The following is a 57,671-nucleotide window of genomic DNA, read 5'->3' as shown; positions in this document are numbered from 1 at the left end:
AACAACGGCAATTGCGCAGATTTACCGCAGGCACCGATAAATAAAAATAAGGCAATTAAAGCAATGGTGCTATTACCTGGCAGCATATTTGCCGCCTGAGGGAATATTTTGCCAAACTCCACACTACCAAAAGTGGTAAAGATCAAAAACACACCCAATAAAAAGCCAAGGTCACCGATACGGTTCATCACAAAAGCCTTTTTGGCCGCCGAAGCATAACTGCTGTTGGTGTACCAGAAGCCGATCAGCAGGTAAGAACAAAGTCCTACACCCTCCCAGCCAATAAACATCACAATATAGTTGGAACCTAAAACCAGCAGCAACATAAAGAAAATGAACAGGTTCAGGTAACTGAAAAACTTTCCGAAACCCTCATCGCTGTGCATATAGCCAATCGAATAAATATGTATCAAAAAGCCTACGCCGGTAATGATCAGCAGCATTAAGGAACTTAATGGATCTACCAGGAAAGACAGGGGAATATCCAGTGTTCCTGCACTGATCCAGTTAAAAAGAAAAATCTCATGCGATTTGTTCGCAGCTGCCCCCAATTCAAAAAATATCCCTAAACTGATGGCAAACGAAATGAATATGACACCGCTCCCTATAAAACCGATCCCATTTTTGGATAATGAATTTCTGCAAAGGCCATTTATTACAAAGCCCAACAGCGGAATCAACGGAACCAGCCAAACTAAATTTATCATCTTATAATCTTCTTAATAATTACCATTTAAGGCGGTTCAACACATTTATATCTGTAGATTGTGTATTTCTGTAAACCATCACAATAATGCTCAAGCCTACTGCAACCTCGGCCGCGGCCAGTGCCATAATGAAAAACACAAACACCTGCCCGGAAGGATCATTGTTATGTACCGAAAAAGCAGTCAGCAATAAATTCACTGCATTCAGCATCAGCTCTACAGACATGAAGATCACAATGGCATTTCTGCGGGTCAATACCCCAATCACGCCAATGGTGAAAATGATCGCACTTAGCCAGATGTAATGGTTAAGCGGAACTCCTTGTAATTCCTGAGTAATGTTCCCCATTATACTTTTTCTTTTTTAGTTAACAATATTGCGCCCACCATTGCCGAAAGCAATAAAATAGAGCAAAGTTCAAATGGCAGCATAAACGGCCCAAACAACTCTTTTCCAAGATTCTTTACCAGGCCGAGACCAGGATTTCTCAATACCACCGGATCCGAAATTGCCGTAGCTTTCAGTGCGCCCACCAAAGTAACCAGTAAACAGCAACCTGCAATGATCCCGACAACCTTTACCAGACCGGATTTAAGTGGCTCATTATCCTTATTCAGGTTCAGTAACATCAGTACAAACAGGAACAGCACCATAATGGCCCCCATGTAAACGATAAAGTTCACAACGGCCAGAAACTGGGCATTGAGCAGGATGTAGTGGACCGTAAAGGTGAAGAATGTAACGATCAGGTAAAGCACACTATGCACCGGGTTCTTTGAAAAAATAACCAGGAGAGAAAATATGACACTTAATGTTGCTACAAAATAGAATACCGATGTACCCATTAATTTTATTGTTTAGTTTGTTTATTTCTTAGTTAATGGCTGTTCCACCAGTTTATCTTTGCCGTAAATGAAGTCTTTGCGCAGATAATCTGCAGGCACTATCGGGCCATCCAGATAAATCGCTTCTTTCGGACAGGCCTCTTCACATAAGCCACAGAAGATGCAGCGCAGCATATTGATCTCATACACCGAAGCATATTTCTCTTCACGGTACAGCTCTTTTTCTTCCGGCTTACGCTCTGCAGCAATCATCGTGATCGCCTCAGCAGGACAGGACAGTGCACACAGCCCGCATGCGGTACAGCGCTCTTTTCCTTCCTCATCCCTCTTCAGCGAGTGCATCCCCCTGAAATTGGTAGAGAATTCCCTTTCCACTTCCGGATATCGGATGGTGGCCTCTTTTTTGAAGAAGTGACTGATGGTAATTGCCATCCCTTTTGCAATTGCCGGCAAATAAAGACGCTCGGCAAGCGTTAAAGGCTTTTTTTCTAAAACTTTCTTTTTACTGGTCAATGGTTCCATTAAACCTCCTCATTATTTATCCGCAGCTGCGGGTTTAAAATCCTTCAATTATTGCGATCACAATACCAGTGACCACGATGTTAGCTATCGCCAGAGGGATCAATCCTTTCCAGCCCAAATGCATCAATTGATCATAACGGAAACGCGGAATGGTCCAGCGTACCCACATGAAGAAAAATATAAATACAAATATTTTGAGAAAGAAAACAGCGGTACCAAACAATGGTGCCCATGTTGGTCCTAACCATACCGCCATCGAGTCCATCCCAGGATAATTATAGCCACCAAAATACAGAGTGGCCATTACTGCCGCCGAAACAAACATATTGATGTATTCCGCAAACAGATAAAAACCCAGTTTCATAGAAGAATATTCCGTATGGTATCCCCCGATCAGCTCTGTTTCACATTCCGGCAAATCGAAAGGTGCCCTGTTGGTCTCTGCAAAAGAACAAACCATAAACAGCAGGAAACCAAGCGGCTGATACAATACATTCCAGCGCCAGCCGTGCTGCTGCTCTACAATTTCTCTTAAACTCAGCGTATTTGTCACCAGCAATAAAGCGATGATAGAAAGTCCCATTGCTATCTCATAGCTGATGTTCTGCGAAGCCGCCCTGATGGCACTTAACAAAGAATATTTGTTATTTGATGCCCAACCACCAATCATTACTCCATATACTCCCAGCGAAACTACGCCAAAGATGTACAGCAGGCCCACATTGATATCCGTAACCTGTAAAGGAATCACACGGTCGCCAATGGTAACCGGGCTCCCCCATGGAATTACCGCCGTACCAATACAGGCGGTGAGCATAGCGAGGCCAGGCCCTACCATAAATAGCCATTTACTGGCATTTGAAGGAATGATCTCTTCCTTCATAAACATTTTTAAGCCATCGGCCAAAGGTTGGAACATCCCGGCAGGACCTGCCCTGTCTGGCCCAAGCCTGTCCTGTAAAAAGGCTGCCACTTTTCTTTCTGCATAAGTAGAATACATGGCGATCAGTAAACTGATACCAAAAATGATAGCTACAAGTACAAATTTTTCTATTACAAAAGCTATATCCATTAGAATTTAGTGGTTTTTTCTAGTTCTACCTTGTTCGCGGCCTGTAATGTAGGATTGGGTTGGATTACCGGCAATGGTTTTAAAGTTTCATAGTGGTTCGATGCAATTACCGAAGTATCGCTGATGTGCGTCGGATGCTCAATAACCCAGTCTGCGGTTTTCTTCTTGTCAAATCTGCAGGTATTACAGATAAATTCTTCTACCTCGCCATAAATATCCTTACGTGCGGTAACCCTCAACACATCCTCGCCTTTATACCATAAAGTTACCTTACCACTGCAGGTAGGGCAATCCCGGTGTGCATCAATAGGCTTGGTAAACCAAACCCTGTTTTTAAACCTGAAAGTTTTATCGGTTAAAGCCCCAACCGGGCAAACATCAATCACGTTGCCCGAAAAATCATTGTCTACCGCTGTCTGGATATAGGTAGAAATCTCGGAATGGTCTCCCCTGTTCAGTATACCATGCACCCTTTTGTTCGTGATCTGGTCAGCGGTAAATACGCAACGGTAACATAAAATGCACCTGTTCATGTGCAGCTGTATCTTATCACCTATATCTATGCGCTCAAAAGTACGGCGCTCAAACTCATATCTGGTTTTCTGCAGGCCATGCTCATATCCTAAATTCTGCAGGTCACACTCGCCAGCCTGGTCACAAACCGGGCAATCCAGCGGGTGATTGATCAGTAACATCTCTACCACGCCACTCCTTGCTTCAATTACCTCCGGTGAAGTAATGTTCATCACTTCCATACCGTCCATCACTGTAGTACGGCAGGATGCAACCAGTTTCGGCATCGGTCGCGGATCTTTTTCAGAACCCTTGCTCACCTTAACGATGCAAGTACGGCATTTACCGCCACTGCCTTCTAATTTAGAATAATAGCACATTGCAGGCGGCACAATATCTCCTCCTATCTGCCTTGCAGCATTCAGGATAGAGGTACCTGGCGCTACTTCTACTGTTATTCCGTCTATGGTTACCTTAACTTTATCACTCATGTTAAAGATCTCTTTTGTCTGATGTTAATTCTCTGTCGTAACGGCCTTCGCAATCGGCTCGGCATAATTGGCCAGGCCATAATTGGTATCCAGGCATTTCACCGGTTCTTTTACATGCCATTCAAATTCATCCCGGAAATGTCTGATCGCACTGGCAACTGGCCAGGCAGCAGCATCCCCAAGCGGACAAATCGTATTTCCTTCTATCTTTTTAGAAACATCAACCAGCAGGTCAATATCGCTCATTTTGCCATGACCATATTCCAGCCGGTGCAATACCTTTTCCATCCATCCCGTTCCTTCCCTGCAAGGCGAACACTGGCCACAGCTTTCATGGTGATAAAACCGGGAAAAATTCCAGGTATTTCTAACGATACACTGGTCTTCGTCAAAGGCAATAAAACCACCCGATCCCATCATCGTACCGGTAGCAAAACCACCTTCCGACAAAGACTCGTAGCTCATTAACCTCGGCTCGCCATTAGCCAGCTTTAAGGTCAGGTTGGCCGGCAATACCGGCACAGACGACCCTCCGGCTACGGTAGCCTTTAACCTTTTTCCATTGGCAATACCACCGCACCATTCCTCTGAGTAGATGAACTCCTCTACCGGCAAACCCAGTTCAATTTCATATACGCCCGGCCTGACCAGGTTACCTGAAGCTGAAATCAGTTTAGTTCCTGTACTGCGGCCAATGCCGATCTTTGCATATTCATCACCCCCATCGTTTATGATAGGCACCACTGCAGCAATAGATTCCACATTGTTCACCACTGTAGGGCAGCCATACAAACCTGCAATGGCAGGGAAAGGGGGTTTAATCCGGGGATTGCCTCTCTTACCTTCCAGGGATTCCAGCAAAGCGGTTTCCTCACCGCAGATATAAGCACCACCACCCGGTTGCACGTAAAGTTCCAGGTCATAACCTGATCCCAAAATATTTTTACCCAGAAAACCGGCATTTTTTGCTTCAGCAATTGCCCTTTCCAGGATACGGATCTGTGGCATCATCTCTCCACGCACATAGATATAAGAAACATTGGCCCCCAGTGCAAAACTGGAAACGATCATTCCTTCAATCAGCGCATGCGGAATATGCGTCATCAGGTACCGGTCTTTGAAAGTACCCGGTTCCGATTCATCTGCATTGCAAACCAGGTAACGGGCAACACCCTCCGGTTTAGCTAAAAAACTCCATTTCATTCCCGTAGGGAATCCTGCACCCCCCCGGCCGCGCAGTCCTGACTTTTTCACCTCTTCCACCACTTCATCAGGTGTAAGGGTTTTCAAAGCCTTCTCTACGGCACGGTACCCGCCTTTCTGGCGGTAAACATCAAGTGTATTGATGCCTGGTACATTAATATGTTCTAATAATAGTTTCCGGGCCATTATTTTTTGCGTAAATCGTCTATCAATTCGTCTACCTTTTGCTCGTTCAGGTTCTCGTAAAATGTATACTCAGGACCGATCTGTAAAACAGGGCCATAACCGCAGGCAGCCAGGCACTCTACACCCCTCCAGCTAAACAAACCATCCGCAGTCACTTCATTTTCCTTAACCCCAAGCTTGCTTTCGATATGTCCCATCAGTTTTTCAGCACCCACCAGGCAGCAAGGCCCGGTTCTGCAAACCTCCAAAACATATCTGCCCTGGGGCTTTAAAAAATACATGCTGTAAAACGAAGCTACCTCATACACTTCAATGTCCTGAATGTCTAGGTATGCAGCCACTTTATCCATTGCAGCAGCACTCAACCAGCCATACTCTGCCTGAACTTCATGCAGAATAGGCAGCAAGGCCGATTTATGCTTGCCTTCCGGATATCTTTTAATGAGCTCATCAAACTTTGCGAGCAAAACTGATGAAAACTCCACAGGTTGTTGTTCTTCTACTTTAAGCATCTAATTCTCCTGCAATAATATTCATGCTACTCATGTTGATAATGGCATCCGATAACAGCATACCTTTACTCATGGGTGCAAACATTTGATAATTTATAAAACTAGGTCTCCTGAAATGCAAACGGTAAGGTGTTCTTCCGCCATCATTGATCAGGTAAAAGCCAAGCTCGCCGTTACCACCCTCCACCGCATGGTAAACTTCAGCTTTAGGGGCATCAATCTCTCCCATCACAATTTTAAAGTGATAGATCAGGGCTTCCATATTGTTGTATACTTCTTCTTTGGCGGGCAAATAGAATTCCGGAACATCTGCGTGGAAAATTCCCGCAGGTTCCTTTTTCAATTTTTCTAATGCCTGCTCAATCAGGCGCAAACTCTGCCACATCTCCTCATTGCGCACCAGGTAACGGTCGTAAATGTCACCACTGGTACCCACCGGAACTTCAAAATCAAAATCTTCATAGGAGGAATAAGGCTCACTTACACGAACATCATAATCCACACCAGCCGCACGTAGTAAAGGGCCTGTCCAGCTATAATCTAATGCCTGCTCCGCAGTAACACCAGCCACACCCGAAGTACGGTCTATAAAGATCCTGTTGCGGTTCAGCAGATTCTCAAATTCACGTAAGGCAACCGGGAACTCTTTTAAAAATTTATTGATCTTGGCAAAGGCAATGTCATTGAAATCACGTTCAAAGCCACCAATACGGCCAATATTTGTAGTTAAGCGTGCCCCACATATTTCTTCATAGATCTCATAAATGTGCTCCCTGAACTGAAACAGGTACAGGAAAGTAGTTGTAGCGCCGGTATCCTGTCCAATGATGGTATTGCAGATGATGTGGTCAGAGATCCTGGCAAGCTCCATGATGATCACCCTCAGGTAATCCACGCGCTTAGGCATCTGTATATTCAACAGTTTCTCTACCGTCATGTGCCAGCCCATATTGTTGATGGGTGACGAGCAATAATTTAAACGGTCCGTTAAAGGAGTGATCTGGTAAAAAGGCCTGTGTTCAGCTATTTTTTCAAATGCACGGTGAATGTACCCTATGGTAGAAACACCACTTACAATGCGTTCCCCATCCAGTTGTATTACATTCTGGAAAACACCGTGTGTTGCAGGGTGCGTCGGGCCCAGGTTAAGGGTTACCAATTCATTCTGCGGATCATTATCTGTATATACTGGTTGATTGTTCATATTTACTTATCTACCAAAGTATTCGTCTTTTTTATCTACTCTATTCGGATCTTCTAAAGGATATTGTTTCAACATCGGGTGCACACCCAGTTCATCCATATTCAATATTCTTCTTAAATCCGGATGCCCTTCAAACTTCACACCGAACAGGTCATAAGTTTCGCGCTCCATCCAGTTAGCCCCGTTCCATAAGGTGGTAGCCGTAGGAATGAAAGGACTGTGTTCATCAATAAACACCTTAACCCTTACCCGGACTCTTTTTACCATGCTGTGCAAATGATAAACCACTGCAATACCATGCTTTTTCTCCGGATAGTGCACCGCGGTAATGTCTGTTAAAAAATTAAAACCGGCGATATCATTTTCTTTAAGGAATTTTAAGACCTCGATGATCACATCCTTAGTGGTCTCAAAAGTAAGCAGGCCATAAGGCTCGTTTACCCCAATAATTTTATCACCGAACTTTGCGCCCAGGGCCTCAACTATTGCTTGATTAATCAGTTCTGCCATTATAGTATTCCGTATGAAGCCAACATTTCCCTGTACTGCTCAGAATTCCTTCTTCTTGAAGATTCGTTTTTCACCAGTTCCTGGATCTTTCCAAAACCATCCAGAATCGCTTCAGGCCTTGGCGGGCACCCTGGCACATACACATCAACAGGGATAATTTCATCAATACCCTGCAATACAGAGTACGTATCAAAAATACCACCGCTTGATGCACAGGCCCCAACCGCCATTACCCAGCGGGGCTCGGCCATCTGCAGGTAAACCTGTTTCAAAACCGGGCTCATCTTCTTGGCTATGGTACCCATCACCATCAGCAAATCTGCCTGACGCGGAGAAAAACTCAGACGTTCAGAACCAAAACGGCCAAAATCATAGTGGGAACCCATTGTTGCCATAAACTCTATACCGCAACATGAAGTAGCAAATGGCAGGGGCCATAAAGAATGTGAGCGGGCCAAACCAATAACTTTATCTAAAGAGGTGGCAAAAAAACCAGATCCTTCAATGCCTGGCGGCGCGTCTACTATATTGATGTCACTCATGATACAAAACGAAAAAGGCTCATTCCTTTAAAGAATGAACCACAAATTTACAATTTTTTGAAGCAAATGGCCTACGCTATCTGCATTTAGAAACGATCTAAATAGATTAATTCCAGTCCAGGGCTTTCTTTTTTAGCACATAAATAAAGCCCAGTAACAAAGTACCCATAAACACAAACATCTCTATCATTCCGGTCATGCCCAGTTCCCTGAAATTAACAGCCCATGGATACATAAAAATCACCTCCACATCAAACAGCACAAACAAGATGGCTACCAGGAAATATTTAATAGAAAAAGGCTGACGGGCATTACCAATCATCTTTACTCCTGCCTCAAAAGTTTCCAGTTTATCTTTGGTCTTTCTTTTAGGGCCTAAGTAGTGCGTAGCAATCAGGGTTGTCACCACAAAACCTAAGGCAACCACTACTTGAAATATAATCGGTAAAAAATCTACAGGTACACTTTGCGTTTCCATTTGAAAATAATTTAGGGCAAAAATAAAACAAAAAGGCAGGATAACAACCCTGCCTTTTCATTTAATTGATAATTTATTACTTTTTCTTTACCGGGGCCTTAGGCGCTGGTGCGGTCAACTCCTTCAGTTTAACCGGAGCAAAAGTACCAGCCGGATTAGCCGCTATACTTTTATTCAGGTAATCGATGGCCTTTGCCTTATCGCTTGTGGCATAAAAACCAGCAAGGTTATCATATGCTTCAGACAATTTCTTGGCATTCGCAGCAGCCAGATCAGGTTTGTCCACCGTTACCTTTTTGATGAACATTTCATAATGTGGCACCAATAAACCTTTAGGGTTAGCCTCATCATCCAGCAAATTGTTGATCCTTCCTCTGTACAGATAAGCATCTGCAGTTTCAGGGGCAAGTTGTGCTACTTTAGCAATAGACGAATCTGCTTTGACCAGCAGGTCTTTTGAAGGGTTCAATTTAGCACTATACTGGTTGGCATAATCAAAATAGTACGCCAGTCCATTATAAAAATAGCTGTACAGCACGCCTTTTGCATTCGGCCCGGCTTTGATCACTTTGTCATAAACCTGTGCAGATTTTGCATATTTCTTTGCATCAAAATAAGCTTTTGCTACATCAGCCAGGGCTTCAACGTTAGTAGAATCTTTCTCTACAGCTTTGGTAATGTTGATCAAAGCCAGACTATCGTTTCCAGCGGCCAGTTGGGCCCTTCCCAGGTACAGGTAATCTGAAGCTACAATACGTGAGGTATCTTTTGCTTTAGCAAAGAAATCGTTCATGTACTGTAAACTCTGAGGGAAGTTTTTGTTTTCAAATGCAGAGTAACCGCGTAACCTGGAAACCACAAGGTTCTTAGGATCGTTAGGGCTCATTGCAGCCAGGGCTGCTGATTCTTGTTCCAAAGTTTTAAAATCCTTTGCATAGAACAGGAACTGTGCATAACGTAATCTTGATTCGTAAGATTTATCAGTCAGGTCCAGGTATTTTTTATAGTTTTCCAGGGCCTGGGCCGATTTGGCTGCGAACTCATTTGGCAACTGTATCGCCCACTGCATATACAGCTCTGCGATCTCCCTGTAAGCAGGGCCATAATTGGCATCTTTGCTGATTGCTTCTTTTAAGCGTTCTTCCGACTCAGGAAATGCCCTCGACTCCTTATACATCCGGCCAATCTGAACTGTACCTCTCAATAGGTTTTCATTGATATTCAATGCCCTCATGTAATTTTGTAAAGCTTCAGAATTTTTCTTTTGCAAGGCATAAAAATCACCCAACGCTAAAAAAGTCTCTGCATCTTTATCTTTGTCATCCAGTTCATCTGCTTTTTGCAGGTATGGCAACGCAGATTCGAAATCAGGTTTATCAGTTGCGATATAGGCCTTTCCTATATACAACTGAGGGATATAATCCTTTTTAGAAGAAACCTCTACTGCTTTAGCAAAATTTGTTTTTGCTGAAGTCGGGTTATTGGAAACCAGATCAGCTTCTCCCAAACCGATATAATTCAATGAATTTTTTGGATCAGCTGTAACGCCTTTGGTAAATACCGCACGTGCCGAATCCACATAATCCATTTTCAGATAAACCTCTCCTAAACTATAGTAGTTCTCGCCTTTAGTGGCTTGAGAACTTACCAAAGTTTTAAGCATCGAAGTCGCTTTCTGATACTGCTCGGCATCTATCGCCTTTTTTGCGTCACTTAAGCTCTGAGCAAAAGAGGCAGAACCCATCACTACTAAACCTAAACCTAAGGTTATTGCTTTCTTTGTCATTTTCATCGTTTTTTATTGTTTTTTGGTTATGAAGCTTGCTGTGCAGGTTTCATCGTTTCTTATTGTTTTTATTACTATGAATCCCACAAACAGCTTTCATGCTGCCATGCAGATTCGTGGTCCAAATTGTTTCTTATTATCCAGCCTGGATACAGGCTTCATTTTTCAAATATAAAATTTAGTTTGTATTCTTAAAATTAAAATCTCTCGAAGCCATCTTATGCGGACCTAGTCCGGATTTGAGTACAATCAGTTGTCCCCGCGGGCTTACCAACCAGGTTGCAAAACCTGTGCCTAAACCATTTCTTCCCTCAGCATCAATGATATAAACATTTCTTAAAAAGGGATAAATACCATCAATCAAATTAGCCTGCGTAGGCTTGTAATACTGATTATCTCCCTTTTTTCCTTTTTCGTTCTTTACGCCCATTGGCTTTATCCTGGCCAGTTCAACTGACATGCTGTCATTATTTGCAATCAGCCAGTTTACGCCAATTACCCCAATAAACCCCTTATGGCCACCCACATACTTAATAACGTCATTATTGGTCTTTAAGGTATAAACCCCTTTAACAGGCAGTGTTTTAATGCCGGCCAACTGTTTAAAATACCTCAAAGTACTCGAATAGGCATTGTCAAAAACCAGTTGTTTACCACCGGCCGATATCCCTTTCAAAATATCAACTACTTCATTTACGTTAATATTTGAGTCCGGGTTTTCCCGATTGGTAATTAAAGCAATCCCATCAATCGCAAACCTGGATGTTTTTGGAACAATACTTCTGTTTCTGTAAATTTTGTCCTCCTCAGGCGTCAGCATCCTGGATGAAATGAGCACCCTTACACTGTCGTTTAAAAAAGTAGGGAGGATCTGTTGTTCATTCCCTTCAATTACCTTAAACTTGCTATCCGGATAATCGGTTTTAAACACTGCAATCTGGTCGTCCAGCACTTTCGAAAACGATTCGTCGACCAGCATGGTTACACTGCCCGAAGTCCGCGTTTCTTCTACTGCAACCGCGTCTGGCTTCGGTTTTTGCTTACAGGCAGCACATACCAGCAATAAAATTATAAAACTGAAATTCTTCATCCTAAACATTATAAAAGCCTTTAAGGTTATGATCGTTAGTCTTCTGCTTCAGGTTTCTGGTTAATTAGGCGCGTAAACCTGATCAGTGCATACACGATCAGCAGACAGCCCAGCAGTATCCTGTACAGCGGCTGGATCTGGTTCAGCAACTGCGTTCCAAAGATCAGCATTCCCCCAAGGACCAGATAAAAGAGGAACATGACCAGGCCTAAAATGAACAGAAATCGCTGTTGAGGCGATTTCTGTTTAAATGTTTCAAAATTAAACATTCTAATTCGATAAGGTAAAGCTGATTGGAATGTTATACTTTACACGCACAGGTTTACCGTTTTGAATACCCGGAGTCCAGCGCGGGCTGGCTTTCAATACCCTGATGGCTTCCTCATCGGTGCCACCACCCAGTTTCCTTTCCACTTTGATATCGGTCAGGTCTCCGTTTTTCTCTACTACGAAAGACAAGAACACTTTACCCTGGATGTTATTTTCCTGGGCCATAGCCGGATACCTTACTGCTTTCTTTAAATAAGCATAAAATTTATCCATACCTCCAGGGAAACCTGGCTGGGTTTCGATACTCACAAAGTCATATACCTTGGTATCTTCCACTACAGCGGCCTGTTTAGGGCCATCTCCAACCGGACCAGCAATTACAATATCCGCATCCGGATCACCGGCAACAGTTTTCTGGCCTGGATCAGCCTTTTTCAAATCTTCAATCTGAACAGGTTCTTTGTCAATTACCTCATTATCCGGTTTTACAATCGGAGGCGGGAATTTCACCTGATCCTGTTTAGGCGGCGGCGGCTCTACCGGTGGTGGCGGAGGTGTCTCCGGGTTTACCGGCGGAGGTGGCGCAACCACAACCTCTACCTGTTTTACTACCTCGTCTTCAGGCAGCTTACCTTTGATCACACTCAGGATCTTGGGCGCTATAAACAACAGCACAAAAACCGCTGATGCCATAAGTAAGGCTCTTGTTGTAATCGAAGAACTTTCCCTGCGCAGCTCATAAGCTCCGTATTTCTTGTTCTTGTTTGCAAATACAACATCAAGCCATTCTGTTTTTAATAAATCTATTTTAGAACCAAACATAGCCTAGTATTTAATATTGTTAATTATTTATCTAAGATTCCAGCTTGTCTCATAAAATCTTTTTCGCTATCAAGAATATTCTCGTCGTCGATTGCTGGTGCTGTTTTGATCTTAGTGATCGCCAGCTCGTCCATAATATCAACAAAGTTCTTATAAGTAGCTCCGGATGTTGGCTTGATCACCATGATGATCTGTCTTCCTCCGGTAGCATCTGCTACTTTTTTCTTATTATCTAATATCGACCTCCTGATATCCGAAAAACTCTCCACATTAGGTTTGGATTTACCTGCTTCGCCCATATACCAGGCTACTTTATTGTTTTTACCCAATAAGATAGTCATGGTTTCCGATGCACGTAACTCATTCCGTTCCTGAGAATTATCATCTTTATCAGGTTTTGCAATGTCCATTGCAATCGGTTTCGACAGGGAGGTAGTTAACATAAAGAACGTAATCAACAAGAAAGCCAGATCCACCATCGCGGTTAAATCCACTTTGGTATTCGCTTTCTTACTTCTTACCTTTTTACCTTTTTTGCCCCCCCCGCCGGAGGTATCTAATTCTGCCATAATTATATAATTATTGTGCGCTGCCTTCGGCAGATGTGATTAAACTAAATTTGTTGAGTTTTTGTTTCTGAAGAATGTCAACCACCTTTTTAACTGTAGGATACTCCTCATTTGCATCACCCTTAATACTTACACGCATTTGTGTAGAATGAAGTTCAGCTACTGAATGACGGGACTGCATCAGCCATTCCGCCAGTTGATTATTGGTAGAATCAACAGGAATCCCACCTGATGTTTCCTGAAACTTTTTCCGTTGATCCCCGTTCATACTGAGAAACTGTTTTAAACTCTCGATCGGAACTCCGAAAGACCCGACTACCGAAAAACGCTTAATCTCTTCAGGTGTAAACTGGATGTTATACTTTTCACCCATTTTAGGTAATGTAGCCTTCCTGATATCCTGTCCCAGAATCTCATAAAAGACCTTTCCCTTTCCAATAGATAATATACCCATATCCGTGTCAGGAACCTTAATTTTATAAGTTGATGAAGGTATGGTTACATCCAGAGGGTCAGGCTGACGTGCAGTTGCTGTTAATATAAAGAAAGTAAGCAACAGGAAAGACACATCGCACATGGCGGTCATATCTATCGAAGTACTCTTTCTCTGAACCTTTGCTCTTGGCATAATTTTAAAAATTACTAATGTTTTTACTAATGATGTTTATGCTACCGGTTTTCCATAAAGCCGGTAAAAAAAATTCATTATTTTTTATTTATGCGTGCTGGCGTAAGTCTGGATGATGCTGAAACCTGCTTCATCAATTGCATAAGTTAACTTGTCAATTTTAGAAGTAAGGATGTTGTACATGATAATAGCGAAAGTAGAAGTACCGATACCAGTAGCTGTGTTGATCAAAGCCTCAGAAATACCAGTTGCCAATGCAGCCTGATCTGGAGCTCCAGAGTTCGCCAAACCACCAAAAGCCTTGATCATACCTGTTACCGTACCCAATAACCCTGTCAATGTACCTACAGAAACCAAAGTAGCAATTACGGTTAAGTTTTGCTCTAACATCGGCATCTCTAAAGTAGTAGCCTCTTCAATGTCTTTCTGGATCGCCAAACATTTCTGATCTGTATCCATATTCGGTTCTACTTCCATCTCACGGTATTTTTTCAAACCTGATTTGATCACGTTTGCAACAGAACCTTCTTGTTTGTCACACTCAGCCATAGCAGCTTCGATGTTGTTGGAGTTTAAAAGTGACTGAATTTTTTTAACGAATGAATCCAGTCCGCTTTTACCGGTTGCTTTGCTGATTACGATAAAACGCTCAACAGAGAACACGATTACCATCAGGAACATCCCCAATAATACAGGTACGATAAATCCACCTTTGTAAGCCATACCCATGTAGTTACCTACTTTAGGCAGTGTCTCGTGCAAATCAGGATCAGCACCATCAATAAAGTTACCTCTATCGCCGAAGATAAATTTGTAAATACAGATCCCGATGATGATGCAAATAGGAATTGTTAATGTTGCGAATAAATTTGAAGCTGACGAGCTGCTCTCTTTTTTTACTGTTGTAGGTTTTGGTGCGTTTGCCATTTTTTTTTAGTTTTTTAGTTTTAGTACTTTGTTTTTTAAAATTAGATAAATATTCCGTAATACACACAACGACCATTATAAACAATTGTTGTAACAACAAATTTATAATTTTGATTTTAATTCCAAATTAAATAATCGTTAGCCTATTCCCCGAGTATTTCCCCTTACGTGTTTGTATAATTAAAAAAGATTGTCTCGTTGGGGAGACAATCTTTCGCAATTAAAACTAAAAAAAAATTGAAATGCAAATTTTTCGAGAAAAAAATGCTTTTAATGTGTGTTTTCAACAACTTTAGGCAGGGATGCCAGCATTTCTGCTGTTGCATAGGCTTCAAACTGTTTAAAATTGCTTACGAAAGCTTGCGCAAGCGCATTCGCTTTTTGGTCATATTCCCGTGCATCCGCCCAGGTATTTCTTGGATTCAGGACCTCCGAAGGAACGCCCGGACAACTCAGCGGTATATGCAATCCAAATACCGGATCGGCTTCAAAATCCAGGTTTCCAAAATCCCCTTGCAATGCCGCAGTGATCATGGCCCTGGTATAAGCCAGTTTCATCCTTTTGCCCACACCATAAGCACCACCGCTCCAGCCGGTATTCACCAGCCATACGTTTACTTTATGTTTCCGCATCTTCTCACCAAGCAAACTGGCATAACGTGTTGGGTGCAAAGGCAAAAAGGCTTTACCAAAACAAGCCGAAAAAGTAAGCTGGGGCTCCGTAACCCCGGCCTCTGTACCCGCTACCTTTGCCGTATAACCAGATATAAAATGAAACATTGCCTGACCGGCATTCAGTTTAGCGATCGGTGGCAACACCCCGAAAGCATCTGCCGTTAAAAAGAAAATGTTTTTAGGTATTCCGGCAATCGAAGGAATAATGGCATTGTCAATATAATGGATCGGATAAGCCACCCGGGTATTTTCCGTTTTGTCAATGTTGGAAAAATCAACAGTATGGGTGTCTTTAAAATAGCTGGTGTTCTCCAGCAATGCCCCGAATTTGATGGCGTTAAAGATCTGCGGTTCTTTTTCGGCGGTAAGGTCTACGCATTTGGCATAGCAGCCCCCCTCAAAGTTAAATACACTGTCCTCGCTCCAGCCATGTTCATCATCTCCGATCAGGCCCCTTTCAGCGTCAGCGGAAAGCGTGGTTTTACCCGTTCCGGAAAGTCCGAAAAATATCGCCGTATCCCCATCCCTGCCCACATTGGCCGAGCAATGCATGGACAACGTTTGCCTTTGCTCCGGCAAAATGAAGTTCAGCACAGAAAAAATCCCTTTCTTGATCTCCCCGGTATAACCTGAACCACCTATAAGAATTATCTTTTTCGTAAAATTAAGGACAGAGAAATTCGACTGCCGGGTACCATCCACAACAGGGTTGGCCAAAAAGGAAGGGGCCGCAATAATGGTCCATTCCGGATCTGTCAGCTCCTGCTCCGGTCTCAGAAAAAGGTTATTCGCAAAAAGGTTCTGATAAGCCGTTTCGGTAACCACCCTTATCGTTGTCTGATACCGTTCATCTGCACAGGCACAGGCATCCCGCACATAAAAATCATTCCTGTTCAGGTGTCTGGTCATCTGTTCAAACAGGGAATCGAAATTCCGGGGATCAAACCTGATGTTGACATCGCCCCACCAAACGGTGTTTTCCGTTACCGCATCACAAACAATAAATCTGTCTTTTGGCGACCGGCCGGTAAATTTTCCGGTATCAATGGCCAGCGCACCGCTGTCCGCAAGGGTGCCTTCCCCGTTTTTCAAGGCCTCTTCAACCAGTTCTGCTACATTAAGCTGATACCGCGCCTGATCTGAATTTAGATTCAGATAGCTCAGATCTGGCTTAAGCATTAAAGCTTTGCTCATAATAATAAGTTAGTGCGGCAAAGTTATACAGATTAAAAGGGAAAAAGCATGCTTTCAGCCGAAAAAATTTACTTATTGTCGCCGATACACTAACAAATAACCTACTGTAAACCAACAATTTAAAACGATTTCAGAAAGCCGTTTTAACCTCCGGATTTTTTTACCTTAAAGCCCTCTTTTTGCAGTAGCAGCAGCACTTTATCCCTAAAATCCCCTTGTATCAAAATTTCCCCGTCTTTAGCTGCCCCCCCTACCCCACACTTGGTTTTCAGCATTTTACACAGCTTATCCAGCATTTCATCACTGCCCCTAAAACCGGCAACCAGCGTCACTGCTTTGCCTCCGCGGTTTTTCCGGTCCAGCATTACCCTTAAATCCTGCTGGTTATTTGACAATTCCTCAGCCGCTCCGGTATTTGCTTCTTCATAGCTGAATGCAGGATCTGTAGAATACATGATCCCGCCAAAATCATTTAATATTTTCTTCTTAGGCTTCATAATCGGGCGTAATGATGTTTAAGGATAAGGGCTTAACCGATACGGAGATTTCCTGCCCCATAAAAAAAGGTTCCCCGTCAATATGTATGGCATCATCCTTCACGCGGCTGATGTGTATATCTTTTCCTTTAATGATCTCTACCAGTTTGGACTGGTCTGTTTTTGAATTCAGCATTTCGTAGGCCAGTAAGGGCAGCTTATACATCGGGAACTCCTTTACAATACATACATCCAGTAAACCGTCCGTAACTGATGCCGTAGGTGCGATATGGGCATTGTTGCCATATTGGGAGGAATTGGCCACACTGATCACAAATGCGGTGCGTATATATTCTCTGCCATCTATGCTGATCCGGTAACTTTGCGGCTTATAGCTCAGCACCTCACGCAGGCCCAGTTTTAAATAGCCACTCAGGCCCCGGCCCTTGTTTCCGGCAAAAACCGAACTGATGTGTGCATCAAAGCCCATCCCTGCCATGTTAAAAAAACACTTGTCGTTAAAAGTAGCCGTATCAATTACTTTTACCTGGAAATCATTGATTACTTTTATGGCCCTAACCGTATTCATAGGTATTTTCAGGAACCTGGCCAAACCGTTCCCTGAACCAAATGGTAAAATCCCCAATATCTTATCCTGCTGCATCACTTTGGTCCCGATCTCATTAATCGTACCATCGCCCCCAACAGCTACAATCACGTCAAAATTTTTGTTTGCAGCTTCCTCGGCTATTTCAGCGGCATGTCCGACATATTCCGTAAAGGCAAAGTTTGCATTAAACTTGTTGCGGTCTAAATGCATATCTATCAACCCGGGGATCTTCAATTTGTCCTTCCCGCCTGATATGGGATTTATTATAAATAGAATATTCGATTTTGACAAAGCTTCGCGGTTATTAATCCGTACAAAATAATCGATATTTTTTGACTATTTAAATATATAGTGTAATTTTGCGGCACTAAAGTGGACTGATTTGCGATGCTATGTAAAAATAGCGGGATTGCAACCACGTAAAAAAAAGTGCTAACCTGTCATACACTTCATTTTACTGCCTGTTTTACAGGATCATCTTCCATTTTAATAATTGTTTACTGTTTAAATTAATTATTTAAAATGTCGTATTTATTTACATCAGAATCTGTTTCCGAAGGCCATCCTGATAAGATTGCAGATCAGATCTCAGACGCGCTTATCGATAACTTCCTGGCTTTTGATGCAGAATCAAAAGTAGCCTGCGAAACCCTGGTTACTACCGGTCAGGTAATTTTAGCCGGTGAGGTAAAATCTACCACTTACCTGGATGTGCAGCAAATTGCCCGCGATGTGATCAAAAAGATCGGTTACACCAAAAGCGAATACATGTTTGAAGCCAACTCCTGCGGGATCCTTTCGGCCATTCATGAGCAAAGTCAGGACATTAACCAGGGTGTAGACCGTTCCAGCAAAGAAGAGCAGGGAGCCGGCGACCAGGGCATGATGTTTGGTTATGCCACCAACGAAACGGAAAACTACATGCCGCTTGCATTAGACCTTTCGCATAACCTTTTACAGGAACTGGCCATCTTAAGACGTGAAAACAAGGAAATCACTTATTTACGTCCTGATGCCAAATCACAGGTAACCCTGGAATATTCAGACGACAACAAACCCGTACGCATCGATGCCATTGTAATTTCTACACAGCACGATGATTTTGATGAAGAAGCGACAATGCTGGCCAAGATCAAAAAAGACCTGGTTGACATCTTAATTCCACGCATCATCACCAAATATCCGCAATACGCACATTTGTTTAACGACAAAATTGAATACCATATCAACCCAACCGGTAAATTTGTAATTGGTGGTCCGCATGGCGATACGGGTTTAACCGGTCGTAAGATCATCGTAGATACTTATGGTGGCAAAGGAGCCCATGGTGGTGGTGCCTTCTCCGGGAAAGATCCAAGCAAGGTAGACAGGTCTGCAGCTTATGCTACCCGTCACATCGCCAAAAACCTGGTTGCTGCTGGTGTTGCCGACGAGATCCTGGTACAGGTGAGTTATGCCATCGGTGTAGCCAAACCAATGGGTATCTATATCAACACTTATGGCACGGGTAAAGTAAACAAAACTGATGGTGAGATTGCCGGAATTGTAGAGGAGCTGTTTGACATGCGCCCTTACTTCATTGAGCAGCGCCTGAAATTAAGAAACCCGATATACAGCGAAACCGCAGCTTACGGACACATGGGCCGCAAGCCGGAAACAGTAACCAAAACTTTCAGGTCACCGAACGGTGAGGAAAAAACCGTTACAGTTGACTTGTTTACCTGGGAAAAGCTGGACTTTGTAGATAAAGTAAAAACTGCTTTTGCTTTGTAACAAGTAATTTGCCAAAATACCGAAAGTCCACCTGTTAACAGAGTGGACTTTTTTTTTGCGCCCTGGTTCTGTATGAGTTTGGGATGAGTTTGTGTTTTAAACAATATTTATACACTGTTTAAGCAAAGTTTTAATATCGTTTAAATTTTGTTTTAAATTCAAATTCATCTTCAAGGCATCCCTAATGTGACCTGGTATTAAAACAATCCTCACCCAAACTATTTATGCCCGCTGTTGTTTTATATAAAAAGAATAAAACCATGGAACATCCTATAGAAATGAATACACTGAGCCAGATTTTGGAGAAATTGAGGCTTAAAGGCTTAGATAACGAAATTAAAATGACCGACCATGGCAAAATGCAGGGGGTCGGCGTAAACAAGATTTACAACCCGGAAGACCTGTCCATCATCAAAACCTATCGTTTTGAGGGTGATTCTGATCCCGGGGATAATTCTGTGCTCTATTTACTGGAAGATAAAGACGGACAGATCGGTTATATTTTAGATGCTTACGGCATGTACAGCTCACAGGAAAATGCAGGTTTTGATGATTTCCTGAAAAAGATACCCACCGCAGACCGTGACCTGCAGGAATTGTTGAGCTAACCCAATCATCCTGAAAAAAAAGGAAGTGTGAAGACAATCACACTTCCTTTTGTATATTATATGACATCCTTATTTCCGGATCTCCAGTGCAACCGGTCCGATCAGTCCAGCTCTTGGATTTCCGCGATAGGCAGATGGAATGGTCTGGTAATGGTTAGACAAGGTGCTGTACACCAAAACCTCTACCTCATTTTCACCTGCTTTCAGGAATTTACTGATGTTCGTTTTATAGGGTTTAGACATCATCGTGACCACTTCTTGTCCGTTCACTTTAACGGCGCAGGTGGCTACAACTTCACCCAGATCAAGCGAAATCTCCTTTTGCAGTTGCGCAGCACTGAAGGTTAAGGTTTTCCGGTAATACAAACCACCCGAATAATGCCGCATTTGCCCCGTTGCCGCCCAATCTCCTGCTTCCAGCAAACCGGTATGGCAGAATAGCTTCACAGGGAAAGGGAAAGCTGCTACGTCCTGGATGCCGGTTTCAGTTTCGATCTGCATGGCTACTTCCACTATCTTTTCTTGCTTCGCAGGGAGAGTTACCTGGTAAGTATTTAAACCAGCTTCCGTTTTCAGCAGCCTGATGTATTTTTTATCCAGTTGTTTCCCTTCGATCCAAACCAGAAGGTTCTTACCGTAAATGCCCATTTCCATTTTTTCCAGGCCTGGTGCCGATTTAAAACGGTAACAATAGGCTTTGTTTTCACCTTTAGCTGGATCAAACTGCAGATGTGGTGCCTGGTACCAGCGCATCGCCAGAATGCTGGAATAAGGAGATACTTTTTCCGGAAGTGGATTTGCTGCCGGTAAAAATACGATGGCGCTTCTCGGACGTTCGTCGCGTGAGTTTGGCCCCGTTTTATACCCTTTTTTAGGCACTTTGGCATAAGCAGCCAAAACAGCATGCCAACCCTTAGTCAGTTTAATTTCAGTGCCCGTTAAAGCCTTCCCATCCACATAAAAACGATCGGGCAGTCGTTCACCCAGCTCCACACGATACAATTGCTCTTGAGGGGCATAAACGTAGGTTTTGAAAAGGTGGTCACCAGCCCCGTCTAAAATGATAAAACCGTCGTTTACCCTGGCCTTTAACCCATGATAACCCTGCGGGCCCGGGTGATCCCAGACGCCAAAACGCCAGCTGAAACGGTAAGGTTTCCAGCCATCAGACTTCTCGTCGAGTGCCTGGCGGATTAAAGCCTCAAAATTATTGGAACTGGAATCCAGCAGCCATTGCATCTGGTAGCCGTAATCGTAAATCCCTTCCCCCCAATTGCTGTCATCAAAGGACTTTTCCGCCCAGTTTTTGCCAGCATTGGTCTTAGTGCTGAATTTAAAGGTCCGGGCTTCGGTACTGATCATCCCTTCAAAAGCAGGCAGGCGGAAATCTCCCCATTTATTGTTCATCGTTGGCAGGAATTCCACTTTCCAGTCTCCGTTAAGCGGGATTTTTTCAACAGCTGCAGCTGCAGCCTCGTTTTTGCTTTCCAGAACTGGTTCTCCGGGAGCAAAGACAATGATAGAAGAATTGGTATACCCTGCATCAGAACGGATATAGGTACCTGCTTTGGTTTGTTTAACCACCGGCAGAACTTTGGTCTGCCCGGTTTTGGCATCCCATAATTCAGGACGGCCCTGTGCCCGGTAAAAGACTTCGTTCCCCGGCTTTACATTCATGGTCATGTACAGGTCTTTGTCACCGATCTTGCGGTGCAGCACTTTCCCGCCACCTTCACCGGGAATGAAATCCGGCGTGATGTGCTGCGCCAATAAAGTTGCAATATTCAGTGTATCGGCCAGTAAACCTTTCCCGCCGGCAGCATTCTGATGGAGGCCTGCCTTTTTACCGGCTTCCTGTTCCTTTGCCGTTAACCCGAAAATTTCCTTTACAATGGCATCAACCTCCGGATCGTCACTGCCTTTGCGTGTGCTGGCCATAGGTAACGCGCCGATAGCCACTATCATTCCCCCTTTACGGTAAAAATTAAGTGCCTGCTGCAAGGCTTCATGGTGCATCGCTTTCATTTCAGGCAGGATCAGGACCTTGAAGGACAGATCTGACACGTTCAGGGATCTGTCACTGATCTCTGTTTTAAGGAGTGACCTGTAATCCATAAAATCATAATCCAGGCCAGCATTGCTTAATGTTTTCGCTGTAGCAAAACTTACATCGGGCCTGGTACCAGGAAAGGCCTGCATGGGCTCGGTAGGGTACATCAGAGCGATATCGCTGACATGGATGCCCTGGCTCATCAGATAGCTTAAACGCTCGCCATATTCCAGCCATTTTTTCATGTGCGGCCAGTAAGGCATGCGGTAATGGAAATCGGGCGGTGCCCACTCCCACCATCCGCCATGCGTGGTGTAGTAGAGGCCATGCATACAGATGAGGTTACCTCCTGCTATAAAATGGTGGTCCAGCTGCTCGGTCAGCCATTCGCCGCTGCTGCCCCAGCCCATGCTGTGAAAGGCTTCCAGCCAGGTGCGCGGACGCTTGTACAAATGCGCAACAGAACTGGATACTTTGGTCTGTATAAAGGACGAGCCCCTGGCCGGGGCATCATTTCCGGGTGCGGTATACCAGCTTTCTACACGAAAATAATCTACATAATTGAGTGGTTCCAGTCCGCGGTCCAGGTTATCTGAGCCATAAATGAGGCCGCGGCTGGCATGCCAGTTGTATATGGGTTTAAAATATCTTTCTTCGGCCAGCTCCATCAGGACATCGGCATAATCCATACGGATTTTTGGGGTGATGGCGCCAATACTTTCTTTTAAAGCGGGCAGATAGGGCAGCACGTCATAGCCTTTTATGCGGATAAACTGCTGCGCAAAATCTTCCGACCAGGTGTTCATGTCAAATGGGATGAACAACTCATCCTGGAAAAAATAGTTCATCCCTTTGCGGCCCTGGGCATCCATTTTATCTTCGAAGCGCTGAAAATAATGTTTTACCAGTTCCTTGCCATGATCGGGATGCAACATGTAGTTGTTGCTGGCCACAATGGTATACACTTTCCAGTCGCCATTGTTCGGGGCTTTAAACTGGAGATGCCCGTTTTTAACTTTTCCTTTAAGGTCGATGAAGGCTGCAGTGCCCTTTACCGGCCAGGCCGTTAGGCTGACCAGGTCTGGCGGCACCATTTTATTCAGGGAAGCCCCTGCTTTTATGGTGTCAATTTTGATGACCAGGGTGCCTTTATAAGATTTAAAACGTTCCAGGTCGCGTACCTCATCGGTAGAATAGCCGTTGCCTACCCAGCCAATGGTATAATCGTCTAAACCTACGGCCATGCCTCTTTTGGCGGCTTCTCCGGAAAACCAGTTCCAGGTTTTCCACCACTCATCAGAGTACACGGCAGGATTTCCGGGTTCTGTACGGCCATAAAGGCCGTAGCCCAGCTTTTTGTTCAGTTCGGCATCTGCGCCACGCGGATCGGTATGCAGGTAGCTGACCGCAAAACCATCCGTGGAGGACTCTTTGAGGATATCCAGCTGTTCGCTTAAGCGTGCACGGGACAGGGTATCGCCATTCCACCAGAAAAAAGGAACATTGCCATAACCCTTGGGTGGGCTGCGGAAACCTGGCCGCACATCAAAATTCGGGTCCCTGGTCGGATAGCCGCTAAACTTGGTGTCGTGCGGGAGCCCGTTCTTTTTTTGGGCAGCTGCCGGTCCGGCATGGAGTGTCAGGCCGAGCATCCCACATAAGGAGAGCATCATTACTGTGCTTTTCATTTCGTTCTGTTTAAAATAGGTTCGCTTTAATTTGCATAATCTTTGTACCTTTTTAAGGCTTCCAGATAGTAATAATCGCCATAGGTAAGTGGCACATCCACTTCGGATCCTTTGGGCATATGGCCTACCCCATGTTTCAGGATAAAGCCTCCATTGGTACCAATAATTGCTTTGTACTGCGCTGAAGAAAGTGTCCTGATCATTTTTTCGGCTGTTTTAAAGTACAGCTGTGCCTGATCTGCTTTATTGTAGCGGCACAGTTCCAGCAGGGCTGATGCCATTACCGCTCCGGCAGAAGCATCTCTTAAAGCATGGGGTATATCGGGCGCATTGAAATCCCAAAAGGGTATTTTATCTGCCGGAAGGTTGGGGTGTTTCAACAGGAACCCAGCGATGTGGTTGGCCTGCTCCAGGTATTGCCGATCTTTTGTTTCGCGGTACATCAGGGTATAGCCGTAAAGCCCCCAAACCTGGCCTCTTGCCCAGGCCGATTCATCGGCATAGCCCTGGTCTGTTCTTTTCTTTTGTACCAGACCGGTTTCCGGGTTGTAATCGATGACATGGTAAGAACTGTAATCTGCCCGGAAATGGTTTTTCATGGTGGTGTTGGCATGGGTAACAGCAATCTTATAATAGGCCGAATCGCCGGTTTCCCGGCTTGCCCAGAATAAAAGTTCCAGGTTCATCATGTTGTCGATGATCACCAGAAACTCGCCGGGTTTGGCGTCCCAGGACTGGATACAGCCCACCTTTGAATTAAACCTGCTGGCCAGGGATTTGGCGCTGGTTATTAAAATGTCTTTGTACTCCGGCTTCGGTCTGATTGCATTGGCCATGCCAAAACTGCAATACATCATAAAGCCGAGGTCGTGTGTGGTTTTGTTGTATTTTTCTTTTTCCAGTACTTTTAAGATCCTTTCGGTTTCTTTATAAAGTACGGTATCTTTTGTCTGCTCATAAATGTACAGCAGCGAACCGGGATAAAATCCGCTCACCCACCAATCAGAATTACAGGCTTCAAATTTTCCGGTAAGGGGGTAAAAGGTTTTAGGGAACTGGTTGGGCGGAAGGTTTTTCATCATCAGCTGGTATTGCTGGTCCGCATCGGCAAAACTGCGGTCGATGTTTGTTAACAATTCCGGATCTGTTTTGAAGAACGGTTCTTTTACGGTACATCCTGCTGCAATTGCAACCACAAGCAGCAGACATAAGCAGGTGTTTGATTTATTCATGGTGATGTGGTTAAAAGATCCCTGCCAGTGCGCTGTTTCCTGGCAGGGATCGGGTTTTATTTTACAGTTACATTTACTTCTCCTAAAACCACAAAAGTTTGCGGCCCGCTTACCGCCACTACTTTAAGGTATCGGGCCTGGGGCAGGCCAGGGATAGCAAAAATCTGCTCATTATTGGTCAGGCGGTCAAAATTATAGGTCCCCAGATCATTCCAGGTGGTATTATTGGTGCTTCCAAAAAACTGGACTACATTAGGTCCCCGCTCATCGGGTGTAGCTTGTACCCACCTCCATAAACTTACCGTTTTAAGGCTGCGTACAATGCCCAGATCGACCGTAATGTGGTGCGGGTACCTGGATGTGGTAGCCTGGGTAACCCAGCGGGTGGCCGGATTACCGTCGATCATATTTGCTGGGATACTCAGGTTATTGGCATCAGGGTTCTGGGAAGAAAAATCGATTACTTTCCATTCGGCCTTGTTCAGCAAAAAGCTTTCGACCAGCTGGTCGTTGGTGTACAGCGGATCAATTGCAGTAGCGCCTAAATGCTGGGTCCTTAATTTATAGCCGGTTTCGAGTTTGTAATCGGTTAGCTGTAAACTTAGGGTACCGGGTAAAACGCTTACGGTTTTCTGGGCACCCCCCGTGGTGGTGTACTCCACTTCAGATTTGACAATGGTACTGCCCGGAAGGGCCGGCTCGAACTGCAGGCTAAGGGTGTTCGCCAGGTTAAAGGTGGAAGATTGCACCACCCGGTTCAATAAAGTGGAACGGTAGCGTTCGCCCCAGGCATCGCCGGAAACCTCTACAGGTACGGAGGCATGGCCAGCGGCATCATAGGTTCTGATGATGAAACTATAATAGTTTTCCGGAAGATTAGTTACCGTATAACTGATCAGCTCCTGGTTTGCAGGTATGGGTACCTCTGCCGAATCGGTATAATTGTTCCAGAAGATCCTGGCTTTGACTACTTTAGGATCAGAGCCGCGCAACCAGGAAACCTGCACCTTGTTCAGGCCTGATTTGGTGTCGGGTGAAGTGGCTTTTCCAGGGTAAATTTTCCCGTTAGGAACCACATATTGCGCATAGGTACTGTCCATCTTTTTACAGGCTATAAAACTACAAACACCTGATAACGCGATTGATAAAAATATCTTGGTTTTCATATTACAGCTTAATTATAATTTCCCCCAAAAAGTGATTTCTGCGATAGTAACCTGTCCGGTACCGCCCCAGGTTTCGGTTGTTTTAAAACGCAGGTAGCGATATGCCGGAGGGGTATCCGGCATTTCAAAGTCTTCGCCGTTTGTAAAGCCGTAGGCATTGTCTTCTGCCGTTACACTGACCCCGCCTGAAGGTTTAAAAGAATCAAATTTACCGATCAGTGTCCAGGATGCCCAGCTGCCATCTGATGCCGGCGCATTGGAGCCCCAAAGCTCAAATGATTTTACACATGCCCCAACGTAAGTATATGGAGGTGTGCGCTGATGTGCTTTCATGCGGCTCAATACCACAGGTACTTTCAGGTCAACGGTGAACCATTGGGGTATGGGGGTATTGTTGTTGGAAGCATAAATGCTCAGGTTAACCAGCCCATCCCAGATATTGGCCAGTACATTGGTACTTAAAGCAGGCTGGTCGGTAGGTAAAACATAATTGGCAAAAGGTTTGGGTACCCTTTGCTCAAACAGAGGCGTCAGATCTTTAACAATAGCCAGTGATTTATTGCCCCAGCGGTCTCTGAGGTATACAGAAAACTTCTTGGGTGTGGCCGATAAACCCCTTACCGAGAAGGAACCTGCGGCAGATTTGGTATAAAAAGTTTGTAATGGACGGAGCAAACCATTCCCGGTAGTATCCGCATCCAATACAATAGCCAGGTTGGCCTGCAAATCATTCTTTAACCTCACCTTTACCCCACCAAAGCCGGCTTCTATGCTGAGCGCGTTATAAGCCAGCTCCACTGGTGGCGCCAGAGGTTTGATCTTCACAATCGCAGGAGCGGATTCTTTTTCATTCCGGCCTACACTGATGATCTTTACCTCATATTCTTTAGTGTCGCCAAAGCCTTCCAGTTTTAAGGTATCGGTATAAATGGACGATTTGGTTTCTTTAAAAACCCCTGGCTGAATTTCATACACTGCTTTTACATAAGCAAGGTTCGCATCTGAATTGAGCTTATAAGTTATATTTGCCCCACCAGGAGTGTTTTCATGTTTAAAATCAGTTACCTGCTGAGGGGCAGCTGCATTTGGATCCGAATGATCTAACCTTGGATCTTCTTTACAGCCCTGCATGCTGATGACGCTCAGGAAGGTAAAGATCATGTACAATATTTTTTTCATCACTTATTTATTTTATTCGTGAATTACCAACCTATGTTTTGCACCAGGTTCCTGTTGTTTAAAATGTTATTGTCGCGGATGGGCCAGAAATAATCCTTTAATCCAAACCTTGGAGAAAAGATCAGTTTTTTGCGATAGTACAAACCGGATGTAGCTTGTTCGATATCCCAGCCCTGTACCGGTTTTACATATTCCTGAGGGGCTTCTTTCCATCTTCTCAGGTCCCAGAAACGGGCACCTTCAAATGCCATTTCAATTAGCGTTTCCCTGTGGATAATGGCCCTTAAACCGGGTTGTGTCAGATGCTTGCCTTTATTGTTGGAATAGGTAGACCAGGATAGTTCTACGGTTTGTAAACCAGCCCTTTCCCGCACCAAATTGATATATTTATATGCTTCGGCGTCTGGCCCGTTTTTTTCATTTAAGGCTTCGGCATACAACAGGTACAACTGGGCCAGTCTGAAGATCGGCCATGGATAATTGTTAATGCTGTAATCACCGGAAGATGCGCCCTGGGTATTTTGGAAATGCACATATTTTTTGATAAAGTAACCGGTTACCGAACCAAAATCTGCTTTTCCTTTACCATTTGGCTGTCCTTTTTTGGCAGATACATAATAAGTGCCTGTAGGTACGGCATCGTTATAATATCCTTGTCCGTACCACACGCCACCATCAAAACCGAGGTTGGCATAAAAACGGGGTTCCCGGTCAAAATTGGTAGCCGAAGTTTCATAGTTCAGCTTGATGTAACGCTGATCAGCAGCTGTACCTGCTTTGATCGCAGGCTGGTTTACATTCCAGCTGGGATCTTCCTCTATGGGTATTCCGTTCTTGCTGTAAAACATGTCTGCAATTTTTAAGGGCGGAGCAAGTTCATAACCAATCACAGAGTTGTCCTGATAGCGAAAATCGACATTCGGGGTAGCGATCAGTTGTGTAGCTGCGGAAAGACTCTGGCTGTTTGCCCAGATGATCTCTGGGTTCCATCTTTCTGTAAATGCATTTCTGATGCTCAGCTGCTGCACAATCTGATCGGTAAGTACCGAGGCGGAACTGGCCCTGTCAAATTTGTACAAGCGATGTCCTGCTGCCTCGGCAACGGTTATGGCTTCTTTACAGGCTTGTGCGGCATCGCTCCAGCGGTTAGCCGAAAACTGCTGGTTGAACAGTTGGGTACCATCCGGATTTTTCAGGGTGGCCTGCTCTGAGTTGCCGTTAAAGAGCGGGCTGGCAGCCGTTACCATCACTTTTGCTTTTAAGGCATAGGCAATGGGTTTGGTAATCCTGCCCAGCATTTTTACAGGATCAGCGACTACCGGTTGCAGATCGTCTTTTGCCTCATCCAGCAGTTGTACGATGTAGGCAAAACATTCATCTATCGGTTCCCTAGAAATTTTTACGGTAGAGATGTCCATTTCTACAGGCAGGTTTTCTTTGATCAATGGGATCGGACCATACATTCTGACCAGGTAAAAATGGTAGTAAGCCTTCAGAAATTTCACTTCTGCAATCCATTGTGCCCTTTCTTCTTCCTTCAGGTCGGGTACTTTCCCTATATTTTCCAGGAAAATATTACAATCCCGCAATGCCCTGTACAGGTTTACCCAAATGCTATAGGTATCTGTAGGGCTGTTGCTGTCGGCGATGGGGTTAACGGTAGCCTGACGGCCCATGGCAATGTTGAATATCCGGTGGTTAAACGTTGGTTTTGGCGGCCCGTCAATTGCCCAGACCTCATCGCCGCCAAGAATAGAAGGGTCAAGGTCAAGATTTCCGTCTTTAGGCATATAAGAATAGCAGGTATACAGATATTTCTCTGCCTCGGCCCGCATGGTGAAGGAGTTGTCTATGGTGGCAATGTTATCTGGAATAATGTCCAGATATTTTTTGCAGGAGCTGAATGCAGAGAAAAAAATAAGGACAGCTACCTTCAGGCACCAGTTTCCTTTTCTTAAATATTTCATGTCGTACATATAAATAGCTATTAAAAAGTTAAGTTGAGGCCAAAGTTGAAGACCTTTTGCAGGGGATATCCCAGGCCATTACCGGCCATTTCCGCATCCCATATCTTAAATCTACTGAACATCAGCAAATTGGTTGCGCTGGCATAGATGCGGAAGTTGGACGCCTTGATCCGCTCTACCAATCCTTTCGGGAAGGTATAACCGAGCTCGACCTGTTTGAGCCTTAAAAAGGCCGCGTTCCGCATAAACCAGGTGCTGGTCTGGTTGTTGTTGGCATTCGGGGTATTGCTTAACCTGGGTAAAGTAGCATAGACATTTCTGTTTTCTTCTGACCAATAGCTGTCGGCATAGGCCTGCAGCAACTGGTTCATAAATACCCTTCCACTAATTGGTTCTGTGGTGTTCGGATAGGTATAAGATACAAACGGAGCCGTTGCCGCAGGATCAATCCAGAACGATTCGTTGCCCGAACCTTGTGCAAAAGCAGAAATATCAAACTTTTTATAACTTAAAGAGAATCCGAAGCCGTAAACCACTTCCGGAACATTAGGGTTACCAATGGGCACCATATCAGCTTCGTTCACTTTTCCATCTCCATTCAGATCGGTATATTTGATGTCTCCTCCACCATATTGCCCGCCAAACTCCTGGCGTGGTGAATTGGCGGCCTCCTGATCGTCTACAAACAGACGCTCTGCGATATAACCAAAGACTTGGTTTAAAGAATTGCCTACCCTGTATTTCCAGGGTTCTGCATATTGTGGTTCTTCATAAACGTCATATTTGCTGGTGGCATAAGTAAGGTTTCCACGTACAGAGAGCCAGAGATCCTTGGACCAGGCGTGCTGCATATCCAACGCAATATCTACGCCACGTCCGCTGGCTTTACCTACGTTAGACCTGGAAACAGAGGACAAGCCCATGGTATTGGGAATGGATGTACGGGTCATCAGTATATTGTCCCGCTTTTCGGTAAAATATTCTGCAACGATATTGGCTTTGCCCAGCAGGCTGAGTTCCATAGCTACATTTTGCTTGGTTGCGCGTTCCCAGGTGATGTTTGGATTGGCATATCTGTTCACCACCACCCCGTTTTTTATCTCATTGAGGTCCCTTCCAAAAACGCCTCTCCGGCCGGCATTGTCGAGGTCGGTATTAGACAGGTAGAAAAACCTGTCATTGATATTCCCGATCTGATCGTTACCTACCAAACCGTAAGTATAACGGAACCTGAGGTTGGTGATTATATTTGTTAGCGGTGCAAAGAATTTTTCGTTAGAGGCACTCCAGGCCAGACCGGCTGAAGGGAAGAAGCCAAACCTGTTGTTTTCAGCAAAGCGTTCTGTGCCATTGTAACCAAAGTTAAACTCCGCAAAATACCTTCTGTCGTAGGCATAGGTTGCACGGCCCGAAACACCCAGGTTCCTGGAAGGAAGGGATTGAAAGATATCCTGGGCATTTGCCCCCCCAAGGCTTTCCCTGGCAATCATCACCAGTAATCCACCGATTTCATGTTTTTTAGCAAAAGCACGGCTATAATTAACGGTAGATTCAAAGTAAAAGGTCGAATTCAGCGATTTAGGCAGTTCTGCAAAACCCAGGTACTCTTTACCTGTAGTGTTGGCCAATGAAATGCTGTATTGGTTGGCAAGCAGGTCATAGCCGCCCAGCTGATAATAAAAAGGGTTGTAGGCTCTTGAGTAGCTGAAGTTGGAGGTACGGGTTAGATTGACCATGGCCCTTGCGGAAAGTCCTTCGGTAATGGCATTCAGGCCTTGCTTCAGCTCAAACTGCGCCAGCATTTGCGACCGGCTTTCATCGCGGTAGCCCCTTACCATATCTGCATAGGGATTGATGTAGTTATTGCCAAAAGCATTTCCGAACATGATGTGTTTGACAAAGGAGTGGTCTGCATCTATAGGATAATAGGCCGGAAAAAGCACCGGGTTAGACCGCATGACATTTCTATACATCGTAGTACCGCTTTCTATAGGCCCGTTATAATCATCAAAATTTCCGCTCAGCCGCACTATCAGTTCGGTTGATTTGGTCAGGTCTATGTTGACGTTAGAACGCAGGGAATAACTTTTAAAATCGATGTTGTTGTTAAAGTTGTTCCTGTTGTCGACCTTAAGCAAGCCGTTATCCTTGCTGAATGCGCCGGCCACATAATACCGGGCCACAGTACCGCCACCGCTTACGTTCAGGTTGTACCGCTGGGTATTTGCATAATCTTTAAACAGCATTTTACGCCAGTCGTTGGCCGGAAAAATAAGGGGGTTAACGCCATTGGCTGTATTTTCTATTTTATCTTCAAGATACGGGATTGGCGTAAGGGCGTTCCGCGTTGCGGTAGCTTCATTGGCCAGTTTCATATAAGTAACCGGATCGGCAAGCTCCACATCGCTGGTTGAACTACTGGCCGAGTTTTCTACTCTTAAAGAAACTTTTGCCTTACCGGCAACCCCTTGTTTGGTGGTAACCAGGATGACGCCATTCGCACCGCGGGCACCGTATAATGCCGTAGCAGTAGCGTCCTTCATGATGGAAAAGGTGGCAATATCGTCTGTTTGCAACCTGGCCAGATCTGTTGTGGTCAGTTCAATGCCATCGATCAGGATCAGGGGTTTGGTATTGGTACCAAAGGTGGTAATTCCCCTTACGAAGAAATCTGCATTGTCTGCTCCTGGCTCCCCGCTTCGCTGATAGGCGATAACACCTGCAACCCTGCCGGCCAGTGCCGTAGTGAGGTTACTGGAAGGAACCCGCAGTTCTCCTGGCTTTACTGTAGTAATTGAGCCAATTACGCTTTCCTTTTTTTGCACGCCAAATGCCACTACCGAAACTTCGTCCAGGGCATTTTTTGGATTGGGCAGTAATTTTACGTCCAGCGTTTTTTTATTGCCGATCGGGATTTGCTGGCTGATGTACCCGATATAGGAAAAGACCAGTACTTCGGTATCCCTGTTGACCTGAAGGGTATATTTCCCGTCTGCGCTGGTCACAGCTCCGCGTTCGGTTCCCTGTACTTTAACGGTTGCACCGGGTAATGCTTCACCTGTTTCATCGAAAATGGTTCCGGTTATGACACGCTGGGCAGTTTGCCTGTATGTATTGGTATGGTTGGTAGTACTGTTAAAAACTTCCTGCTTTTTTGTATGGAGGGCATACACCGAAATGGTGCTGCACATCAGGATACAGGCAAGAAGAATAGGTATTTTTTTCATGTTGTATAACTTGGTTAAGTGTTATTGTTCACGAAAACAGAGGTTTGTCTGGTTTTTCTCTTTTCGTTATGAATTCATTTCCTTTGCTTCCATACGCTACAGCGCATTAAAGTTGATCTGTGGTATTGATTAAATCATAGGCTTTTCCTTTCCTGGTTTTTCGTTTTTTAAAATGTATCAAAGAATTTTATCATCAGCTGGAAATAATTTTTAAACGCGGTTAAAGGGAGCGTTTCGGCTTTATCATAGATATCGTGATAGGCCTGTATCCCACCCAGGGTATAGATGAAAAAAGAAGGTACGCCTTGCTGGTAAAAAGGGCAGTGGTCACTTTTACAGGCTTCATCTCTGATCTCTACTTTTGGTACCAGCTGGTATTTGGTGTTGAGCTGCGACAGCTGATCGAACTTGTTTCTGAAAATGGTTCCGTTGACCACCTTAATGCCTTCTTCGCCGGTACCGGCCAGGTCAAAATTGACCAGGAACCTGATCTTTTTTAAATCGATAAGCGGGTTTTTCACAAATGCCCTGGAACCCAGCAGGCCAATCTCCTCGCCCGAAAATGCAATAAATACGGTATTGTATTTGGGCTGATGCTGCGCATAATAACGGACCATATTGAGCATAAAGGTGGTTCCGCTGGCATTGTCGTTTGCGCCGGGAAAGTAAACTTTGCGGCCCAGCATGCCCAGGTGATCAAAATGAGCGGTAATGACCAGGGTAGAATCTGAACCAGAGTAGCCTTTGATCATTCCGGCTACGTTGCGGGTCTGGTAGTCTGGTCTCAGTTTGCTGTCCAGATCTATGGTAATGGTTTGAATGGAACCGGGATCAAGCCCCTGCTTATTTACTTGTATAACTGGTCTTGGATTTTGATAGGTTAAGGTGGTCCAGGTCAGTTTCTCGGTGGTAAAAATAACCAGGCCCTTAAAATGCAGTTTTTCGCTGCTGCGCAAAGCCCTTACATGGGCAGAAATGGTTCTTTGTTCTGCTGTACTTTCTTTACCGGCATCCCGGTTATCAAGCAGGATGAAGGATGTTGCAGCCTGACGGATCAGGTCTTCAAATTTTTCCGGGGTATTGATCCCTGCCCTGTTCACGGGGATTACGTTAAATTTCCCATGGATAGCCGGACTGGTCGCATCAACCAGGTAATCTGCCGCTGTTTTGAGTTTGGTGTTGTTGAGCTTTACGGCTACTTTACCTGGAAAAGTATTGACGGAAAGTTCAAAATCCTGGAAATAAGAGCCTTTGTTTAAGGGGATAAGTCCCGATTTTTCAAACTCCTTCGCGATAAAGGCTGAGGCAATCTGGTCACCTTTCGCCACATATCCCCTGCCTTTGAATGCCGGGGAACTTAAGGTTTTGATGACTTTCCGGGAATAATCCATATCCTGTGCCCCGGCATGAAACGCAGGTGTCAGCAGGCTGAACAGAGATAAGGTGAGTATTTTTTTCACTTGCATAAGCTTTGGATTAAGGAATAGAATGATCAGCTGGCATGTTTACACCGTTCCATAGCTTTTTTGAGGTCCAGTCGGCCGGGGCACCAGTCCAGAACACATCGCTGGCAGGCAAACCCAGGGGCAACAAGCCCACACTGCAGAGGTACAGGCTCCCGGTAGACATGTAATATTCGCCCATATCAATCTGGTGACCACAAAAGCCTATGGTCAGCCAGCCATTTTTATCAAATGTACCCGGGGCTTCGATCATCCGTTTAATGACCAGCGACATGGCCCCTCTTACCTGTGCGGGGTTAATTGCCGGCGGTAATTTGGACATCAGCGCAACCTGTGCCAGTGCCTGCAAGGCCCCGAAACGATAAACCAGCGACCTGCCGACAGGTGGAAACGTGCCTTCAGGGGAAATGCTGCGTTCCTGGATATCGGCGTACCTTGCGGCCCTTTCCAGGATGGTCTGGTACATTTCCTGTTTTTCCAGGCCCTTATCGACCATTGTTTTGACAATGTCGATGAGCATGGGATGTATGACAAAACTGTTGTAGTAATCGAAATGGAACTTTGGCCCATCGCCATAGATGCCATCGCCCTTATACCACTCTTCCAGTTTTTTTATGGCGTAATCGATGCGTACCGAATCCCCATCGTCACCTATACGCATTAGAAAGGTCTCTATCATGGCCATAAAAAGCAGCCAGTTGTTGTAAGTGGGTTTAATGTTGCGGGTAGATTTGAGGGCATTGATGACATTGGTTTTGGTTGCCTCGTCTAAGGGTTCCCAGAGTTGTTTGGGTGCCCTGATGAGTGCATGTGCTAAAAATGAAGCATCTACCAGTGCCTGTTCGTATTTTTGCGAGGTAAACTGCATGAAATCCGGAGAGGAAGGATCGACCGCGTGCGCAAGGCTTTTACGGGCGAGCAGGATGTATTTTGCCCGGAGTTTTCCTTCTGCTGTCGGATCGGGGCCCAGCTCCAGCCAGGGGGCCATGCCGGCCATCAAACGGCCAAATGCTTCGAGGTAAGTGACCTTGCTCCTGTCAAATTTACTGGATGGGTTCACTTCTACGGGCATCTCTATTTTAAGCCGGCCCCTGCTCAGACTTTCCAGTACCGGATCGGCTATTTTTGTGAGCACATAGATCCAGTATTTCCGGCTTTCGGCATTTTTTTTCTGCATACCTGCAGGATTTTCGGGAGTGGCTTGCGCGGCAGCTGCAGGCAAACCCAATCCCATCAGGGCTGCAGGTGGTACTAATGATAAGAATCGGCGCCTGTACATCTTGATCGGTTTAGGTTATTTGGTTAATTGCAGCTTAACGGTTTGGAGTTCCTCAGAATTTGGCCCCATCATTACGCTGAAGCTGCCGGCCTCGGTGATCCATTTCCCATCTTTCCAGAACTCAAGCGAACGGGAAGAAATCGGGAGGGAAACTTTTTGGGTTTCGCCCGGGCGCAGGCTGATGCGTTTAAACCCTTTCAATTCTTTGATCGGCCTTGCCAGTGAAGAAACATCATCGCGAAGGTACAGCTGTACAATTTCATCGCCGGCCATTTTACCAGCATTGGTTATCTCCACCTCGGCAAAAATGGTTTCTTTATCATTCATGGTACTTTTTGACAGCTTTAGGTTTCCGTACCTGAATTGCGTATAGCTGATCCCGTAGCCAAATGGATAGGTAGCCCCTTCGGTCGTTCCCCACATCATCCTTGGCCTGCCGGGAATCAAGGTATTGTAAAATGCAGGTACCTGCCCCACATTACGGGGAAAAGTAACGGTCAGTTTCCCGGATGGATTGATGTCACCAAACAGGGCTTCTGCGATGGCAGTTCCTGTTTCCTGGCCCAGAAACCAGCCATCTAATATGGCCGGCACATGATCTTTAGCCCATTGAATAGCAGCAGGACGACCATGCAGTAAAACGAGCACCACAGGTTTACCTGTTGCCATGATGGCCTGCATCAACTTATCCTGGTGGCCTGGCAAAGTGATGTCATCACGGTCTACGTTCTCCATCACGGTTTTATCGTCATCACCCAATACCAGGACGCATACATCAGCTTGTTTGGCTATGGCAACCGCTTCAGTAATCTGCGCATCATCAGGATGCTGTATATCAGTTCCTTTTGCATACAGCACGGTTGCATTTTTGCCCACTGCGGTTTCAATGCCTTGTTTTACGGTGATGAAATGTTTGGGCTGCTGGGTAGAATAGGTGCCTAAACGGATGGTATCGGCATTGGGGCCTATTACGGCTATCTTTTTGAACTGGTCCTTTTTAAAAGGCAGCAGGTTGTTGTTTTTCAGCAGGATGAGACTTTTACGGGCTGCCTCGAGTGCCAGGGCATCATGTGCGGGATTGTTTAATACGGTTTTATAGTTTGCCCTTGGGCTGGACAATGAACCATCTATCTGCGAAAAGAATACATCGGCATTTACATCTGCATCTTTCGTGCCTTTCTGCAGTTCGGTCATTTCTTTACCCAATGGGTTTTCTTCTTCATCCAGGTGGAGGGCGATCTTAAATTCCAGCACTTTCCGAACGGCATCGTCCAGTAGTTTCAGCGGAACCTTTCCACTTTTTACCCCAGCAACAAGTGGCGGGCCATACATTCTTTTATCTGCCCAGGTTTGTTTAAAGGCCAGTTCGGTATGTACGCCTGCTTCCAACGCTTTTCTGATGGTCTCCTCCCGGGTTTCGGTTGCGAACAAACGGTCTTGTACCCACCTCAGGTCGTTGTTGTCAGAAACACCAAGGCCGTTAAAGCCATACTCTTTTCTGAACACATCGTTTAAAGTATAGGTATTGATGTGGCAGGGTACACCATTTAAGGTATGGTGGGCCGGCATCACCGAACCTACCTGGGCTTCTTCTACCGCAGCCCGGAAAGGCGGGAGATGGACTTCATGTAAACTGCGCAGGGAAATTTCGACCGCAGCGCCGTTGGCCCCAAGCAGGGGTTCGCTATCGGCCACAAAATGTTTGGCGGTTGCCACCACACGGTCTTTACCGAAGCGGTCTTTGCCACGGCCCTGTAATCCATTGATAAAAGCCACACCGATTTTACTGACCAGGTAAGCATCTTCGCCATAACCTTCTTCAAAGCGCCCCCAGCGTGCATCGCGCAATACCCCAAGCATTGGGGTATAACAATGGTGTATGCCTAAAGCCCTGGCTTCTTTTGCGATCACGGTAGATACCCTTTCTACCAGTGAGGGATCCCAGGAACTGGCTATAGAGATGGCCTGCGGAAAAGAGGTGGTTCCGGCAGCCACTACTCCGTGCAGGCATTCGCCGGCCTGCATATGGGGAATATTTAATCTTTTATTGGCATTGGGGTAAAAAGAGGCCAGCTGATGTGCTTTTTCTTCTAAAGTCATCTTACTCAGCAACTGCTCCACTTTTTGACGTTCTTGCTGGGTTAAGGGAATATAACCGCTTTTTTCCTGTGCCCGGGCATTTAAAAGCTGCAGACCTGTAAAGAAGAATAGTATAAATTGGATTAACCTCATAAGCATTTATTTTTGCAATGGATTGCGAAAAAAGAATAAACTGCGCAGGGAATACCTGCACAGTCTGTATTGTGTGTATGTGTTTAAAAATTAGTAGCCTGGATTGTTAGGCATCAAGGCACCTACGTTCCGATCTATTGCATTTTGTGGAATAGGCATCAGGTTATTAAAAGTCTGAACAGATTCCTGAGCACGCTCATAACCGTATTTCTTTGTACGTTCATAGAGTTTGCCCAACCTGGTCAGGGTCATCATCCGGAATTCTTCCCCATACAGTTCCCTGGCGCGTTCATCCAGGATATAATCGATATTTACATCAGCTGCTGCAACAATAGGTGCCTTGGCACGTCTCCTTACTACATTCAGGTCATCTGCGGCAAGGTCAGCTCTAGACTTGCCCAGATAGGCTTCTGCTCTCAGAAAGTAGGTTTCAGGTAAGCGGATCAAATAGAAGTCCCTTACATAACCATTATCCGGTTTCTGTGCAATGTGCTTATCGGTTCCGAATTTGGCCCAGTTTGGATATACATAAATCATCGTATCATCACGTGTGGTAAGGAAAGATTTAGGGATAATATCTCCTTTTTTAAAGCTGCCAACATTAGCTGCGAAATAGTATTTGCGCTTAATATTGGTTTCATTATTGCGGATATCGGTACCTGCATTTTTCCAGATGGTATAATTGGTATAATTGGTAGGGCGGCAATAAGCAACTCCACGGCCGGTACTATCCTGTGCTACGTTGTTGTAACCGGCTTTAACCAATCCCCAGTAGTTACACCACATCATCCTTTCAATTAATGGACGTCCGGCGTACTGCGTGCCACCTATAACTGCTGCCCCTGTCGATGTCTGTTCGAACTGCGCGACAAAAATACCTTCACTATTACCAGTTTGTCTGTTCTGGTTGCCCATTACAAACAAGTCGTAATAATAATCCTTATCGGCTTCGGAACTTCTGGCACCAAAGCGGGCATTGACTAATGAATAAGCGCCATCAGTTCCATCAATTACCCTGGTAGCAGCCGCAATAGCACCGTCATAATCTTTAAGGCAAATGTTTACCTCCGCTAAAACATGGTCTGCAGCAGCGCGAATCACCCTGCCAGGACTTGTTGTGGTTAAAGGCAGGTTTGCCCGGGCAAACTCCAGGTCTTTTTTGGCAAAGGTCCATACTTCTTCCCTGCTGTTTCTTACAAAATCTATCTTAGCATTATCAACCGGTTTATCAACAATGGGTACACCGCCATACATATTGGCCAGGTTACGATAGGCAAAACCTCTGAAAAAATAACCTTCAGCCAGCGTTTCATTCTTTTGCGCATCATTTACCCACAGTACACCGGGCCTGGACGCATTTTCAATTAAGGTGTTGGCATCTCTGATGATGGAGTACTGCAGGTTAAACCAGTCTTCAGAAAAAGGTTCGCGGGAAGTTACCAGTCCCCAGTTGTTATATTTGGCTGCATCGTCCCGGGGATCAAAAGCCACATCTGTTCCCAGCCCAAGTATAAAAGCTTCATGGGTAAGATCCGCCGTGTTGTACATTAGCTGTATAGAGCGGTACATATTTGCGCTTAAGGCGTCAAACTGGGCCTTATTGGTATAAGCTGTTTCTGTATTCAACCTGTCTTTCAAAGTTTCTTTTAAAAAGGCATCGTCTTTACACGAACTGAGCAGCATCATTCCTGCTGTTGCTGCGATTATAATATTTTTATATGATCTCATAGCTATAGTGTTTATTAAAATCCAAGGTTTAGTCCAAAAGATACGGTCCGCATTAAAGGGTTGGAGATATTAACGCTGCCATTCGAAGAGCCCCCGTTTCCACCGATCTGAGCGCCATTTGCAGGGTCTAGTCCTGTCCACCCTGTTAAAGTGATCAGGTTTGTTCCGCTAACATAAACTTTAAGGTTATCTACTTTAAGCTTCTCGGTAATGGTTTTAGGGAAGTTATAGCTTAAGGATGCGGTCTGCAGTCGAACAAATGTTCTTGATTGATAAAAACCATACAGATAGGTATTCGCATAATTTGGTCTCGGATATTTGTTGTTTTCCCTGTCAGGCATCCAATAAGGCAGATCCAGCCAGTTTCCTGCTGTAGGTAAGGTAGCACCGGTAAACTGACCCCTTAAATTGGTAGAACTGAAGAAATTGTTTTTTCCACCGCCTACAATAGCGTTGACGCTAAAGAACAACTGGAAGTTTTTATAGCTGAAGGTATTTGAAATGTTAAAATTGAAATTTTCTTTTCCATATCCAACTACCGATTTATCTGCCTCATTAATTATCCCATCATTATTCAGGTCACGGATCTTCAAATCTCCAGGAAAAAATAGCTGCCCTCCACTGGCTGTTCTGTACTTGGCGATGTATTCTGCATCAGAACTTTGAACAATCCCATCTACGGTATAGTCAAAATTTGCACCAAGCGATTTCCCTATAAAGAGACCATTTGCAATATCATCATCTTCCTTACCATCTTTATTTACATCCAGTCCATATAAACTTACCAGCTTATTTCTGTTCAGCCAGAAGCTGACACCTGTACTCCAGTTAAACCCACGCTCTGATTGTATGTTAACAGAATTTAAGGAAATCTCTATCCCCTTGTTACGTACTTCACCTGTGTTCGCTTTGATGCTGCCGAAACCTGTAAAGTAAGGGAGTGCACGTGTTAACAATTGATCATATGTTTTAGTGGCATACCCATCGATATTACCCGAAAGTCTGTTGTTAAATAATTGGAAATCTATACCAAAATTGAAACCTAATGTGGTTTCCCAGCTATATTGACGATTGGCAAGATTCGCAGGGGTACTGGTTGGGGTGGTAACATTTCCAAATACGGTATTATTAGTCCCGTTTGTAAAGGCAATCGTTTGATAAACTGTACCTGCCTGACTACCCAGCTTGCCGTAAGATCCCCTGATCTTAAGATAATCCACAAACGAGTTGTTTTTCATGAAATCTTCTTCAGAAAGAGCCCACGCTACCGAGGCACTAGGAAATGACCCCCATTTATTATCTTCGCCAAAAGCAGAGTTCGCATCTTTTCTATAAGTAAACGTAGCATAATATTTTTGCTTGTAATTATATGCCAGTCGTCCAAAATAACCTACATTTTTGATGTCCCCCAGCTCAGTCTTGCCATCTTTTGTGGTAGCCAGATGAAGACCATTATATCCAAGTACGGTAGTTCCCGCTTTTGCGAAGTCTGCACCACTGAACCTGGTAAGCTGAGTAGAGGAATAATCCCTGGTATATCCTAAAAGTGCATCGATATTGTGGACGCCAAAAGACCGCGTATAAGACAATAAACTGTTGATCAGCCATGAATTTTCCTGTTCGGTGGAGCGGTAACCATTTGTAGTAGATAAGAACTGCAGCGGGTTCGCCACATTTGCAGGAAGCAAGGTATTTACTTCACCAAATTCATGGTGAAAATAACCGAGCTCACTGGTGGCTTTGTTGCCTGTAGCTTCAAAGCGATAGTTTAATCCTTTTATAAATGGAACTTTCACATTTACAAAACCAGTTCCTCTTATATTATACTGCTTATTCAAATCATCATCATACATTCCGGGGAACAGCGCGTTGGTTGGGTTTCCCCAGAAAGGATTAAATAAAGAGGTGCTTCCTGAAGGATATCTTTGCAGGATCTGATCATCTGTCCCTTCAAGATATTTATAACTAAAAGGAGACATATAAGTAGCCATGTATAAGTTGGGCGAAAAACCTGAAAAGTCTCGTGAAGAGTAATAGGCATTTGCACCGTACGATAACCAGTCCGTAATGGTATTCTCCAATTTAAGCGTAAGATTGGGCTTGGTAAATTTATCATTATACAATACTCCTTTCTGGTCCAGAAAACCAGCAGAAAAATAGTAATTCAGCTTTTCTGTTCTTCCTGACACATTCATCTCATAATTCTGAACCGGAGCATATTGGGTAATTTCATCCATCCAATTCAATTCATGACCTTCATTATAGGCTTTGAGTTCTAATGGAGTAAGCACTTTGGTAATGTCGCTGATGTCCTGACCGCGGATAGACAGATTGTCTTTTCTCCATTGTAGGAAACTCTCCCCTGATTTCATTTTGGGAACACGCGTCCAGTTTTGGATACCATAATAAGTACCGAAATTTATCTGCGGTTTATCTGTTTTTCCACGTTTGGTGGTAATGAGCACCACTCCATTCTGAGATTGGGATCCATAAATGGCTGCAGCACTGGCGTCCTTGAGGATATCGTAGGTAGCCACATCATTCATATTAATTTCATTGAGGTCGCCGTTAAAGATAACACCATCCAACACAATTATCGGCGAGCCACCAGCAATGGAATTCTGTCCCCTTACGACTATATTTGGTGTAGCACCTGCCGCTGTAGAAGGACCAACATTGATACCTGGTGTGCCTTGAATAGCTTCCAGTACATTCATGAATGGCATAGAAGATTTAGGCCCTTCATCAAACTTAATGGTAGTAATGGCACCGGTCACATCTTTACGCTTCTGGGTACCGTAGCCAATTACCACAACGTCATTCAGCTGGTTTGATGAAGGCACAAGGGTAATATTGATCTTGGTCCGGTTATTTACTTTTACTTCCTGGGAAACATAACCCAGATAGCTAACTGTCAATGTTGCATTACTCTCTGTGGTTAAGGAGTAATTTCCGTTGGCGTCGGTAACAGCACCGCCACCTGCAGAGCTTTTGATGGTTGCACCAATAATCGTTTCACCAGTTTCATCCATCACTTTACCGGAGATGGTAATTGGTGCAAGCATTTTTTTTGCTGCTACAGCTTTACCGGAGGCCACCAGTAAGACTATAAAAACAGAAGCAAGCAACATTTTTGTAACCCTAAGGTTTAAAAGGTTACAATTTAATAGTTTGAGTTTTGTCATACTTCATGAATTTAGGTTGGTTAAAAGATTCTATTTGGTTCTATTTTGCAATCGATTGCTTTTTGATCAGTTTGCTTTTCTAAAAAGCCAATCCAGGTATAAGTGTGCGAACACGTAATTACACCATATTGCTTACACAAACATAATAAAATATTAATGTGTGCGAACACAATTTTGAAATTATTTTTTATTACCGGTTTTTTGTTGTTATGTTTGGCTACAGCGTTTTTCGATTTTCAGCTCAGCTGAGCGTTTAAATATAGGAGCAACCTGTACCCGGAAATGCTTAAAAGCAGCCAAATTGCAAAACCAAAAATAAACCAGCTGATTTATTTAATAAATCAAAAATTATGAAACCATTAAGAGCAAACACTCACAAACAGTAATGAATATTGCTCATGATAGCTTCATCACCATTAAAATTATATACAGATGAAAAAACTGCTATTCTCCACTTTGATGCTGATCGCTCCATTTGTTCAGGCACAAAACAAAGACAAACTGTTACATGCCATTGATATTGATGCCATACGTGAAACCAAGCTGACCGGTTATATCGGATTGGCGCCTACCGTGATGTCGAAACCTGCAGCAACGACACAGGTAACTGCCCTGCTCAAAAAATTTCCAGGCAAAAAATATTTCACTTTTCCTGAAAGCAGAGAAAATTCTATCCGCCTGCTGGATAGCCTGCCAGAAAAATGGACAAACTACTCGGCAGCTGACCTGGTTTCATTTAAAGGAGCAGCCCAACCAGGAGAGTATTATGTATTTCAGGTTGGCGTTTATGGAGGAGCTCAGCCTTTAAAAAATATAAAGGTCCGCTTTTCGCCTTTAAGCAACGGCAATGGCCAGTCTATTAAAGAGGTAACCTGTTTCAACTCGGAAGGGGTCTCTTTTAAAGGAGAAAAGTTTTCCAAATCACTGCAGCTTGATCCGAAAAAAGTACTACCGCTTTGGTTTGGCATACAGGTACCGGAAGATCATAAAGGTGTATATAAAGGTACCGTGGAACTGAAGCCGGAAGGTTTGCTTGCTACGTTAATCCATGTAACCATAGAAGTAAAGGGAAACATCATTGCCAATCATGGCTATAATGACGAGACCAAATTGTCCCGCCTGGCCTGGCTGAATACAAAGGTTGCACTGGACAATGGCCTGACCAACGGTTTTAAACAGGTAGACCGGGAACAAAAGAACATTTCTATATTGGGCCGTACCATTAAATTGTCTGATCAGGGCCTGCCCCTTGATATCCAAACTTATTTTGACAAAAACAATGAACTCATCTTACCTAAGGGCGAACCTATTATTGCAGCTCCCATCAGGTTTATCATTGAACAGGGAGGCAAAGAGCTGCCACTTAAAGCCAGCACACTGAAATTTGAAGACCATTTTCCGGGATCAACACATTGGGAAACCAAATTAACGAATGGCGACATTATCGTTACCGTTAAGGGCCGCGCAGACTACGACGGTTTTATTGGGTATAGTGCTGTAGTTTCTGCTTTAAAGGATGTTGCCATTAATGACATCCGTTTGCAGGTTCCTATGCGCCCGGAGAAAGCAACTTATATGATGGGATTGGATAAAGAAGGAGGATTTAGCCCGAAAGACTGGCGCTGGAAGTGGGATGTACTGGAAAAACACCAGGATGAAGTATGGATGGGCGCAGTAAATGGCGGATTGAAACTAAAACTTAAAGGAAAAAATTATCAGCGCCAGCTGGTTAATCTCTATTATCCATTTGGCCCTTTACATGAGCCTGAATCCTGGGGAAATGGCAATAAAGGCGGGGTAGATATTTATGAACAGGATAAAACGGTAATGATCAAGGCATATTCCGGCCAGCGCACCCTAAAAAAAGGCGAAACCTATCAGTTTGATGCGGAGTTTTTGGTTACTCCATTTAAAGTCATCAATAAGGATATCCAGTTTAATGACCGTTATTACCATTCGGATATTGACACCACCAGCAATACGATCAGGCTGGCAGAGGAGCATGGGGCCAATATCATCAACATCCATCATAAAAAGGACATCTACCCTTTTCTGGACTATCCAATGGCCAATGACAACGTACCTGACCTGAAAGCATTTATAGACAGCACACATACCAAGGGAATAAAAACAAAGCTTTATTATACTACGCGTGAGATTAGTGTAAATGCACCTGAATTATGGGCCATGCGGGCATTAGGTGATGAGATCATTTACCCGGGGCCAGGTATGGCAACCCGGACACTGGTAAACCCTAATGGCGTGCATCCCTGGCTGGGACAAAATTTAAAGAAAGATTTTATACCGGGCTGGGTGGCTACATTTACCTCTGGTAAATATAAAGGCCGCCAGGATCTGTCGATTCTCACCAGACCGGATTCCCGTTTAAATAATTTCTTTCTGGGCGGACTGGAATGGATGTGCAAAGAACTGAATATTGATGGCATTTACATGGATGACCTGGCACTTGACCGGGAAACCATGCAAAGGACCCGTAAAATTCTGGAACGCGACCGCCCGGGCGCAAAAATCGATATGCATACCTGGAACCATTACAATAAATACGCGAAATGGGCTTCTTCACTAAATCTCTACATGGACATGCTTCCTTATATCGATCATTTATGGGTTGGTGAGGCAAGGGATTACGACCGCTCTTCTGATTACTGGCTGATAGAAGTAAGCGGTGTTCCTTTTGGCCTTTCTTCCCAAATGCTCAACAAGGGCGGAAATCCCTGGAGGGGTATGGTATTCGGCATTACCAACCGTTTGGCCTGGTTTAAAGCCAAGACACCAGAACACATCTGGAAATTCTGGGATGATTACCATATTGAAAAGAAACAGATGATCGGCTTCTGGAATGATGAAATTCCGGTTAAGACCGACAATGATAAAACGGAAGCTACTATTTTTAAGGGTAAAGATGAAGTAATCATTGCTGTGGCAAACTGGACTGCTGAACCGCAGAAATGCAAACTTATAATAGACTGGAAGGCACTGGGCTTATCTCCTGATCAGGTAACAGCCGAAATACCTGAAATAAAGGAATTCCAGGACAAACGTTCCATCAATATTGAAAAGGAAATTAACCTTGAGGGCGAAAAAGGCTTCCTCATCGTGATCAAAAGAAAATAACAATTACCATAAACAGGATTTACATGAGGATTACTGCTTTAATGAAAAGATTAGGAAGTTTACTGCTGTTAAGCCTGGGCCTTTTTGTATCGGCCTATGCACAACAGCCCGTTAAAATATATGTGGCCCCAAATGGAAAGGGGAACAATGCCGGAACGCTTAAAAACCCCCTGGCAACGGTTTCTGATGCCCTGGCCATGGCGAATACCGCTGCTAAAAAGAGCAAAAGCCCTATTGAGATCATTTTACGGGGTGGTGTTTATCCACAAACCAGCACCATGGAAATCGTGCAGGGCAAAACCTGGAATTCGCTGGTACCCTTAACTATAAAGGCTTACAATCAGGAAAAACCCGTTATCCACGGCGGAAAGATTGTTGCACCAAACCTGATCAAACCTGTGTCAGATGCGGGATACCTCCAACGCTTTTTACCCGAATTCAGGAACAGGATCAGGCAGGTCAATTTAAAAGGTGCCGGGATTAACAATACCGGTAAATTGAGGATGACGGGTTTTACCAGACCTTTTGCACCTGCATGGCTGGAGATTTTCACGAATGATGAGCCGGGCAGGATTGCCAGGTGGCCAAATAAAGGAACTGTGCCGATCCATGCTGTGCTGGATACGGGTTCCATCCCCCGATGGGGCGACTCCACAAACCGCGGCGGCACCTTTACTTATAAAGACATTAAGCGGCCTTCACGATGGAAAGAGCCTCATAAAGCCTGGATAGCCGGTTTTTTTATGTGGGGTTACGCTGATGACGCTGTTCCGTTAAAGGGTATAGATACTTTAAAACAAACCATTACCACACTTAAACCACATGCCTATGGCTTTGGAAGCGGAAAACCCTGGCGGGCCTGGCATGCCTACAATATACCGGAAGAAATTGATGTTCCGGGAGAATACTATGTGGATACGGATACCAAAATGCTCTACTTTTTGCCACCTGATGATTTAAAAAAACTGGAAATTTCGGAACTGGAGAGCCCCTTGTTTGCCATAGATGATGTACGGAATGTGAAGCTGCAAAACTTAAGTTTTACCTGCAGCCGGGGCATCGGCATCACTATGGAAAGAACAGAGCAGGTGCTGATTGACGGCTGCAAATTTACCAACCTGGGTATGGTAGCTGTTTTTATGGGCAAAGGTGTTGAAGCGGAATCGGATAGCTTGAGTGTGTTTGCCGTGAACCCTAAATCCAGATCCATTGGCAGCCTGGTGCAATATGTTTATGACCATACGGTTTTTGACCGGGAGGCCGGAAAAAACAATGGCATCATCAACTGTGAAGTGTACAATACCGGATCTGGTGGCTTTCTGATCAGCGGTGGTAACCGGTTGACGCTGGAGCCTGGCAACAATTACATCAAAAACTGCAGCATTCACGATTTTAACCGGATTGAGCGTTCCTATCGGCCCGGCATATGGATTACCGGAGTTGGCAACAGCATTTCCAACTGCGACATTTACAATGCCCCTTCCTCGGGAGTAATGCTGCACGGCAACAACCATCTGGTGGAATACAACAATTTTCATCACCTGGTAATGGATTCAGATGACATGGGTGCCTTGTATTTCGGCAGAAATCCTTCTGAAATGGGACAGGTTGTACGCTACAATTATTTCCACCATATAGGCGGCGACCATAAGACCATGGCGGTTTACCACGATGACGGTGCTTGTGGAATGGAAGTTTACGACAATGTATTTTACAAAGCGGGTACGGTTGCCGGTTTTGTTGGCGGAGGCAGGGACAATCCTTACCATAACAACATCTTTATTGAAACAAAATATGCAGCCCATATTGACGACCGGTTAAAGCACTGGGCAAGGGCCATGTTATATAAAGACGGCACCTTTCAAAAGCGTCTGGAGGCGGTAAATTATAAAAATCCACCCTATGCTACGCAATATCCAACGCTGGCGAAATACTTTGAAGATGATCCGGAAATTCCCAAGCGGGATACTTTCTATAGAAACGTGCTGGTGAAGATCACAAAACGTGTAGAAGGAATACAGGAACGGCTGCCCTTTATGGACAGCAATTACGAAACGAATGAAGATCCGGGTTTTGAAAACTACGGAGCGGAGCATTTCAAATTGCGCAAAGATGCAGTGATCTTCAAAAAAATACCTGGTTTTAGGGATATCCCGTTTGAAAAAATAGGCTATAAAAAAGTAAAATGACACTAAAAGTAACTTACCTGCCGGAAATCAGCACCAGCACCAGGCTCTTTGAGCTGTCTGATCTGCTTGACAAAGCAGAACGACAGCTCATAGGCTGTTCACCCTGGAAGGAGTTTACCGTCTCAGACGTACACGCCTGTTTTGTCATTGTTCAGGGTAGCGACTGCATTGCATTGAAATATTACGTAAGGGAACCTTTTAGCAAGCCAGTATATTTTAACGCCAACGACCCGGTATACAAAGACAGCTGTGTAGAGTTTTTTATTGGCTTTAATAACGATCCCGCATATTATAATTTTGAGTTCAACAATGCCGGAACCTGTTTATTGGGTTTTGGAACAGGCCGGGAAAGAAAGTACCTGCCGAAATCGCTTATTGATCAGATCAGGTACAGCCGGTCATTTAAAAGTACGGGAACGGAAGCATTGATAGGCTGGGAACTGACCCTGCTTATTCCCTTCGAGGTATTTTGTTTCCATAGCATCGGTAAATTTGAAGGCCCGTCCTGCAGGGGCAATTTCTTTAAATGCGGAGATGACCTGCCGGCACCTCATTACCTGGCCTGGAACAATATTGCCACGGACAGTCCCAATTTTCATTTGCCTGAATTTTTCGGCACTATTGATTTTGCGTAATTTTTAAAAGCTTGTCATTTTGTCGTTTTTTTTATAACCTTGCTAAAAAAAGCAGATGTTTCAAGAAGAGAGCTATAATAAACATGGAAACTGGTACAATACTTTGTTTCCAACGGAGGAATCTAAAAAAGCTTATTTTCAGAAATTCAAAGAAGCAGACCAGAACACCATTAACAATTGGTTGCAAAGCATCCAGTTTTCTTGTCTTGACCCTTTGATCAGCGTTCCGGGACAAGCCTGGTTAACGGTAGGTGATGCTTATGGTCTGGATGCCAATTATATCATTTCAAAAGGCAATGCCAATTCCGCCCATGCCAGCGATTTAAAAAGCGACTTTCTCAAAGTTTCCCATCAGGAAGGTTTTATCCATAGCTTTTCAGCTGAAAATGCCGAGAAACTGTCTTTTGAAGACAACAGCTTTGATTATGTTTTGTGCAAGGAAACCTACCACCATTTTCCACGGCCATATATGGCGGTGTATGAAATGCTTAGGGTTGCCAGAAAAGGGGTAATGATGATCGAGCCCCAGGACCCGGTAACCAAAATGCCTGTATTCCTGTTCATCACCAATGTGCTGGCGGCGATAAATGACAAACTGGTGCAAAAGATTTGGAAAAACCGCTTCTCTTACGAACCCGTGGGAAATTTTGTGTACAAAGTATCTGAAAGGGAGTTCGAAAAGCTGGCTGCAGGCTTAAACCTGCGTTTGGTAGCTTTTAAAAGAATCAATTCCAATTTCTATTACAAGGGCGCGGAAACCACGATGGCCAATCGGGGAAATATGAAGTTTTTGAAACTCAGGATCAGGAAAAAAATATTTGACCTGTTGGTTAGCCTTAAATTATGCAGCAGCCAGGTACTGACCAGCCTGATCTTTAAGGAAACGCCGGATGAGCAGGAACAGCAAAAATTAAAACAGGCCGGTTATCACCTGGTCCATATCCCTGTCAATCCATATCTATAAAAGAACAGCGTCAGAACCTGTTGTAAAGCATCGATTCGTCTATATAATAATTCAGGTTTTCTTTGGTCACAATATCCAGTGGCAGAAACTTTATCGCAGCGATTTCCTTTTTGAACACCAGATGATCAACAAGCTGGTTGATGCCCCAGTAGCCTTGCCCTAATGGGTTCTGGTTAATTAAAAAGCTGATGGATCCTTTGTTCAGGTAATGCAGGTTCTGAGGGATAAGATCGTAACCAATGATTTTGATATGATTGATGAATTTCTGCTCAAAATACTTAGCGATTTCAAAAGCTTTGGACGTGGTCACAAAACAAAACTGCAACTGGGGATTGCCTTCAAATATGGAATCCAGCTGCTCTACAAATAAAGCATAATTGCGCAGATTTAGCTCGGCCTTGATGATCTCGTACTGATGATTCAGGTTATTCTGTATGAAGTAATTTCTTAAACCCTGCTCCTTTTTAGTAAGGTGCGCGGAATTACTGATCTCTTCGTCAATATGGGCAATCAAAACCGAAGGCGGCTGCGGCTGTCCATAATGGATCAGCTTACCTGCTACCTGCCCGCTTTGGTAAGAATCCTGACCGATATAACTTAAAGGATCGAATTCTGCAATTTGCGTATTAAACAGCACAAAGGGAATTTCCTGCTTTTTCCAGCCTTCGAAAAATGGAAGTACCTCGCGATAAAACATTGGTGCCAGTAGGATACCATCCGGATTGGCACGGCTAACTTCTTCCGCTTTTTTTACAAATGAATGGGGATCGTAGGGGTTAAACATAAACAATGTAACCTTGACGCCGTACTGCCGGGCTTCTTTGGCCGCCTTTTGAATACCAGCTTTTGGATCAAGCCAGTACGGATCGTAACGCGGATCACCGATCAGTGCTGCAAAATGATATTCCTTTTTGGTTCCAAGGGCACGGGCCATAAAATTTGGCTCATAATTCATTTCCTCAATGATCTTGAGAATTCGCTCCTTTACCTTTTCTGAAACATTCCCCCGGTCGTGCAATACCCTGTCGACAGTACCTGCGGATACTTTAGCTTTAACGGCAATATCCTTAATACGGATGTTCTTCATTTTTCTGTTTATATTTCTTTCTGTTACAATGCCAAAGCGTTATACTCTTTCCTGTACAGCAGCCTGGTGTTCCGTAAATCAATCACCAGCTGCAGCTGAAAAAATTTAACAAATGTATTTATTTAGTTTGGAAGATAAGCATAAATACGTGTCTGCCCGGATAATCCTCACCAACATGACATTTCCACAAAACAGCATATTTTTTTACTAACATTCTTATTTATTACCAAATGTATACGTATCGCAAATAAAACACATTTTATTGGTTATTTCAACAAATAATACTGTGTGTGCGCACACATTTTTTTAATTTACAGCTTGGTTCTTAATTTATTCTTAACTAAGTTTGATCATATAAATATTGTTGAGCTTGTGTACTTATCCCTGCTCAACCAATGACATCAAATGGAAGACATCAAGATTATAGAAAAAGCAATCATCAGAAAGGAAGTTCTTGTGCTTAAAACCTACCCTTATTCGGACCCGAGCCCTATTCCCGAATTTGGACGTTTATACCCCTATAACAGGTTTGATGGCTATACCAATAAAGGCATGGATCAGGCCTGGGAAATGATTGTTATGGAAAACAATTACATCAAGATCTGGATCAATCCATCTGTAGGGGGAAAAATATGGGGTGCCATAGAAAAATCGACCACCAGGGAATTTATATATTTTAACCATGCAGCAAAATTCAGAGATGTAGCCATGCGGGGACCCTGGACTTCCGGCGGCATGGAAATAAACATGGGCATCATCGGTCATACCCCCTCCTGTTCTGCGCCGGTTGATTACAAAACTATTGAAAATGAAGATGGCAGCGTAAGTTGCGTTATTGGCGCAACAGACTGGCCTTCTCGTACCGAATGGAGAGTAGAGATCAATCTGGCAAAAGATGCAGCCTGTTTTAGCACCAAAAGCTGGTGGCATAACAACAGTTGCATGCCCCAGTCTTATTATCAGTGGAATAATGTGGGCATTAAAACATCCGGAAACCTGGAATACATTTACCCCGGGCAGCATCGTCTGGGACATGATGGCAGCCCGCAGAGCTGGCCCGAAGATGAAGAAAAAAGAAAGATATCTTTCTACGACCAGAACAACTACGGAGAATATAAATCCTACCATGTGTTTGGTGCCTATACTGATTTTTGGGGATGTTACTGGCATAAGGATCAATTCGGCATGGGGCATTCTGCTCCTTATGATGAAAAACCGGGAAAAAAAATATGGATATGGGGACTCTCCCGCTATGGCATGATCTGGGAAGACCTGTTAACGGATGAGGATGGACAATATACAGAAGTCCAAAGTGGCCGGCTGTTTAACCAAAGCGTGGCTGCCAGTTCCAAAACCCCTTTTAAGCACCGCTCATTTTTGCCTTATACCTTTGATACCTGGGAAGAACACTGGTTTCCAGTTAAAAATACCGGAGGATTAACGTATGGCAACCAGCAGCTGTCTTTTTACATTACTGAACAGGAGAAAAGCCAGCTGATCAATATCTGCGCAAATGAACCCCTGGATCATCAGCTTAAAGTTTTGCACCAGCAGCAAGAAATTCTGAGTGTGCATATGGAATTGAAAACCATGCAGAACACCAGCTTTAGTCTTCCTTATCCGGTAAAGACAGCAGAACTGCAGGTATGGTTAAATGATTCGGTAATTTATAATGGCCCCGAACAAAATACGCCCTTAAAAAGACCCACCAAACTGAGTAAAGCTTATAATTTCAATTCTGTTCAGGCCCGCTGTATACAGGCTAAAGAATGGGAAAGACAGCGCTTTTTTGACCGTGCAATTGCCCATTATCAGCTTTGCCTGAACCTGGACCCTTTTTATACCGAAGCGCTTAACGGACTTGCGGGACTTTATTTTAAACAATTGAAGTTTGCCGAGGCGCTGTGTCTTTTAAACACAGCTTTAGCTGTTGACACCTATGATCCTGAGGCCAATTATTTATACGGACTGGTAAATGAAAGGTTAGGAAATACCGCTGATGCAAAGGATGGCTTCTCAATCGCCAGCCAGTCTGTCGAGTACCGGGTAGCCGCCTTTATTGAGCTGGCAAAAATATTTTTGCGTGAAGGCCAGATTGAAAGGGCATATACTTATGTAAAAAAAGCAAGACTATACAGTCCGGCTAATCTTCAATCCATATATTTAAGCATCATTATAAACAAGCTTAAAGGCAACAGGGATAAAGCTATGCTTCTGATCAACCAGCTGCTACATACAGATCCGATCAATTACTTCGCAAGATTTGAACTCCACAAGGCGGAAGGGCTTCCTGTGGATAACATTACGGTAAGCGAGCTGCCTTACGAAACCTATATAGAACTAGCTGCCTTTTACTACAACTTAAATTTATACGCGGAAGCACTGGAATTGCTGGACGCTGCACCTGATTATGCGATGGTTCAGCTTTGGAAAGCCCATTTACATTCGCTTTCGGGATCCGGCACAGGCATTATTGCTACACTTGATGCTGCAGCAGGGATGCCTGCCGATTTTGTTTTTCCACACCGCGAAGAAGACATCGCCATATTGCAATGGGCAGTTAATCAGCATCCCGCCTGGAAATTTAAATATTACCTGGCCCTTGCACACATCCAGAACCTACGTAAAGAAGAAGCGCTGACATTGTTGAACAGCTGTCAGCAAATCCCTGATTTTTATCCTTTTTATATTGTAAGGGCAAACCTAAAAAAGGAATTGCAGGAAGATGGTTGCCTGTCTGATCTGAAATACGCTTTTCATCTTGCGCCAGGCGAATGGAGGACTGTTTTAAATCTTTCCAATTATTATGCCGCACATGGAGACTGGGAACAGGCACTGACCATTACCAAAAAAGGTTATAAATTGTATCCTGACAATTATTACCTGGGCCTGAAACTTGCCAAATGTTTCATGTATACCCAAAAATTTGAGCAAGGGATCTCCCTGATGACCAATATGACGGTATTGCCTAATGAAGGGGCTTCTGAGGGCCGGAACAGCTGGCGGGAAACACATTTGCTATGCGCATTTAACGCCATAGAAAGCAAGAACTGGAAAAAAGCGACCCATCACATTGATATGGCAAGAACATGGCCGGAAAATATGGGCATTGGCAAACCTCATCATGTTGATGAGCGGCTGGAAGACTATATGCAGCTCATTTGCCTGAAGCAGGAGAATAAAGAAGAACGACAAACGTTGACCGATAAGATCATCAATTACAGAAAGCACCATGAGCTTAGCCCTTATGGTTCTGTTGATTTCATCAGCATCCTGCTGATGCAGGAAGCAGGCGACCTGAAAGGTGCAGGCCGGATTCTGGACAACTGGTTAAAACAGGACCCGGATGCTTTACCCTTAAAATGGAGCCTGGCCTATTTGAATGGCAACCAACAGGAACTAAACACTATTTCCAGGCAAAAACTGCCGGTTAAAGAGGTATTGCCCTACGAAGTTCCCTTTGAGGACAGGTCTTTCCCTTTTGTAAAAAAGCTACATAGCCTGGATTATTTAAATAAACATACCCATTTAGCAACAATGAATTAACAGATCAATTGGACTAAAAAGATCAGCAAAATGAATACGAACCAACTTAAAGACCTTTCAGTATACCACCAGCTGGTATCAGACTTTTTCAAATGGCCGGCAAATAAAACAGAGTGGGAAAAATACAGGCTCAGTGATGAGCAGGTCCGCTTTTTTAAAGAGAATGGTTATGTAAGTGACATCAAATTTTTAGAAGAATGGCAGGTAGATCAGTTGAACGAGGACCTGCTGCGCATTTCAGATCCAAACCTGCCCGACCACACCCTGTTTCACCAGTTTTTTTCCAATGCCTCCACAGATCCGAACTCGGTATTGTTCCATGCTTTGGGCGCCTGGCGCATCACCCCTGCTTTTCACGACATTCTATGGAACCCCGCATTTGTAATGGCGGCCAGCCAGTTGCTGGGAGATAAGGCCGTTCGTTTCTGGCATGACCAGCTTTTTTGCAAACCTGCCAAACATGGCGGTGTAGTGGCCTGGCACCAGGATTATTCCTATTGGACACGTACCGTTCCCTTACAGCATTTAACCTGCTGGGTAGCGCTTGATGACGCAACCACCGAAAATGGATGCATGTATTATGTACCTAAAAGTCATCAATGGGGCTTACTGGAGAAACCAGAGCTTGCCGGTGAAATGGAAGGTCTGATGGAGTTTTTAACTCCGGAGCAAAAAGCAGCCTTTAAACCTGTTCCGATCGAACTCAAAAAAGGGCATGGCACCTTCCATCACCCCTTGCTGATTCATGGTTCTTATGAAAACAAGTCTGAAAGGTCAAGGAGGGCTTTTGTATTAAATATGTTTGCGGACGGCACCATTTCCGATACCGACAAAGAACTGATGCCAGGTACCCCGGCCATCCCCAAAGGAGAAAAAATAAGCGGACAATACTTTCCCATATTGATGGATCCTGAAAAGGAACTGGCAGGCTAAGCATGGAGAAATTTTTCTTTTGTACCTATTGGGGCAGTGAAAACATGGATTGGGCAATGTTTTTAAAAAAGGCTGCAGCTGCCGGCTATGATGGCGTCGAAGCCAGCCTGCCCCCAGATCCCGCAGTACAAAAAAAAATGGCAGAGCTTGCAGGAGCCTTTGATTTAAAACTGATCGGTGTACACTGGGACACCGTTACGCCGGATTTTAATACACATAAGAAAGAGTTGCAGGCCCGTTTACTCAGCCTTGCACAGGTTAACCCGATGTTCATTACCTCCCATACCGGGAAAGATCATTTCAGTTTCGAACAAAATGTGGAACTGTTGTCGCTGGCCAGACAGATCAGCGAATCAACAGGAGTTACCATTTTACATGAAACACACCGGGGGAAATTCAGTTTCGCAGCACATTGTACCAGGGCTTTTTTAGAGGAATTGCCTTGGTTAAACCTCACCCTGGACATTTCTCATTGGTTTAACGTAGCGGAAAGCTTTTTACAGGATCAGGAGGAGGCACTCGCACTGGCTTTATCCAGAACCCGGCACATTCATTCCCGGATTGGTTTTACGCAAGGGTCGCAGGTGAATGACCCCCGCAATCCGGAATGGCAGGATGCCCTGCAGCAACACCTGAAACACTGGGACAAAGTCATTGCCCTGCATGAAGAAAGGGCTGCCCCTTACTTTACCTTTACCTCTGAGTTCGGCCCATTCCCGTACATGTCCTCAGCTCCGGGCAATATCCCTGCTTCAGCACATCAGTGGGACATGAATAATTACATGAAAGATTTACTTAAAAGCAGATACTATGTCTAAAAAAGCCCTGACCATGCAGATCGCCACCATTGGTGCTTTCTTTTTTATCTTCGGTTTCATCACCTGGGTTAATGGCACCTTGATTCCCTACCTCAGGATAGCCTGTGAACTGGAAGAATGGCAGGCCTACCTGGTTACCTTTGCCTTTTACATTTCTTATACGGTTATGGCCATCCCATCGAGCAAGATCCTGGAAAGGACGGGTATGGTTAAAGGAATGCGGATTGGCCTGGTCATCATGGCTATTGGCTGCGCGCTGTTTATCCCTGCAGCCTTGATGCGTTATTACCCATTATTTTTACTGGGTCTGTTTGTGGTGGGCACCGGCACAACCTTATTACAAACTGCAGTTAACCCCTACATCACCTTATTGGGCCCTCCCGAAAAAGCGGCACAGCGCATCAGTATGATGGGTATTTGTAATAAATTTGCCGGGGTGATTGCCCCGCTTATCCTGGGCGCGATTATCCTTAAAAATTCGGATGGGCTTATCGCCGAATTGCAAAGCATGAGCGATGCCGCACGCAAAATACGTTTAGACAACCTGGCACATGCAGTGATATTACCTTACATTGTACTCACTATCATCCTGCTGATCATTGCCTACCTGATAAAATTTGCGCATCTGCCCGAAATTGATGCGGCTATGCCAAGCCCCGCCGATGAAGTTCCTGCTGATGTAAAACAGGCAGCCAAACTACGGACCAACTTTACTTTAGGTTTTATTGCAACATTTTCCACGGTTGGCCTGGAAGTAATAGCCGGCGACACCATTGGCAATTACGGAATTTACCAGGGCATGTCATTAAACATTGCGAAGAACCTTACCGCTTATACCCTGGCCAGCACGATGGTTGGCTATCTATTTGGCGCCTACGCCATCCCCCGGTACATCTCCCAGGAAAAAGCTTTCACCTATTCCGCCTGGCTGGGGATACTGATTTCCCTGCTGGCCACCTTTGTGCCTGGTACTGCTTCCATCGTATTTATTGCTTTACTAGGCCTTTCAAACGCATTATTATGGCCAGCCATATGGCCCCAGGCGCTAAAAGGTTTAAAAGGAAAAATGCTGAACAGGGGCTCTGCCATTTTAATTATGGGCGTTGCCGGCGGGGCCATCATGCCATTGGCATATGGCCTTTTAGCCAAGTACACCAATAATCAATATGCCTACATTATTTTAATCCCTTGTTACCTTTTTAACCTCTATTATAGCCTGAGGGGCAGAAGAACAGCGTATTAAATAGGAATGAAGTACTCCCTATTTGCTGGACAGCTATAGTTAATTATTTTTGCGCGAAACTTGCATCTAAGTTTTTTATGATTTCATTTATTCTGATAAGCGATGCATTAGTAATTTTCTCGGAAGCTTTTCTTTTCAAAAGAGAAGCGTACTTCTTATCAATCATAACATCTTTGCCAGAGTAAACCGGCATAATTAATTTACGTGGAGAGTTTTCCTGTGTTTCAAAATATTGTTTATCCATATAGGTAATATCTTCAAGAACCATAGTACATAAGGCATTCCCGTACACAAGCTTTAAATTATACGTCATATACATACCGAATGTTTGGATGATATTGCCATCAATATCGAGATAATCTATTATGCGGGAAACAGTACTATCATTATTATCAATGATAAACTGTCCGGAATATGGATCTAACTTATTATTCAAATAAGAATATGATCTTTTATGAAACTCTTCTTTACTTAAATCGTACTTAAACTCAACCTTGAAAACAACTTTGCT

The 57,671-nt window shown here is 44.3% G+C and carries 45 protein-coding genes (1 of these 45 running past the window's edge); 10 read left to right on the top strand and 35 right to left on the bottom strand.

The features are described 5' to 3' along the window. The 22 genes from nuoL to R2Q85_RS19305 form a co-directional block, all read right to left on the bottom strand. Positions 1-707 carry the 5' end (the start) of an NADH-quinone oxidoreductase subunit L gene (gene nuoL / locus R2Q85_RS19410; protein WP_316813451.1) on the bottom strand. The gene continues 1,186 nt to the left of window position 1, outside the view, so only the first 707 of its 1,893 coding nucleotides appear in the window; the start codon lies at positions 705-707; the stop codon falls past the left edge of the window. Between the two features lie 19 nt (positions 708-726). Beyond that, positions 727-1,056 (bottom strand): NADH-quinone oxidoreductase subunit NuoK, encoded by a 330-nt coding sequence (gene nuoK / locus R2Q85_RS19405; RefSeq protein WP_015809871.1) that lies wholly within the window; start codon positions 1,054-1,056, stop codon positions 727-729. After that, complete coding sequence (locus tag R2Q85_RS19400; protein ID WP_316813450.1) at positions 1,056-1,553, bottom strand: NADH-quinone oxidoreductase subunit J; 498 nt, start codon at positions 1,551-1,553, stop codon at positions 1,056-1,058. The genes nuoK and R2Q85_RS19400 overlap by 1 nt, the downstream gene beginning before the upstream one ends. Before the next feature lie 21 nt (positions 1,554-1,574). Beyond that, positions 1,575-2,075, bottom strand: a complete 501-nt coding sequence (locus R2Q85_RS19395; protein WP_316813449.1) for an NADH-quinone oxidoreductase subunit I — start codon at positions 2,073-2,075, stop codon at positions 1,575-1,577. 34 nt (positions 2,076-2,109) lie between these two features. Next, positions 2,110-3,147 carry an NADH-quinone oxidoreductase subunit NuoH gene (nuoH, locus tag R2Q85_RS19390; RefSeq protein WP_316813448.1) on the bottom strand — a complete coding sequence of 346 codons (1,038 nt, stop codon included), beginning with the start codon at positions 3,145-3,147 and terminating at the stop codon, positions 2,110-2,112. Next, positions 3,147-4,151 (bottom strand): 2Fe-2S iron-sulfur cluster-binding protein, encoded by a 1,005-nt coding sequence (locus tag R2Q85_RS19385; RefSeq protein ID WP_316813447.1) that lies wholly within the window; start codon positions 4,149-4,151, stop codon positions 3,147-3,149. Before R2Q85_RS19385 ends, nuoH begins: the two co-directional genes overlap by 1 nt. Positions 4,152-4,175: 24 nt before the next feature. Continuing rightward, positions 4,176-5,540, bottom strand: coding sequence for an NADH-quinone oxidoreductase subunit NuoF (nuoF, locus tag R2Q85_RS19380; protein WP_316813446.1), 1,365 nt, complete (start codon positions 5,538-5,540; stop codon positions 4,176-4,178). Continuing rightward, positions 5,540-6,052 (bottom strand): NAD(P)H-dependent oxidoreductase subunit E, encoded by a 513-nt coding sequence (locus R2Q85_RS19375; protein WP_316813445.1) that lies wholly within the window; start codon positions 6,050-6,052, stop codon positions 5,540-5,542. The genes nuoF and R2Q85_RS19375 overlap by 1 nt, the downstream gene beginning before the upstream one ends. Beyond that, positions 6,045-7,256 carry an NADH-quinone oxidoreductase subunit D gene (locus tag R2Q85_RS19370; RefSeq protein ID WP_316813444.1) on the bottom strand — a complete coding sequence of 404 codons (1,212 nt, stop codon included), beginning with the start codon at positions 7,254-7,256 and terminating at the stop codon, positions 6,045-6,047. The genes R2Q85_RS19375 and R2Q85_RS19370 overlap by 8 nt, the downstream gene beginning before the upstream one ends. Before the next feature lie 6 nt (positions 7,257-7,262). Then, entirely contained in the window at positions 7,263-7,766 is a 504-nt protein-coding gene (locus R2Q85_RS19365) for an NADH-quinone oxidoreductase subunit C (protein ID WP_316813443.1), read from the bottom strand. Continuing rightward, positions 7,766-8,308, bottom strand: coding sequence for an NADH-quinone oxidoreductase subunit B (locus tag R2Q85_RS19360; protein WP_316813442.1), 543 nt, complete (start codon positions 8,306-8,308; stop codon positions 7,766-7,768). Before R2Q85_RS19360 ends, R2Q85_RS19365 begins: the two co-directional genes overlap by 1 nt. A 106-nt stretch (positions 8,309-8,414) precedes the next feature. Beyond that, the gene (locus R2Q85_RS19355; protein ID WP_316813441.1) at positions 8,415-8,786 is read right to left on the bottom strand and encodes an NADH-quinone oxidoreductase subunit A; all 372 of its coding nucleotides are present in this window, start codon (positions 8,784-8,786) and stop codon (positions 8,415-8,417) included. Between the two features lie 76 nt (positions 8,787-8,862). Then, positions 8,863-10,572, bottom strand: coding sequence for a tetratricopeptide repeat protein (locus R2Q85_RS19350; protein WP_316813440.1), 1,710 nt, complete (start codon positions 10,570-10,572; stop codon positions 8,863-8,865). Positions 10,573-10,750: 178 nt separating this feature from the next. Further along, positions 10,751-11,662 (bottom strand): substrate-binding domain-containing protein, encoded by a 912-nt coding sequence (locus R2Q85_RS19345; RefSeq protein ID WP_316813439.1) that lies wholly within the window; start codon positions 11,660-11,662, stop codon positions 10,751-10,753. 35 nt (positions 11,663-11,697) lie between these two features. Then, a complete protein-coding gene (locus tag R2Q85_RS19340) occupies positions 11,698-11,931 on the bottom strand; it encodes a hypothetical protein (RefSeq protein WP_316813438.1) in 234 nt (77 codons plus the stop codon). Position 11,932: 1 nt separating this feature from the next. Beyond that, a complete protein-coding gene (locus R2Q85_RS19335) occupies positions 11,933-12,754 on the bottom strand; it encodes a TonB family protein (RefSeq protein ID WP_316813437.1) in 822 nt (273 codons plus the stop codon). 23 nt (positions 12,755-12,777) lie between these two features. Beyond that, entirely contained in the window at positions 12,778-13,323 is a 546-nt protein-coding gene (locus R2Q85_RS19330) for a biopolymer transporter ExbD (RefSeq protein ID WP_316813436.1), read from the bottom strand. 10 nt (positions 13,324-13,333) lie between these two features. Further along, entirely contained in the window at positions 13,334-13,951 is a 618-nt protein-coding gene (locus R2Q85_RS19325; protein WP_316813435.1) for a biopolymer transporter ExbD, read from the bottom strand. A gap of 84 nt (positions 13,952-14,035) precedes the next feature. Beyond that, positions 14,036-14,878 carry a MotA/TolQ/ExbB proton channel family protein gene (locus R2Q85_RS19320; RefSeq protein WP_316813434.1) on the bottom strand — a complete coding sequence of 281 codons (843 nt, stop codon included), beginning with the start codon at positions 14,876-14,878 and terminating at the stop codon, positions 14,036-14,038. Positions 14,879-15,148: 270 nt separating this feature from the next. Further along, positions 15,149-16,747 (bottom strand): phosphoenolpyruvate carboxykinase (ATP), encoded by a 1,599-nt coding sequence (pckA, locus tag R2Q85_RS19315; RefSeq protein ID WP_316813433.1) that lies wholly within the window; start codon positions 16,745-16,747, stop codon positions 15,149-15,151. 143 nt (positions 16,748-16,890) lie between these two features. Continuing rightward, positions 16,891-17,244: a translation initiation factor gene (locus R2Q85_RS19310; RefSeq protein ID WP_316813432.1), complete on the bottom strand. Its 354-nt coding sequence runs from the start codon at positions 17,242-17,244 to the stop codon at positions 16,891-16,893. Next, a complete protein-coding gene (locus R2Q85_RS19305) occupies positions 17,234-18,124 on the bottom strand; it encodes a diacylglycerol/lipid kinase family protein (RefSeq protein ID WP_316813431.1) in 891 nt (296 codons plus the stop codon). Before R2Q85_RS19305 ends, R2Q85_RS19310 begins: the two co-directional genes overlap by 11 nt. 231 nt (positions 18,125-18,355) lie before the next feature. On the opposite strand from R2Q85_RS19305, the gene metK reads away from it, so the two are divergent. Beyond that, a complete protein-coding gene (gene metK / locus R2Q85_RS19300; protein WP_316813430.1) occupies positions 18,356-19,606 on the top strand; it encodes a methionine adenosyltransferase in 1,251 nt (416 codons plus the stop codon). A gap of 260 nt (positions 19,607-19,866) precedes the next feature. Beyond that, the gene (locus tag R2Q85_RS19295) at positions 19,867-20,214 is read left to right on the top strand and encodes a hypothetical protein (protein ID WP_316813429.1); all 348 of its coding nucleotides are present in this window, start codon (positions 19,867-19,869) and stop codon (positions 20,212-20,214) included. Between the two features lie 69 nt (positions 20,215-20,283). Here R2Q85_RS19295 and R2Q85_RS19290 read toward each other — a convergent pair whose 3' ends face one another. The 11 genes from R2Q85_RS19290 to R2Q85_RS19240 all read right to left on the bottom strand — a co-directional run bounded on the left by R2Q85_RS19290 (position 20,284) and on the right by R2Q85_RS19240 (position 42,610). Further along, positions 20,284-23,952: a glycosyl hydrolase gene (locus R2Q85_RS19290; protein ID WP_316813428.1), complete on the bottom strand. Its 3,669-nt coding sequence runs from the start codon at positions 23,950-23,952 to the stop codon at positions 20,284-20,286. A gap of 26 nt (positions 23,953-23,978) precedes the next feature. Then, complete coding sequence (locus R2Q85_RS19285; RefSeq protein ID WP_316813427.1) at positions 23,979-25,184, bottom strand: glycoside hydrolase family 88 protein; 1,206 nt, start codon at positions 25,182-25,184, stop codon at positions 23,979-23,981. A 56-nt stretch (positions 25,185-25,240) separates the two neighbouring features. Further along, entirely contained in the window at positions 25,241-26,350 is a 1,110-nt protein-coding gene (locus R2Q85_RS19280; protein ID WP_316813426.1) for a DUF4998 domain-containing protein, read from the bottom strand. 12 nt (positions 26,351-26,362) lie between these two features. After that, positions 26,363-27,529, bottom strand: coding sequence for a DUF5000 domain-containing lipoprotein (locus tag R2Q85_RS19275; protein WP_316813425.1), 1,167 nt, complete (start codon positions 27,527-27,529; stop codon positions 26,363-26,365). Positions 27,530-27,552: 23 nt separating this feature from the next. Then, positions 27,553-29,496 carry a RagB/SusD family nutrient uptake outer membrane protein gene (locus R2Q85_RS19270; protein WP_316813424.1) on the bottom strand — a complete coding sequence of 648 codons (1,944 nt, stop codon included), beginning with the start codon at positions 29,494-29,496 and terminating at the stop codon, positions 27,553-27,555. A gap of 20 nt (positions 29,497-29,516) precedes the next feature. Continuing rightward, positions 29,517-32,723 (bottom strand): TonB-dependent receptor, encoded by a 3,207-nt coding sequence (locus R2Q85_RS19265; protein ID WP_316813423.1) that lies wholly within the window; start codon positions 32,721-32,723, stop codon positions 29,517-29,519. A 167-nt stretch (positions 32,724-32,890) separates the two neighbouring features. Continuing rightward, the gene (locus R2Q85_RS19260) at positions 32,891-34,189 is read right to left on the bottom strand and encodes a M28 family metallopeptidase (protein WP_316813422.1); all 1,299 of its coding nucleotides are present in this window, start codon (positions 34,187-34,189) and stop codon (positions 32,891-32,893) included. A 10-nt stretch (positions 34,190-34,199) separates the two neighbouring features. Further along, positions 34,200-35,465: a DUF2264 domain-containing protein gene (locus R2Q85_RS19255; protein WP_316813421.1), complete on the bottom strand. Its 1,266-nt coding sequence runs from the start codon at positions 35,463-35,465 to the stop codon at positions 34,200-34,202. Between the two features lie 15 nt (positions 35,466-35,480). Further along, entirely contained in the window at positions 35,481-37,697 is a 2,217-nt protein-coding gene (locus tag R2Q85_RS19250) for a glycoside hydrolase family 3 C-terminal domain-containing protein (protein ID WP_316813420.1), read from the bottom strand. A gap of 90 nt (positions 37,698-37,787) precedes the next feature. Continuing rightward, complete coding sequence (locus R2Q85_RS19245) at positions 37,788-39,425, bottom strand: RagB/SusD family nutrient uptake outer membrane protein (RefSeq protein ID WP_316813419.1); 1,638 nt, start codon at positions 39,423-39,425, stop codon at positions 37,788-37,790. Positions 39,426-39,439: 14 nt separating this feature from the next. Further along, the gene (locus tag R2Q85_RS19240; RefSeq protein WP_316813418.1) at positions 39,440-42,610 is read right to left on the bottom strand and encodes a TonB-dependent receptor; all 3,171 of its coding nucleotides are present in this window, start codon (positions 42,608-42,610) and stop codon (positions 39,440-39,442) included. 432 nt (positions 42,611-43,042) lie between these two features. Between R2Q85_RS19240 and R2Q85_RS19235 the strand changes: the two genes are divergently transcribed. From R2Q85_RS19235 to R2Q85_RS19220, 4 genes are read left to right on the top strand one after another with little or no spacing between them, the layout of a single operon-like run. After that, the gene (locus R2Q85_RS19235; protein WP_316813417.1) at positions 43,043-45,745 is read left to right on the top strand and encodes a glycoside hydrolase domain-containing protein; all 2,703 of its coding nucleotides are present in this window, start codon (positions 43,043-43,045) and stop codon (positions 45,743-45,745) included. 41 nt (positions 45,746-45,786) lie between these two features. Then, entirely contained in the window at positions 45,787-47,934 is a 2,148-nt protein-coding gene (locus R2Q85_RS19230) for a right-handed parallel beta-helix repeat-containing protein (RefSeq protein ID WP_316813416.1), read from the top strand. Then, positions 47,931-48,569 (top strand): carbohydrate-binding family 9-like protein, encoded by a 639-nt coding sequence (locus R2Q85_RS19225; RefSeq protein WP_316813415.1) that lies wholly within the window; start codon positions 47,931-47,933, stop codon positions 48,567-48,569. The genes R2Q85_RS19230 and R2Q85_RS19225 overlap by 4 nt, the downstream gene beginning before the upstream one ends. A gap of 55 nt (positions 48,570-48,624) precedes the next feature. After that, positions 48,625-49,533 carry a class I SAM-dependent methyltransferase gene (locus tag R2Q85_RS19220; RefSeq protein WP_316813414.1) on the top strand — a complete coding sequence of 303 codons (909 nt, stop codon included), beginning with the start codon at positions 48,625-48,627 and terminating at the stop codon, positions 49,531-49,533. A 10-nt stretch (positions 49,534-49,543) separates the two neighbouring features. Here R2Q85_RS19220 and R2Q85_RS19215 read toward each other — a convergent pair whose 3' ends face one another. Continuing rightward, positions 49,544-50,620, bottom strand: coding sequence for a substrate-binding domain-containing protein (locus R2Q85_RS19215; RefSeq protein WP_316813413.1), 1,077 nt, complete (start codon positions 50,618-50,620; stop codon positions 49,544-49,546). Positions 50,621-51,025: 405 nt separating this feature from the next. On the opposite strand from R2Q85_RS19215, the gene R2Q85_RS19210 reads away from it, so the two are divergent. Genes R2Q85_RS19210 through R2Q85_RS19195 form a run of 4 tightly spaced genes read left to right on the top strand, consistent with a single transcriptional unit; the run spans position 51,026 to position 57,160 of the window. After that, positions 51,026-54,166: a DUF5107 domain-containing protein gene (locus tag R2Q85_RS19210; RefSeq protein ID WP_316813412.1), complete on the top strand. Its 3,141-nt coding sequence runs from the start codon at positions 51,026-51,028 to the stop codon at positions 54,164-54,166. Between the two features lie 30 nt (positions 54,167-54,196). Continuing rightward, entirely contained in the window at positions 54,197-55,099 is a 903-nt protein-coding gene (locus R2Q85_RS19205; protein ID WP_316813411.1) for a phytanoyl-CoA dioxygenase family protein, read from the top strand. Between the two features lie 2 nt (positions 55,100-55,101). Further along, the gene (locus R2Q85_RS19200) at positions 55,102-55,917 is read left to right on the top strand and encodes a sugar phosphate isomerase/epimerase family protein (RefSeq protein ID WP_316813410.1); all 816 of its coding nucleotides are present in this window, start codon (positions 55,102-55,104) and stop codon (positions 55,915-55,917) included. Next, on the top strand, positions 55,910-57,160 hold the full coding sequence (locus tag R2Q85_RS19195) for a sugar MFS transporter (protein ID WP_316813409.1): 1,251 nt from the start codon (positions 55,910-55,912) through the stop codon (positions 57,158-57,160). The genes R2Q85_RS19200 and R2Q85_RS19195 overlap by 8 nt, the downstream gene beginning before the upstream one ends. A 43-nt stretch (positions 57,161-57,203) precedes the next feature. Here R2Q85_RS19195 and R2Q85_RS19190 read toward each other — a convergent pair. Continuing rightward, positions 57,204-57,671, bottom strand: a 468-nt coding sequence (locus tag R2Q85_RS19190) for a hypothetical protein (protein ID WP_316813408.1), incomplete at its 5' end; no start/stop codon positions are given.

The organism is Pedobacter heparinus (assembly GCF_032678725.1).
GTDB lineage: Bacteria > Bacteroidota > Bacteroidia > Sphingobacteriales > Sphingobacteriaceae > Pedobacter > Pedobacter heparinus_A.
Note: the sequence above shows the minus strand (reverse complement) of the source record. Positions and strands in the feature narration are given on the sequence as shown.

What these genes read in the sequence shown, in the direction of transcription:
- R2Q85_RS19385 (WP_316813447.1), bottom strand. Translation starts at nt 4,151, where the DNA reads ATGAGTGATAAAGTTAAGGTAACCATAGACGGAATAACAGTAGAAGTA.
- R2Q85_RS19340 (WP_316813438.1), bottom strand. Translation starts at nt 11,931, where the DNA reads ATGTTTAATTTTGAAACATTTAAACAGAAATCGCCTCAACAGCGATTT.
- R2Q85_RS19230 (WP_316813416.1), top strand. Translation starts at nt 45,787, where the DNA reads ATGAAAAGATTAGGAAGTTTACTGCTGTTAAGCCTGGGCCTTTTTGTA.
- R2Q85_RS19325 (WP_316813435.1), bottom strand. Translation starts at nt 13,951, where the DNA reads ATGCCAAGAGCAAAGGTTCAGAGAAAGAGTACTTCGATAGATATGACC.
- R2Q85_RS19235 (WP_316813417.1), top strand. Translation starts at nt 43,043, where the DNA reads ATGAAAAAACTGCTATTCTCCACTTTGATGCTGATCGCTCCATTTGTT.
- R2Q85_RS19365 (WP_316813443.1), bottom strand. Translation starts at nt 7,766, where the DNA reads ATGGCAGAACTGATTAATCAAGCAATAGTTGAGGCCCTGGGCGCAAAG.
- R2Q85_RS19345 (WP_316813439.1), bottom strand. Translation starts at nt 11,662, where the DNA reads ATGAAGAATTTCAGTTTTATAATTTTATTGCTGGTATGTGCTGCCTGT.
- R2Q85_RS19355 (WP_316813441.1), bottom strand. Translation starts at nt 8,786, where the DNA reads ATGGAAACGCAAAGTGTACCTGTAGATTTTTTACCGATTATATTTCAA.
- R2Q85_RS19285 (WP_316813427.1), bottom strand. Translation starts at nt 25,184, where the DNA reads ATGAATAAATCAAACACCTGCTTATGTCTGCTGCTTGTGGTTGCAATT.
- R2Q85_RS19350 (WP_316813440.1), bottom strand. Translation starts at nt 10,572, where the DNA reads ATGACAAAGAAAGCAATAACCTTAGGTTTAGGTTTAGTAGTGATGGGT.
- R2Q85_RS19400 (WP_316813450.1), bottom strand. Translation starts at nt 1,553, where the DNA reads ATGGGTACATCGGTATTCTATTTTGTAGCAACATTAAGTGTCATATTT.
- R2Q85_RS19220 (WP_316813414.1), top strand. Translation starts at nt 48,625, where the DNA reads ATGTTTCAAGAAGAGAGCTATAATAAACATGGAAACTGGTACAATACT.
- R2Q85_RS19225 (WP_316813415.1), top strand. Translation starts at nt 47,931, where the DNA reads ATGACACTAAAAGTAACTTACCTGCCGGAAATCAGCACCAGCACCAGG.
- R2Q85_RS19210 (WP_316813412.1), top strand. Translation starts at nt 51,026, where the DNA reads ATGGAAGACATCAAGATTATAGAAAAAGCAATCATCAGAAAGGAAGTT.
- R2Q85_RS19205 (WP_316813411.1), top strand. Translation starts at nt 54,197, where the DNA reads ATGAATACGAACCAACTTAAAGACCTTTCAGTATACCACCAGCTGGTA.
- R2Q85_RS19320 (WP_316813434.1), bottom strand. Translation starts at nt 14,878, where the DNA reads ATGGCAAACGCACCAAAACCTACAACAGTAAAAAAAGAGAGCAGCTCG.
- R2Q85_RS19295 (WP_316813429.1), top strand. Translation starts at nt 19,867, where the DNA reads ATGGAACATCCTATAGAAATGAATACACTGAGCCAGATTTTGGAGAAA.
- R2Q85_RS19240 (WP_316813418.1), bottom strand. Translation starts at nt 42,610, where the DNA reads ATGACAAAACTCAAACTATTAAATTGTAACCTTTTAAACCTTAGGGTT.
- R2Q85_RS19275 (WP_316813425.1), bottom strand. Translation starts at nt 27,529, where the DNA reads ATGAAAAAAATATTGTACATGATCTTTACCTTCCTGAGCGTCATCAGC.
- R2Q85_RS19335 (WP_316813437.1), bottom strand. Translation starts at nt 12,754, where the DNA reads ATGTTTGGTTCTAAAATAGATTTATTAAAAACAGAATGGCTTGATGTT.
- R2Q85_RS19290 (WP_316813428.1), bottom strand. Translation starts at nt 23,952, where the DNA reads ATGAAAAGCACAGTAATGATGCTCTCCTTATGTGGGATGCTCGGCCTG.
- R2Q85_RS19245 (WP_316813419.1), bottom strand. Translation starts at nt 39,425, where the DNA reads ATGAGATCATATAAAAATATTATAATCGCAGCAACAGCAGGAATGATG.
- R2Q85_RS19255 (WP_316813421.1), bottom strand. Translation starts at nt 35,465, where the DNA reads ATGTACAGGCGCCGATTCTTATCATTAGTACCACCTGCAGCCCTGATG.
- R2Q85_RS19250 (WP_316813420.1), bottom strand. Translation starts at nt 37,697, where the DNA reads ATGAGGTTAATCCAATTTATACTATTCTTCTTTACAGGTCTGCAGCTT.
- R2Q85_RS19195 (WP_316813409.1), top strand. Translation starts at nt 55,910, where the DNA reads ATGTCTAAAAAAGCCCTGACCATGCAGATCGCCACCATTGGTGCTTTC.
- R2Q85_RS19270 (WP_316813424.1), bottom strand. Translation starts at nt 29,496, where the DNA reads ATGAAATATTTAAGAAAAGGAAACTGGTGCCTGAAGGTAGCTGTCCTT.
- R2Q85_RS19310 (WP_316813432.1), bottom strand. Translation starts at nt 17,244, where the DNA reads ATGAAGCCTAAGAAGAAAATATTAAATGATTTTGGCGGGATCATGTAT.
- R2Q85_RS19200 (WP_316813410.1), top strand. Translation starts at nt 55,102, where the DNA reads ATGGAGAAATTTTTCTTTTGTACCTATTGGGGCAGTGAAAACATGGAT.
- R2Q85_RS19330 (WP_316813436.1), bottom strand. Translation starts at nt 13,323, where the DNA reads ATGGCAGAATTAGATACCTCCGGCGGGGGGGGCAAAAAAGGTAAAAAG.
- metK (WP_316813430.1), top strand. Translation starts at nt 18,356, where the DNA reads ATGTCGTATTTATTTACATCAGAATCTGTTTCCGAAGGCCATCCTGAT.
- nuoF (WP_316813446.1), bottom strand. Translation starts at nt 5,540, where the DNA reads ATGGCCCGGAAACTATTATTAGAACATATTAATGTACCAGGCATCAAT.
- nuoH (WP_316813448.1), bottom strand. Translation starts at nt 3,147, where the DNA reads ATGGATATAGCTTTTGTAATAGAAAAATTTGTACTTGTAGCTATCATT.
- R2Q85_RS19265 (WP_316813423.1), bottom strand. Translation starts at nt 32,723, where the DNA reads ATGAAAAAAATACCTATTCTTCTTGCCTGTATCCTGATGTGCAGCACC.
- R2Q85_RS19360 (WP_316813442.1), bottom strand. Translation starts at nt 8,308, where the DNA reads ATGAGTGACATCAATATAGTAGACGCGCCGCCAGGCATTGAAGGATCT.
- R2Q85_RS19370 (WP_316813444.1), bottom strand. Translation starts at nt 7,256, where the DNA reads ATGAACAATCAACCAGTATATACAGATAATGATCCGCAGAATGAATTG.
- R2Q85_RS19260 (WP_316813422.1), bottom strand. Translation starts at nt 34,189, where the DNA reads ATGCAAGTGAAAAAAATACTCACCTTATCTCTGTTCAGCCTGCTGACA.
- R2Q85_RS19395 (WP_316813449.1), bottom strand. Translation starts at nt 2,075, where the DNA reads ATGGAACCATTGACCAGTAAAAAGAAAGTTTTAGAAAAAAAGCCTTTA.
- nuoK (WP_015809871.1), bottom strand. Translation starts at nt 1,056, where the DNA reads ATGGGGAACATTACTCAGGAATTACAAGGAGTTCCGCTTAACCATTAC.
- R2Q85_RS19280 (WP_316813426.1), bottom strand. Translation starts at nt 26,350, where the DNA reads ATGAAAACCAAGATATTTTTATCAATCGCGTTATCAGGTGTTTGTAGT.
- R2Q85_RS19215 (WP_316813413.1), bottom strand. Translation starts at nt 50,620, where the DNA reads ATGAAGAACATCCGTATTAAGGATATTGCCGTTAAAGCTAAAGTATCC.
- pckA (WP_316813433.1), bottom strand. Translation starts at nt 16,747, where the DNA reads ATGAGCAAAGCTTTAATGCTTAAGCCAGATCTGAGCTATCTGAATCTA.
- R2Q85_RS19375 (WP_316813445.1), bottom strand. Translation starts at nt 6,052, where the DNA reads ATGCTTAAAGTAGAAGAACAACAACCTGTGGAGTTTTCATCAGTTTTG.